We start from the raw sequence: 54,978 nt of genomic DNA, 5'->3' as shown, positions 1-54,978 counted from the left end.
GCTGGACCCGGAAGGTGGCGTTGGGCAGGAGCTCCACGACGACTCCTGGAAACTCGAGCAGTTCTTCTTTCGACATTGGCGTCCTTGTCTCTGCGCGCCGGCCCGCCCGGCGCGCCCGGCCGCGGCGGCCGGAGCGTCGGCTGGCGCCAAGCTCGGCCACGAAGGAAGGCGAGGCTCAGGATTTCGGCGCAATCATCATTCGCCGGAAGGCCGCAAGGCCGCCGGGCGTCAGTCGGCGCGGACCCTAATCGAGAACGTCGAATTTGTGAACAGCCGGCGCGCGAAAACGCCTCATTTAGCAGCGCTGGCCGGCTCGGCCGGCGGCTTGTCTCCGTCCGCCGCCTCATAGGCCCTGAAACGCCGCATGGCGAAGGGAATGGAAGCCAGATAGGCGAGCGAGAGGCAGATGAGCATCTCCATCGGGAAGGTCGCCAGCAGCAGCAGGAGGGCGATCGCCCCGAACATGACCACGACCACGTAGTCGCGCGGCACGCGGCCGATCTTCTTGCCGGAGAAATGCGGGATGGCGCTCGCCATCAGGAGGGCGACGGCGATCACATAGATAATGTAGACGAAGACGACGGGCTTCGTCGCCGGGACGCCGAACACCGACAGGTTGAGGTAGATCGGCAGCAGGCCGACGATGGCCCCCGCCGGCGCCGGCATGCCGGTGAAGAAATGCGCGCGCCAGGCCGGGCGGTTCGGATCGTCCGCCGAGACGTTGAAGCGCGCGAGGCGCAGCGCGGCGGCGATGGCGAAGACGAGCGCGGCGAACCAGCCGAAGCTCTTGATTTCGTCAAGGCCCCAGAAATAGAGGATCAGCGCCGGCGCGACGCCGAAATCGACGAAATCCGCAAGCGAGTCGAGCTCGGCGCCGAAGCGCGTCGCTCCGCGCAGCGCGCGCGCGATGCGCCCGTCGAGCCCGTCGAGTACGGCGGCGACGATCACGGCGATCACCGCGAACTCGAAATTGCCCTCCATCGCGAAGCGAATCGCGGTGAGCCCCATGCACAACGCGAGCAGGGTGACGAGGTTGGGCAGGATCACCCGCAACGGCACAGCGCGGAAGCGGCGGCGCGGCGGCTCGGGCGGATCGAAGGCGTCGGCCGCGGGGCCGAACAGGGAGGGCGCCGCACCGCGGCGGCGCGGCCCGGCGTCGTCCCCGGAGGGCGGGTCGAGGGGGCGGTTCATGGCCGCCAAAATAGGGGCGCGGACAGAGCGCGGCAAGCAGGCCGGACTACGACGAAAGCCGCGCCCGCGCCTGCCGAAGCAGCGCCGCGCCGCGGGCGCGCAAGCCCGCGCCAGCCTCGGCGAGCCGCAGGCGCGCCCGCTGCGCGAGGGGCGCGAGGCGGCGCTTCGCGTCCATGAAAATCCCATAGGCGCGGGTCGCGCGCGCGAAGGCGAGGAGCCGGTCGCGCAGGTCGACGAGCCAGTCCATCAGCCGCGCGAACCATGGAATCGTGCGCAGCTTGGCGCGGCCCGCGGCGTAGATGCGCTCGACGACGAGGAGGCTCACGACATAGGCCGCGCCCATTACGATGGCGCCGGCGAGCCAGCGTCGGTCGGCGATCAGCACGAGCGCGTAGAGCTTGGCCGGCTCGGCGACGGCGAAGGGAACGGCGAGCGCCACGAGGATCGCGTAGGGCGGCAGAGCCGCGATCGCGTCCTGCAGGCGCAGGACGATCCGCAGCCGCGCCGCCCAGCGCGCGAGCGGGCGGAACAGCGGCGTGAAGACCGCGTCGAGCGCGAGATAGAAGACAACGAGCGCCTCGAACAGCCTGACGGCCGCACGGCGAAGAAGCTGGACGAATGGCGGCATGGCGCGGATCCGGGGACAATTTCGCCTATATGGGCGTCGGCGCGCCGGGTTTCAGCCCGCGAGCCGGCGAAGGCGCGCCAGCGTCCAGGCGGCGGCGTCCTCGCCGCAGAACGACCGGGAGAGGAAGTCCGCCAAAGACAGAAGCTCGGCGAGGTTCGCCGCCCGACGCCAGTCTTCCGGCAGTTCACGCCCCGCCTCGCGATAGGCGGCGCACAGCCCCTCGAGGAACGGCGCGCTTTCGCCAAGCGGCGGGCGCAGCAGATGGCCGAAATCGAAGGCCGGGCCGCCGGCGAAGGCGAACTCCCAGTCGAGCGCGACCGCCTCGAGTCCGCCCGCGGCGTCCGCGCGCAGAATGATGTTGGCGGCGTCGAAGTCGCCGTGCGAGAGGCAGGGCCTCGCCGCCCAGCCGGCGGCGAGGCTCGCGCCCTCGCGCGCGACGGCGCGCAGCATCGCCGTGCGCAGCGGCGCGTCGAGGCGCGACGCCGCGCGAGGATCGGCGAACACGGTCTCGAGCCACGCCGCCTGCTCTTCGACGCTGACGTCATAGACGCTCTCAGGGCGCAGATCCGCGCCGAAGAAGCCGAGACGCTCGAACTCGACGCCATGGATCGCCGCCAGCAGGCGCCCCGCCGCGCGCCCGAGCGGCGCGAGGTCGCCGGCGCGGTCGACCGCCTGGTCGAGGCGCTCGCCCTCGACCCATTCGAGAAATCCGTAAGGCAGATAGAACTCCGGATCGGCCTCGCCATAGCCGAGCACGGCCGGAACAGGCGGGCCTCCGACGAGGCGGCGCAGGAGCGCGGCCTCCGTGCGCGCCTGCCCGAGCCCGCGCCGCCAGTAGCGCAGCAGGACGACGCGCGGCGCCTGGCCTTCGAGCTCGACGCGAAAATTGTCGTTGACGACGCCGGCCGCGATAGGCCGCACGCCAAGCGGACGCGCGCCGGGAAAGGCGGCGGCGACCATGTCGTCGAGCGCCGCAAGGCTCGGAGCGAGCGGCTTTCGCGTTTTTGACCAGGCTTCGCGCACTATTTTCGACGCGGCTTGCTGTCGGCGTAAGGATTGTCGCCCATTCTCTTCGAAATGCGGATCGGCGCGCCCGGCAGATCGAAGGCCTGGCGCAGCCCGTTGACGAGATAGCGCTCGTAGCTCGCCGGCAGAGCGTCGAGCTGGTTGCCGAAAAGCAGGAAATAGGGCGGACGGGCGCGCAGTTGGGTAATGTAGCGGATCTTGATCCGCCGGCCCGAAACGGCGGGCGGCGGGCTCGCCTCCAGCGCGCCGGCGAGCCAGCGGTTGAGCCGCGCCGTCGAGATGCGCCTGTTCCACACCTCATGCGCGGCGAAGACCGCGCGCATGAGCTTGTCGAGTCCCTCGCGCGTCGCGCCGGAAAGAGGAACGACGGGCGCGCCTTTCACCTGCGGCAGAAGGCGGGCCGCCTCCTCCTTCAGCTCCGACAGCTTCGCGCCGCGATGCTCGATCAGGTCCCATTTGTTGAGGCCGATGACCAGCGCCCTGCCCTCGCGCTCGACGAGGTCGGCGAGCGTCAGGTCCTGCTTCTCGAACGGGATGGTCGCGTCGAGCAGCAGTACGACGACCTCGGCGAATTTGATCGCGCGCAGCGCGTCCTGGCCGGCGAGCTTCTCGAGCTTGTCCTCGACCTTGGCGCGGCGGCGCAGCCCCGCCGTGTCGAACATCTTGACCTGCCGCCCGTTCCAGTCGAACTCGACGCCGATGGTGTCGCGGGTGAGGCCGGGCTCTGGCCCGGTCAGCAGGCGCTCCTGCCCGAGAATGGCGTTGAGCAGCGTCGACTTGCCGGCGTTGGGGCGGCCGACGACAGCGACGCGCAGCGGCTTGGTCGGGTCGAGCTCGGAGCCGTCCTCGTCGTCGCCAAGGACGAGCGGCGCCTGCGCATCTTCGTCCTCGGCCGGCGCCGCGGTCTGTTCGGGCAGCGCCTCGAGCAAGGCGGCGTAAAGTTCGGCGAAGCCGTCGCCATGTTCGGCCGACAGCGGCACCGGATCGCCAAGGCCGAGATCATAGCCCTCGAACGCGCCGGCCTCGCCGGCGCGCCCCTCCGCCTTGTTGGCGACGAGGATCAGCGGCTTGTCGGCGCGGCGCACGAGGTTGGCGAACATGCGGTCGTCGGGGGTCAGTCCCTGGCGCGCGTCGAACAGGAAGAAGATGGCGTCGGCCTCCTCGATGGCGCGCTCGGTCTGCGCGCGCATCCGCCCCGGCAGCGACGCCTCCGGTCCCTCTTCGAGCCCCGCCGTGTCGATGATCGAGAAGACGAGGTCGCCGAGCTTCGCCTCGCCCTCGCGCCGGTCGCGCGTGACGCCCGGACGATCGTCGACGAGCGCGAGCTTCTTGCCGACGAGCCGGTTGAACAGCGTCGACTTGCCGACGTTGGGACGCCCGATGATGGCGATGCGGAAGGTCATTTCTGATCGGGCGGCGGCGCTGCGGCGGGCGTCTCGGGCGCGGGCGCGGGCGCGGCGGCTTCCGGCGCCGGCGGCGCTTCAGGAGCAGCCTCGCCCGCAGGCGGCGGAGCCTCGGGCTCGGAAACAGGCGCCGGCGGCTCGGCCTGCGCGGGGGTCTCAGGCTTCGGCTCGACCGCAGGCGCAGGCGCGGCGGCTTCCGGCGCCGCGAGCGCGGGAGCAGGCGGAGCTATAGGGAGCGAAAGCGTCGGGGCCGGCGGAACGACAGGGAACTCGGGCGCCGGCGCGGGCGCGGCCGGCGCAAGCTTGCCGGCCTGCACGATCCCGAGGAAAGCCTCGGCGCGCTGGCGCAGCGCGCCGGTCGCCTGCGGGTCGGCGACGATCATGTCGAGCCAGCGGCCGGCCGCTTCATAGTCGTCGCGGCGCAGCGCCGCGAGCGCCAGCAGCTCGCTCATCATCCCGTGATACATGAAGGCGGGCGAAGCGAGCGAACGATACCTGTCCTCGAAAGCCTTCGGATCGTCGAGGTCGATCCGCAGCGCGGCGGCGCGCAGCTGGGCGAGGTCGCGGAAGGACTGATCGAGCCGCTGGTCGGCGGCGAGCGCGTCATAGGCCGAAACGCCCGCCGAGGGGTCGCGCGCGGCGTCGGCCTCGGCGAGGCGCAGGCGGGCGAGCGCCGCATATCCTGCGGGGCCGCTCGCGGCGATGTCGGCGAAGGCGACCCGCGCCTCCTCGCCCTTGCCGTCGGACGAAAGCCGCATGGCGGCCTGATAGCGCGCTCCCGCCGCCTCGGCGGCGCGGTTCTTCATATAGTCATAGAGCCGCCAGGCCGCCGTCCCCACGACGAACAGCGCCGCCGCGCCGATGATGAGCGTGCGGTGCTTCCTCCAAAGCAGGAGAAGACGTTCGCGGCGGTAGTCCTCGTCGACTTCGCGGAAAAATTCGCTCATGGGGTCTCTTGCGGCTCTGATCGCGTTCGCGGGCAGTCAGCTAGCATGGGCGCGCGCGGATTGCGACCGAAGAGAGCCACGCCCCCGCCGCGCGGCTCATGCGGCCTCCCGGCCCTGCGCGTCGAGGAGAGCGAACTCCTCGTCGGTGAGCGAGACGGCGGCGGCCGCGACGTTCTCCTCAAGATGGCGGACCGAGCCGGTGCCCGGGATCGGCAGCATGACGGGCGCGCGCTTCAGCACCCAGGCGAGAGCGATCTGGCCCGTGCTCGCCCCCTTCGCCCGGGCGATCTCGTCAAGGACCGAGCCCGGCTGAGCGAGCTTGCCGGCGGCGAGCGGGAACCAGGGGATGAAGCCGATCCCCTCCGCCGCACAATGATCGAGGACGGCCTCGCTGCGGCGCTCGACGAGGTTGTAGAGGTTCTGCGCGGAGACGACCTTGAAATAGGCCTGCGCCGCCTTGATCTCCTCGACCGAAACCTCGCTCAGGCCGACGTCGCGAATCAACCCCTCCTTCTGCATGTCGGCGATGACGCCGAACTGCTCCTCGCGCGGAACTTTCGGATCGACGCGATGCAGCTGCCAGAGGTCGATGCGCTCCACCTTGAGGCGGCGCAGGCTCATGAGGACGCACTGGCGCAGATATTCCGGCCGCCCCACCGGCGCCCAGACGTCGGGCCCGAGGCGCGTGAGGCCGCCCTTGGTGGCGATCAGCAGCCCGTCATACGGGTGAAGCGCCTCGGCGATCAGCTCCTCGCTGACGAACGGCCCGTAGCTGTCGGCGGTGTCGATGAAGTTGACGCCAAGCTCGGGAAGGCGGCGCAGCACGGCGAGGCGCTCGCGCCGGTCGGCGGGCTCGCCCCACACGCCCTTGCCGACGATGCGCATCGCGCCGAAGCCGAGACGATGAATGGTGGATCCGCCGAGGCGAAATTCGCCCGAGGCGGCCGCAGGACGCTCGCTCATGCCTTTAACTCCGTGGAGACCATCGCCGCGCCAGTTAGGCCGGCGCCGCGGGCGCAGGCAAGCGCGGCGGTTCTGGTCTGCGCCTTGCCGCGCTAAAGAGGATGAGGGGCGCAGCCTGTGGACGACGCAGGACGGGCGATTTGCGAATTGGCCCGATTAGCGTATGCTTCAGCCATCGTCAACGCATCGGAAGGAGGTGATCCAGTGTCTATTCGTTCTCCGCTTGACACGGCCTGGATTGGAGGTCTGCGCCTTCCCGCCTTCTGACGGCGTCAGGTTCGAAAAGCGGACATGACAGAGGAAGGGTCGCCTCGCGGCGGCCCTTCTTTTATGTTTACTGCGCGTATGTTTCCTGCGCGGCGCGTCACGCCTTGGGCGGGCTCGTGGCCGCGGTGACCCAGACCTGCCAGTCCTTCGGCGAGCCGTTGAAGGCGTTGCGGTCGACATAGCCCTTGATCCCGGCGACTCGCCCTTCCGCCGTGTGCTGCCAGAAGCGCCACCTGCGCGCGCCGTATTTCAGCGCGGGATGCGACTTCACGCTGCGCACCCAGACCGGATAGTCGGTGAACTCGCCCTGCATCACGTCGCGGTGGAAATCCACGGTGACATAGATGATCGGACGCTTGCCGTAGGTGCGCTCCATCGCCTCCAGAATGGTCCGCATCTCGGCGATCGCGACCTCGCGCGGGACCTTGCGCGGGCAGGTCTTGGAATGGCCGTTCCATTCGACGTCGAGCACCGGCGGCAGCGCGTCGGGATCGTTCGGGACGTTGGCGGCGAACCAGGCCGCCTGCTCGGCGGCCGGGCGGCACCAGTAGGCGAAATGATAGGCACCGCGCGGCACGCCGGCGGCCTTCGCCGCCTCCCAGTTGCGGCCGAACATGTCGTCGACATGATCGCCCCCCTCGGTCGCCTTGATCCAGGCGAATTTGACGCCCGACGCCCGCACCGTGTCCCAGTCGATCTCGCCCTGGTACTTGGAGACGTCGATGCCGTGGATCTGGTAGTCCGAAGGCGCCGGGAAGGGATCGTCGCCGAGCCCCCCGCCCGCGCAGCCCGCGAGCAGAGCCATCATTCCGAGGCCGGACAGAAGAAAAACGAAGCGCCGCATGGCCACTGAACCGAGTGTCGATCTACAGCGAATACCGCGGAAAGAGTAAAGCCTCGTTAACGCGTCGAAAAAACGGCGGAACGCGGCGAAACTGCGGCGCGGGCGCTTCTTCAGGAATCGCCGGTTTCATCGAACAGTCAAAAACTTCACGGACTATTGCGGACGCTCGCCCGCGACGCCGTTTCTAGAATCGGCGCAAAACTCCTATGGTCGCGCGAGGGCTGACGCCCCGCTCAAGCTTCTCCCTTTCCCGCGCGGAAGCGATCCATGCTCTTTCGGTCCGGTCCGTTCGCTCCGCTCGAGCGCCGCGTTGCGCTCAACGTCTACGACCTGCTGTGGATCGCGCTGATCTTCTCGGGATTCATCGCGATCGGCCATTTCTCGCAGGGCCTCACCCTGCCGATCGAGGCGCCGCAATCGACCGTCTCCTCGCTCGACTATTCCGGCCTGCCCTACTACGCCATGCGCACGACGCTGCGCATGTTCGCGGCGATGGCCGCCTCGCTGCTCTTCACCTTCACCTACGCGACCCTCGCCGCCAAGAGCGAGCGCGCCGAGCGCGCGCTGATCCCGCTGCTCGACATCCTGCAGTCGGTGCCGATCCTCGGCTTCCTGTCCTTCACCATCACCTTCTTCCTCGGCCTGTTTCCCGGCTCGATCCTCGGCGCCGAATGCGCGGCGATCTTCGCGATCTTCACCTCGCAGGCCTGGAACATGGCCTTCTCGTTCCATCAGTCGCTGCGCAGCGTGCCGCGCGACCTCGTCGAGGTGGCGCGCGGCTTCAGGCTCACGCCGTGGCAGCGCTTCTGGCAGCTCGAGGCGCCCTTCGCCATGCCGGCGCTGATCTGGAACATGATGATGTCCATGTCCGGCGGCTGGTTCTTCGTCGTCGCCTCCGAGGCGATCTCGGTCGGCGACACGACGATCAAGCTGCCCGGCGTCGGCTCCTATCTCGCGCTCGCCATCGAGCAGAAGAGCGTTCCGGCCGTGCTCGCCGCCGTCGCGACGATGGCCGTGGTCATCCTGCTCTACGACGTCCTGCTGTTCCGTCCGCTCGTCGCCTTCGGCGCGCGCTTCCGCGTCGAGCTGTCGGCCGGCCAGACAGAGTCGCGCTCGGCGGTGCGCGACCTGTTCCTGCGCACCAGCTTCCTGCGCGCGCTGATGCGCCCGCTCTCGGCCGCCTTCCAGTCCTTCGCCCTGTGGCGGCTCGACTGGCTCGCGGCGCCGCGGAGCGAGGGCGAGCGGGGGGCGCTCGCCTCAAGGCTCGTCGACGTTCTTTGGTACGGCGGGCTCGCCCTGCTGATCGCGTGGGCGGGCTGGCGCATCGTCGACTTCGTGCGCGCCGAGATCGCCCTGTCCGAGGTCGGCGAGGCGCTGCTCTACACATTCTACACGCTCATCCGCGTCGTCGCGCTGATCGCCCTCGCCTCGCTCGTGTGGGTTCCGATCGGCGTGTGGATCGGCCTTCGCCCGCGCATCGCCGACCGCGTGCAGCCGCTGGCGCAGTTCCTCGCCGCCTTCCCCGCCAACGTCGTCTTCCCGATCGCCGTCATCCTCATCCTGCGCTTCTCGCTGAATCCCAACGTCTGGCTCAGCCCGCTGATCATCTTCGGCACGCAATGGTACATCCTGTTCAACGTCATCGCCGGCGCGGCGGCCTTCCCCAACGACCTCAAGGAGGCGGTGGCGGGCTTCCGCATCCGCGGCTGGTCGTGGTGGAAGAGCGTGATGCTGCCGGCGATCTTTCCGTTCTACATGACCGGCGCGCTGACGGCTTCGGGCGGCTCGTGGAACGCCGCCATCGTCGCCGAATATGTGCGCTGGGGCGACGACCTCGTGCGCGCGCAGGGGATCGGCGCCTATATCGCGCAGGCGACGGACGCCGGCGACTATCCGCGCATCGTCCTCGGCGTCGCCCTGATGTCGGCCGTCGTCCTGCTGTTCAACCGCATCTTCTGGCGCCCGCTGTTCGGCCTCGCCGAACGCCGGCTTCGTCTCGATTGAGGCTCCCCATGACGCATATCGCTCCCGCCTCGGCCAAGGCCGACGACGCCGGCGCCCCGCTCATCGAGGCGAAGCATGTCGTGCAGCATTATCAGACCGGCTCCGGCGAACAGGGGCCCCGCGTCCTCGACGACGTCTGCCTGACCCTGCGCAGCAACGAGATCGTCGGCCTGCTCGGCCGCTCGGGCTCGGGCAAGTCCACGCTGCTGCGCATCGTCTCCGGCCTCACGCGGCCGGCCTCGGGCGAAGTCTCCTATCGCGGGCGCCCCGTCGACGGCCCGGTCGACGGCGTCGCCATGGTGTTCCAGAGCTTCGCGCTGTTCCCCTGGCTCAGCGTGCTCGCCAACGTCGAGCTCGGCCTGCGCGCCAAGAAGACGCCGGCCGCCGAGGCGCGCCGGCGCGCCCTCAAGGCGATCGACGTGATCGGCCTCGACGGCTTCGAATCGGCCTTTCCCAAGGAGCTGTCGGGCGGCATGCGCCAGCGCGTCGGCTTCGCCCGCGCGCTCGTCGTCGACCCGGACATCCTGCTGATGGACGAGCCCTTCTCCGCGCTCGACGTGTTGACCGCCGAGACGCTGCGCACCGACCTGCTCGACCTGTGGGTCGAGGGCCGCATGCCGATCAAGTCGATCCTCATGGTCACGCACAACATCGAGGAGGCGGTGCTGATGTGCAGCCGCGTCCTCGTCTTGTCCTCCAACCCCGGCCGCATCGCCGCCGAGATCAATATCTCGCTGCCGCATCCGCGCAACCGGCTCGACCCCGAGTTCCGTCAGCTCGTCGACCGCATCTACGCGCTGATGACGCAGCGTCCCGATCCGGCGACGACGCGCGAGGGCGCGTTCGCGGGCGTCGGCGTCGGCATGGCGCTGCCGATGGTGTCCACCAACACGCTCGCCGGCATGATCGAGGAGATCGCCGCCGAGCCCTATTCGGGCCGCGCCGACCTGCCGGCGCTCGCCGACAGCCTGCAGATGGAGATCGACGAGCTTTTCCCGGTGGGCGAGACGTTGCAGCTGATGCGCTTCGCCGAGCTCGAATCGGGCGACATCAGGCTGACGCCGGCCGGCCTGCGCTTCGCCGATCTCGAGACCGACGCGCGCAAGAAGCTGTTCGGCGAGCATCTCGTCGCCTATGTGCCGCTCGCCGCGCGCATCAAGGCGGTGCTCGAGGAGCGCCCGAGCCACAACGCCCGCGCCGCCCGCTTCCTCGAGGAGCTGGAGGACCACATGTCCGAGGAATACGCCGCCGACACGCTGCGCAGCGTCGTCAACTGGGGCCGCTACGGCGAGCTGTTCGCCTACGACGAGGCGACCGAGACCTTCAGCCTCGAAAATCCACAGTAGCCAGCTCACTCCAGCTTGAACCACAGCGTCGCGAAGCCGAGGAACGAGGCGAAGCCGACGACGTCCGTGACCGTCGTCACGAAGGCGCCGGAGGCCACCGCCGGGTCGACGCGCAGCCGCGCGAGAATCTGCGGGATGACGATGCCGCCGAGCGCGCCGGCGACGAGATTGGTCACCATGGCGAGGGCGATGACGACGCCGAGCCCCGGCGACTCGAACCAGTAGCCGGCGACGATTCCCGTCAGCACGCCGAACGCGACGCCGTTGACGAGGCCGACCATGGCCTCGCGGAAAATAATGCGCATGGCGTTGGCGCGGGAGAGCTCGCGCGTCGCGAGCGCGCGCACCGCGACCGTCATGGTCTGCGTCGCCGCGTTGCCGCCCTGGCTCGCGACGATGGGGGCGAGCACGGCGAGCGCCACCATCTTCTGCAGCTGGCCCTCGAACAATCCGAGCACCGACGAGGCGATGAAGGCGGTGAGGAGATTGACGAAGAGCCAGACGAAGCGGCTCTTCGAGGTGGACAGCACCGTGTCCGACAGCTCCTCGGTTTCGGAGACGCCGCCGAGCGCCTTCAGGTTGGCGTCCGCCTCCTCCTGAATGACGTCGACCACGTCGTCGATGGTGACGACGCCGACGAGCCGTCCGCCCTCGTCGACCACCGGGGCCGACACCAGGTTGTAGCGCTCGAACAGCCGCGCCACCTCCTCGCGGTCCTCGTCGACCTCGATGCGGCGCCGGTCGGCGGACATGATGTCCTCGAGCAGGGCGCGGCTCTTCGAGCGCAGCAGCGTGTCGAGGAACACCGCGCCAAGCAGCCTGTGGCCCGGGTCGACGATGAAGATCTCGAAGAAGGAGTCGGGCAGCAGCTCCTCGTCGGTGTCGCGCATGACGTCGATCGCCTGCCCCGCCGTCCAGTAGGGCGGCGCGGTGACGAAGGTCGTCTGCATCAGCCGGCCGGCCGAGTGGTCGGGATAATGCAGCGAGCGCTGGAGCTGGGCGCGGTCGACCGCCGGCAGGGCGTCGAGGATCTCGGCCCGATCCTCCGGCTCGAGGTCTTCGAGCAGAGTGACGGCGTCGTCGTTCTCGAGGTCGCGCACGCCCTCCGCGACCTCGCGCGCCGGCAGCTCCTCGAGGATTTCGTCGCGGATGTTGGCGTCGATCTCGGTCAGCGCGGCGAAGTCGAAGCTGTGCCCCATGAGGCGCACGAGGCGCACCCGCCGCTCGGGGTCGAGCGCCTCGACGAGCGCGCCGAGGTCGGCCTCGTGCAGGTCGGCGGCGAGCGCGGTGACGCGCGGAGCGTCCTCGGCGTCGACGGCGGCGACGACGTCGTCGAGGAACTGCGGACGCACCGCTCCGCCCTCGTCGTAGAGCGACTCCGCCTCGGCGTCGGCCGCCCTCAGTTCGTTCGCGTCGACCATCGCCGCTCCTCGCCGCCCGAGGCGCCGCGGCGGCGCCCGCATGGTTCATAGGGCGGTTTCGGCGCAGGGCAAGCCCGCCTGCGCGGCGCTCGCGCATTTGCGTCTTGACCCGACCCGGACGCGCGCCCAAACCCTGCTCCAGCCGTGGAGCGCCGCAGTTGAAGAATTTTTCCGCGATGGCGCGAAGCGCGCTTCTCCTCTGTGCGCTCGCTTCCGCTTCCCCGGCCCTCGCCTGCGGGCCGGAGGCGCTCGGCGTCGCCCGCGTCCTGACCCTCGCGGCGAAGCCGGGCGAAGCGCCTGCGGTCGGCCTCAAGAGCTATCCGCAAACGCTCGACCTCAAGCCGCGCGAGGTCGTGCTGACCTTCGACGACGGCCCCCTGCCCGGCCCCACGACGAGAATTCTCGACGCGCTCGACGCGCAATGCGTCAAGGCGACCTTCTTCCTCATTGGCCGCAACGCGCAGGCCAATCCGCGCCTCGCGCGCCGCGAGGCGCAGGCCGGGCACACCATCGCCCACCACAGCTTCTCGCACCGTCTCATGGGCCGGCTCGCGGAAGCGGTCGCCAGGGAGGACATCGACAAGGGTTTCCGCGCCGACGACCTCGCCGCCTTCGGGACGGCCGGCGAGCAGCCCCGCGCGCCTTTCTTCCGCTATCCGGGCTTCGTCGATTCGCCCCAGCTCAACGCCTGGCTCGCGTCGCGCGGCGTGATCGTCTTCGGCGCGGACGTGTGGGCCTCAGACTGGGAGAAGATGACGCCGCAGGAGGAGCTGGATCGCACGCTCGCCCGCCTCGAAGCGTCGAACGGCGGGATCCTGCTGCTGCACGACATCAAGGCGCAGACCGCCGCCATGGTCCCGGAGCTGCTCGTCGAGCTCAAGCGGCGCGGCTTCTCCATCGTGCATGTGAAGCCGCGCGAGACGCCGGCGCCCATTCCCTTGCGCGCGGCGCCGCCGGGATGGAAATCCGAGACCGCCGCGATCCTCGCCGGCGCGGCGAAGAAAGCCGTCCCGGACAGGCCGCATTCCGCCCAATAAAGCGCCCGCCGGCGCCGTCGGCGCGTCGTTCAGCATTTATTGAACAGCCGGGAAGAACAAAATCTGAAGAGAGTTCGTGACGGCTTCGCCGTTCACCTGAACGCGGCCTCATAAATCTCCGGCCTGAAGCCGACGACGAGGCGGTCTCCGATCTCGAGCGCCGGACGCCTGATCATCGTCGGCTTCTCCAGCATCAGGGCGATCGCGCGGACTTCGTCGATCCCCTCGCGCGCCGGTTCGGGCAGGCTGCGGAAGGTCGTCCCCGAACGGTTCAGGAGCTTCTCCCAACCGACCTTGCGCGACCATTCCTCGAGCTTGTCGCGAGTAAGGCCCTGCGTCTTGTAGTCGTGGAAGGCGCAGGCGATCCCCCTCGCCTCGAGCCAGGCGCGCGCCTTCTTCATCGTGTCGCAATTCCTGATGCCGTAGATGGTCGCGGGTTCGGTCATGGGGGCCTCCTGCGCCCGCGTCATAGCGCGGCGGCGCCTCGACGCGAAGGGCCAAAGGCGAAGGTGGCGAGACGCGCCGCAAGGCGTTAAGACGGCGCGAGAAGAGGCCGCCACGGCCGCGTTCGTCGGATCTTCGCGGATCCTCCCTGGAGAACGTCATGCAGACAAAAGCCTACGCCGCGCAATCGCCGACCGACCTGTTCGGACCCTATGAGATCGAGCGCCGCGCGCCCGGGGCGAGGGACGTCGCGATCGAGGTCCTCTACTGCGGCGTCTGCCATTCCGACCTGCACACCGCCCGCAGCGAATGGCCCGGCACGCGCTACCCCTGCGTTCCCGGCCATGAGATCGTCGGCCGCGTCACGGCCGTCGGCGCCGACGTCGCCAAATTCAGGGTCGGCGACGTCGCCGCCGTCGGCTGCATGGTCGACAGCTGCCGCCATTGCCCCTCCTGCGACGACGGACTCGAGCAATATTGCCAGCACGGCTTCACAGCCACCTACAACGGCAATGTGTTCGGCGGCGGCGAGAACACTTTTGGCGGCTACTCCGCCTCGATCGTCGTCGACGAGCGCTTCGTGCTGCGCGTCAGCCATCCCGAGGCCGATCTTCCCGCCGTCGCGCCGCTGCTGTGCGCCGGGATCACCACCTGGTCGCCGCTGCGCCGCTGGGGCGCGGGGCCCGGCAAGAAGGTCGGGATCGTCGGCATCGGCGGCCTCGGCCACATGGGCGTCAAGCTCTCCCATGCGCTCGGCGCTCACACCGTCGCCTTCACCACCTCGCCGGGCAAGATCGACGCGGCGAAGGCGCTCGGCGCCGACGAGGTCGTCGTGTCGAAGCATCCCGACGAGATGGCGGCGCACGCCGGCTCGTTCGACTTCATCCTGAACACCGTCGCCGTCTCGCACGACCTCGACCCGTTCGTCGCGCTGCTCAAGCGCGACGGGACGATGACCCTCGTCGGCGTGCCGGCGACGCCGCACCTCTCACCCAACGTCGGCGGCCTCATCTTCGGCCGGCGCTCGATCGCCGGTTCGCTGATCGGCGGAATTCCGGAAACGCAGGAGATGCTCGATTTCTGCGCCGAGCGCGGCGTCGTCGCCGACGTCGAGATGATCGCGATGCAAGAGATCGACAAGGCCTACGGCCGCATGGTCAAGAGCGACGTGAAATATCGCTTCGTCATCGACGTCGATACGCTCAGGAACGCCGCCTGACGGCGGCGCCCGTTCATGGCGGCGGCCTCAAGCCGCCGCCGGCTCCGGCTGAAAGGCCGCGATCATACGCTTCATCTCGGGGATGCAGGAGCCGCAATTGGTCCCGGCCTTGAGCCGCGCGCCGATCGCCGCCGGATCGCGGCAGCCGTCCGCGACGGCGGCGAGGATCGCGCCGTGCGGCACGCCGAAGCAGGCGCAGACGTTGGGGCCGAGGTCGGGCGCGCCGGAAAGGCCCCGCCCGGACAGCATCAGCCGCCGCGCCGCGCCGTCGAGCCGCTCCGCCGCGAAGGCTTCGCGCATGACGCCCCACCGCGTTTCGTTCGGCGCGGGGCCAAGGAACATCGCGGCCGTGAGCCTGCCGTCCGACACCAGCGCCGCGCGAAAAACGCCGCGCGTCGCGTCGCTGAAGGAGACGAGCTCGGCGTCCTCCGGCGCGAGGGCGCGCAGCGCCGCGAGCCAGAAGCCGTCCGCGCCGTCGACCTCGACGCGCGCGGCGTAGCCGCCTTCGATCGCCTCCCAGGCCCAGTAGGAATCGCGCGGCAGCGGCGTCCGCCGGCGCGACAGGACGAAGCCCGCGCGGGCGAAGGAGACCGGCGTCATCGTCGCCGGCGTCGCCTTGGAGTCCGGCTGCTTCGACACGGGATCGACGAAGGCGTGGACGAGGGCGCCGGCGCGCGCCGCGCTCGCCGTCTCGTCGCTCCAGTGGATCGGCGCGAAGATGTCGCCTTCGTCCTGCGCCGTCGTCGCCTTGACGCGGAAGACGGCCGAGCCATGCGCGCTGGAAACGCGCGCGAGGCCGCCGTCCCTGAGCGCGAAGCGATCGGCGTCCGCCGGGTTCACGAGCAGCGTCGGCTCGCTCATATGGCCGCCGAGGCGCTGCGAGAGGCCGGTGCGGGTCATGGTGTGCCACTGGTCGCGCACGCGCCCGGTGTTGAGCAGCAGCGGAAATTGCTCGCTCGTCGCCTCGGGCAGGCGCGGCGGCGCGATGGCGACGAAGTTCGCCCTGCCGCCGGCGGTGAAGAAGCCGCCCTCCGAGAAGAAGCGCTTGCGCCCCGCCGGCTCGCCCGCCGGCAGCGGCCATTGCGCCGGCGCCATCCGGTCATAGTCCTGCGCGGCGAGGCCGACGAGGCCCGAAAGGTCGAAGTCGCGCGTTCCGTCGTTCTCGAAGGCCGAAAGGGCCGCGTGCTCGGCGAAGATCTCGGCGGGAGAGGAATAGTCGAAGCCCGAGAAGCCCATGCGGCGCGCGACTCCGCAGATCGCGCGCCAGTCGGCGCGGACCTCGCCCGGCGGCGGCAGGAAGGCGCGCTGGCGCGAGATGCGCCGCTCGGAGTTCGTCACCGTCCCGTCCTTCTCGCCCCATCCGGCGGCGGGAAAGACCACGTGCGGGCGCGCGCCGAGCGTGTCGTTGGAGGCGACGTTCTCCGAGACGACGAAAAGCTCGAGCCGGCGAAGGGCCTCGCGCGCATGGTCGGCGCGCGGCAGGCTGACCGCCGGATTCGTGCCCATGACCCAGAGCGCCCTGACCTCGCCGCGGGCGATCGCGTCGAACATCGAGGTGGCGGTGAGCCCCTCTTCCCGCGCCATGTTCGGCGCCGACCAGAAGCGGCGCACGCGGTCGATCTCGGGCGGCGAGAATCCCATGTGCGCGGCGAGCTGGTTGGCGAGGCCGCCGACCTCGCGTCCGCCCATGGCGTTCGGCTGGCCGGTCAGCGAGAAGGGCCCCATGCCGGGCCGCCCGATGCGTCCCGTGGCGAGGTGGCAGTTGAGGATGGCGTTGACCTTGTCGACGCCCTGCGCCGACTGGTTGACGCCCTGGCTATAGAGCGTGACGACGCGCTCCGTTCCCGCCCACATCTCGAAGAAGCGGGCGACGTCCGCCTCGGCGAGGCTGGTCCGCGCCGCGGTCGCCGCAGCCGACGGGGCGATCTCGCGGGCGCGGGCGAGCGCCGCCTCAAAGCCCTGCGTGTGAGCGTCGATGAAGGCGCGGTCGAGCCGGCCGGCGTCCGCGAGATGGACGAGCAGGCCGGAAAACAGCGCGCCGTCCTCGCCAGGCCGGACCGAGAGCTGCAGCGCCGCGGCCTCGCTCGTCGCGGTGCGGCGCGGGTCGACATTGACGAGCTTGCCGCCGCGCGCGTCCATCGCCCTCGTCATGCGCTGGTGAAGGATCGGATGGCACCACGCGGCGTTCGAGCCGACGAGCACGTAGAGGTCGGCCTCGTCGAGATCCTCGTAGCAGCCGGGGACCGTGTCCGAGCCAAACGCGCGCTTGTGGCCGGCGACCGAGGACGACATGCACAGGCGCGAGTTGGTGTCGACGTTGGCCGAGCCGATGAAGCCCTTCATCAGCTTGTTGGCGACGTAATAATCCTCGGTCAGCAGTTGGCCGGAGAGATAGAAAGCGACCGCCTTCGGACCATGCCTTTCGACGATGCGCGAGAAGCCGGAGGCGACATGGTCGAGCGCCGCGTCCCAGCCGCAGCGCGCGCCGTCGAGCAGCGGAAAGAGCTGGCGCGTCTCCAGCGCCAGCGTCTCGCCGAGCGCCGAGCCTTTCGAGCAGAGCCTGCCGAAATTCGAGGGATGGTCCTTGTCGCCCTCGATCGCTGCGCCGCCATAGCCGTCGGGCGCAGCGAGCACGCCGCAGCCGACGCCGCAATAGGGGCAGGTCGTGCGGGTTGCGGCGTCGCCCGCGCGCCGGGCGGCTCCTGAGACGGGGCTCAGCTCGTTCATGCGGCCTCGCTTTCAACGGCCGCGCGCCCGAAAATCAGGCGTTCGCGGAAAGCCTCGATCGGCCTCGCGTCCCGGATCAGCGCCTGCAGCCAGAGCCCGTCCGCCGCGTCGCCGTAAAGGACCGCGCCGATCAGTTTTCCGTCCCGAACCACCAGCTTCTTGTAGGTTCCGGCCGCGGGATCGTCGAAGACGATCGCCTCCTTGCCCTCCCCCTCGCCCATGAAGTCGCCGACCGAGAACAGCGAGACGCCGGCGACCTTGAGGTTGGTCGCGAGCACTGTCCCCTCGAAGGCGGCCTCGGCGTCGCCGGAAAGGCGGCGGGCGAGCACGGCCGCCTGCTGATAGGCCGGCTCGACGAGCCCATAGGCGATCCCGCGATGCTCGGCGCATTCGCCGAGCGCGAAGATGTCGGGGTCGGAGGTCGTCATGCCGTCGTCGACCAGCACGCCGCGGTTGACCTCGAGGCCGGCGGCGCGGGCGAGATCCGCGTTGGGCCGCACGCCGACGGCGCAGACGACGAGGTCGGCCGGGATGCGCCGCCCGTCGGTCAGGCGCAGCGCCTCGACCCTGCCCTCGCCCTCGACCGCGGCGGTGTCGGCGCCGAGCAGGGTTTCGACGCTTTTTTCCTCCATCGCCTGCAAAAGCAGCTTCGCCGCCGGCGCGTCGAGCTGGCGCTCCATCAGCCGGTCCATGAGATGCAGCAGCGTGACCTTCGCGCCCGCCTTGGCGAGGCCATAGGCGGCCTCGAGCCCGAGCAGGCCGCCGCCGATGACGATGGCGCGCTTGCCCGGTCCGGCGCCCGAGAGCATGGCGCCGACGTCGCCCATGGTGCGGAAGGTGATGACGCCCGGCAGGTCCATGCCGGGCTTGGGCAGGCGGATCGGATGCGAGCCTGTCGTCAGCACGAGCTTGGCGTAGGAAAGGACGACGCCGTTCGCGAGCCGCACGGTCTTCGCCGCGCGGTCGATCGCGTCGACCGGAGCGCCGTGGAGATTGGTCACGCCCTGGCGCGCCCACCAGTCGGCGCGCTTGAGCTCGATGTCGGCGGCCGCGACCTCGCCGGCGAGCAGCGAGGACAGCATGACCCGGTTATAGGCCCGGAACGGCTCGGCGCCGATGACGAGCACCGCATAGCGCCCGAGCGCGCGCTTGCCGAGCTCGTCGATGAAACGGGTCGCCGCCATGCCCTGGCCGACGACGATCAGCGCTTCGCCCATGTCTCACCCCGCGTTCGCAGGTCGCAGCAAAAAAGCGCCGCGTATCGAACGCCCGCGATGGACGCGATGACGCGGCGCTGAAGTTGGGGACCTGCCATTGAACGTTTTTTCTCAAGCAAGCGCGGCGCCACGCCTTGCTCCTCCCGGGATGAAAGGCGCGAAAATGAAGGGAGGACATGGAAGTGGCCGCTCGGCCACATTTGCGGGCGAAATGACTACCGGGCGCGCAGAAGGCTTCCAAACGCCGCTGGAGCTTCAGCTTGCGCCTTGCCCCTTCCGGCGCGTCGTGACAAGATCGCGGCGGCTTTCCTTAATCAAACACGCGGATTTCGGCGATGGCGCGCAGCAAGCTTCTTCCGGCCCTCTTCGGCCTCGCGCTCGGCGCGGCGGCGCCTATGGCCGCGAACGCCAACTCGCTCGGCGACGTCGACGGGATGCCCTTCTTCGGCCGGCCTTACCCCTACGGCTACGTCTACCATCGCCCGCCCGTCGAGTGCTACGACGTGCAGCCGGTCAATACGCCCGACGGCTGGCGCTGGAAGGTGAGCTGGATCTGCGACGGCGGGCACGTCAGCGCCCGCTACTGACCGGCCGCCCGCAGGCGGAACGGCCTATCGGAGCGGCGCGTCTTTCAGCGCCGCCGCCCTTGCGAGCTCCGCGCGAAAATCCTCCGGCGAGGCGATCCTGAATCGCGCGACGGTCGGCGCGTCCGTCTCGGCGATCCGCACGGACACGCCGCCGAGCCCCTCCGCGAAGGCGAAACCGGCCTCGTCGGTCAGATCGTCGCCGACGAAGGCCGCGAGCCGCCCGGCGAAGGGCGCCGCCGCCATCAGCGCCGCCGCCCCCGTCGCCTTGCTGAAGCCCGCGCGCTTGAGCTCGACGACCATCTTGCCGGGCTGGACCGCGAGCTCGGGGCGGTCGACGAGCGATTCCATGAAGGCGAGGACGTCGGCCGCAAGGTCCGGCCGCTGGCGGTAATGCAGCGCCAGCGCCGCGCCCTTGTCCTCGACGCGCAGTCCCGGACGGGCGGCGGCGAAGGCGCGAAGGCGCGGGCGCGCGGCTTCGACGGCGCCGGGTGAGGCGTGAGTGCGCGCGCCGTCGGGGAAACGGATTTCGCCGCCGTGCAGCCCGGCCGCCGGCAGGACGAGCGGCGCGAAGATCCGGTCGACGTCGTCGATCGCGCGCCCGCTGACCAGCGCGAGGGCGCCGCCGCACGCCGCCGACAGCGTTTTAAGAAGCGCGATCAGAGCGCCGTCGGCGCGCACGTCTTCCGGGCGGGGACGAATGTTCAGGAGCGTGCCGTCGACGTCGAAGAAATAGGCGCTTCGGCCGGGCGGCGCGACGCGGGCGAAATCCCCCTGCGGCAAAAGGGCCGGGACGCGCGCCTCTACCATGCGCCGAGGTTCTCCATCGACGCCCACGGCTCGCGCGGCGCGAGCGGGGCGCCCTTCTGCAGAAGCTCGATCGAGATCGCGTCGGGCGAGCGCACGAAGGCCATGCGGCCGTCGCGCGGCGGCCGGGAGATCGTGACGCCGGCCTTCATCAGCCTGTCGCAGACGGCGTAGATATCGTCGACGGCGAAGGCGAGATGGCCGAAGTTGCGCCCGCCGCCATATTCCTCTCTGTCCCAGTTATAGGTCAGCTCGAGGAGCGGCGACTTCGTCTCCCTGGCGCGCGCCGCGTCGCCCGGGGCCGCCAGGAAGACGAGGGTGAAGCGTCCGGCCTCGTGCTCCGATCGGCGCATCTCCTGAAGCCCCAGCGCCTGCGTGTAGAAAGCGAGCGAGGCGTCGAGATCCGTGACGCGCACCATCGTGTGGAGATATTCCATGGCGAGGCTCCTTTTCGCGCGCGCCGCCGCGGGCGCGCGAATGTTGCGCGGGCGGGCGTGCTATAGCATGAAATCGCCCGGCGCCGGCGGGGAGAGGACATGACGGAGCGGGTCGATCAGGGCGCGGCCAGGGCGCGAACCGACCAGCGGGCCGACCAGCAGGCCCGCAAGGAGCGGGTCGCCCTGATCTCGATCTTCATCAGCCTGTCGATGGCCTGCCTCAAGCTCGTCGCCGGCATCGTCTCGGGTTCGCTCGCGGTGATGTCCGAGGCGGGCAACAATTTCGGCGACGTCGTCACCACCGTCCTCACCTATTACGCCATCCGCGTCTCGCACAAGCCGGCGGACGCCGAGCATCAGTACGGCCACGGCAAGGTCGAGGCGCTGACCGCGCTGATCGAGACGGGCTTCCTGTTCGCGCTCGCCGCCTTCATCCTGATCGAGGCCGTGCGCCGGTTCTTCTCGGGCGACGTCGACGTGGAGGCGAGCCCGCTCGTGTTCGCCGTGCTGATCGGCTCGATCTGCGTCGATTCCTGGCGCTGGCGGGCGTTGAGCAAGGTCGCGCGCGAGACCGGCAGCGAGGCGCTGGCCGCCGACGCGCTGAACTTCTCAAGCGACATGATCGCCTCCTCGCTCGCCATCGTCGGCCTCCTCGCCGCAGACTTCGGCTATCCGCAGGGCGACGCGCTGGCCGCGCTCGGCGTCGCCGGCTTCATTGGCTTCGCCGGCTTCAACATCGGCAGGCGCACCGTCGACGCCTTGACCGACGCCGCGCCAAAGGGCCTCGCCGAGAAGGTGACGAGGGTCGCCGCAGCCGCGCCCGGGGTGATCGCCGTCGATTCGGTGCGGCTGCGGCCGGCGGGGACGGAGGTTCTGGGCGACCTCGAGATCGCCGTCGCCCGCACGCTGTCGCAAGAGAACGTCGCGACGATCAAGGCGCGCGTCGCCGAGGCGATCAGGGACGCCCACCCGGAAGTGTCGTTGACCGTCGCCGTGCGGCCCGTCGCGCTCGACAGCGAGACGATCCTCGAACGTGTCCTGCTCATCGCGGCGAAGCGCCTCGCGCCGGTCCATCATGTCACGGCGCAGGAGATCGGCGACAGGGTTTCGATCAGCTTCGACATCGAGCTCGACGGGCGCATGAGCCTCGGCGCCGCGCACAAGATCGCCTCGCGTCTCGAGGCCGACATCCAGCGCGAGCTCGGCTCGGACGTCGAGGTCGACAGCCATATCGAGCCGCTGGAGCCGCGCCAGCTGCCGGGCGAGGACGTCGACGCCGCCGCGCGGGTGGCGATCGCCGACACGCTCGCGCGCGCGGCGAAGGCGAAGGGCGCGCCGCACGAAATTCACAACGTGCGCGCGCGCCGCACACCGGCGGGGCTGATCGTCAACTATCATTGCCGCGTCGACCCCGCGCTCAGCGTCGACGAGACGCATGAGATCGTCGACGCGGTGGAGCGAGAGGCGCGCGTCGCCTATCCGGAGATCACGCGCATCGTCAGCCACGCCGAGCCGATACGGCAGGAGAGCGCGAAGGCGCCCCACGCGGCGGCGGGCGCCTGACGCGGCGGCTCAGGGCGTCCTGCGCAGGAACAGTCCGAAGGCGCGCGGGCCGTCGCCGACCGGGATTTTCCTGACCACGACCAGCTTTTCCGCGTCGATGACGCTCACGTCGTTCGATTCCCAGTCCACCGCGTAGAGAAGCTTCCCGTCGGCGCTCGCCTGCAGGCCCTCGGGATAGTCGCCGACCGCGACCTTGCCGGCGAAAGCGAAGGTCGAAAGGTCGAAGGCGGAGACGGTCCCCTCGTACTGATTGGTGACGAAGCCGCGTCCGCCGGCGAGCGCGACGACGTAGGGGCGCTTGCCGGCCGGCGCCTGCCCGACCTTCGCCTTCGCCTTGAGGTCGACGACCGAAACGTCGTCGCTCTCCACATTGGCGGCGTAGGCGCGCGCGCCTTCGGCGTCGATCGTGACGCCGAACGGGTGCTTGCCGACAGGGATCGTCGCGAGGAGATTAAGGCTTGCGGCGTCGATGAGGACGAGCGCGTCGTCGTCGCGCGCGGCGACCGCGAGCAGGCGTCCGTCCGGCGTCACGGCGACGCCCGAGGGCGAGGCGCCGACGCGCCCCTTCGCCACGATGGAGAGCGTTTCGACGTCGATCTTGTAGACGAACGGCTCGAAGAAGCCCGTCACATAGATAAAGCGTCCGTCCGGCGCGGCGGCGACGCCGATCGGCGTGTCGGGGATGGCGATCGACGCGCGCACGCGCCGCTCCCGCGCGTCGATCAGGCTGACGAACTTGCCTTCCGTGCTGGTGACGTAGACCGTCGCTCCGTCGGGTGAGACGGCGACGCCGGCCGGGCGCCCACCCAGCGGAATGCGCGCCGCCACCTCGCCGCGGTCGAGGTCGAGGACGCTCACGCCGTCGCCGACCTGCTCCGTCACGAAGGCCTCGTCGGCGCGCGCGCCGAAGCCGGGGACGACGAGCGCGAGCACGGCGAGCGCGACGCGGTGGAACGCCGCCTCGCGACGCATGGGCGAGCCTAGTTGGTCGCCTCGACCTTCTTCTTCAGCGCCTGCAGGCCGGCCGTATAGATGCCGGTGACCGCCTTGATCGCCGCTTCCTCGTTGAGCTCCGGCGGCGGGTCGTTGTTGGGATAGCCGCGATAGAACGCGCCGTGCCATTCGACCTCGGAGCCGTCGGCCGTGGGCTTCACGTCGATCATCGAGGAGTAGTTGTTGACCGGCAGGATCTTCACGTCGACTTCGGGAATGCGATACGAATACGTGTGGTCTGCGGCGTCGTATTTGGTCAGCTCCTCGTGGAGCGCGGCGCCGCCGCCAAGGTCGATCGTGCGCTTGGCGCCCACCGTGTTTCCGCCCTCGCCGGTCGTCCCCTTGACCGCCGGGTGCCAGCTCATGTCCTGAAAATTGCCGATGACCGCCCAGACCTTGTCGGGCGACGCCTTGATGTCGATCTTCTCGACCACTTTCTGGCGGGTCGGGCCATGCGCCAGCGCCGCCGCCGAAAGCGAGGCGGCGAGCGCCGCGCCGACGAAGGCTGATTTCAGGAGGATTCGAGCCATGGTTTCCGTCCCTGCAAGATGTCGTTACGCGCGGCGCGGTCCGTTGCCCGCCCGCGCAGGACTCCCTGCACTTTGCGCCGCGGCGGCGCAAGCCCTATGATCGGGCGACGCTGCGGCGAGGGCGGCGGCCGCGATCCCGTTCGAGGTCCCGATGCGCACTGAAAACGCCGAACCCGTCCGCCTGCAGGACTACCGGCCGCCAGACCATCTCATCGATTCCGTCGACCTCGTCGTGCAGCTTCACAAGAGCGCGACCCGCGTGCGCGCCAGGCTGTCGATCCGGCCCAATCCGGCGGGACGCGCGGAGGCGCCTCTCGTCCTGGACGGCGACGGCCTGAAGCCGCTGCGGGTTTTCCTCGACGGCGAGACGCCGGAGCCCGAGGAAATCTCGATCGGTCCGCAGCGGCTCGTTCTCTATCGCCCGCCGCGCCGACCGTTCACGCTGGAGGTCGAGACCGAGGTGGACCCGACCTCCAACACGCGGCTGATGGGCCTTTATCGCTCGGGCTCCGCCTACTGCACCCAGTGCGAGCCGGAAGGCTTCCGCCGCATCACATATTTTTGCGACCGGCCCGACGTGCTCAGCGTCTATCGCGTGCGCGTGGAGGCGCGGCGCGACGAGGCGCCTGTCCTGCTCGCCAACGGCAATCCCGTCGAATCGGGCGAGTTGCCGCCGGGCGAGGACGGCGCGGCGCGCCATTACGCGGTGTGGAGCGACCCCTTCCCCAAGCCGAGCTATCTGTTCGCCCTCGTCGGCGGCGACCTCGGCGCGATCCGCGACGAATTCACGACCATGTCCGGCCGCCGAATCGCGCTGGCCATTTATGTGGAGCACGGCAAGGAGAGCGAGGCCGCCTACGCGATGGAGTCGCTGAAGCGGGCGATGAAATGGGACGAGGACGTGTTCGGACGCGAATACGATCTCGACGTGTTCAACATCGTCGCCGTCTCCGACTTCAACATGGGGGCGATGGAGAACAAAGGGCTCAACGTCTTCAACGATAAATACGTGCTGGCCTCGCCGAGGACCGCGACCGACGCCGACTACGCCAACATCGAGGCGGTGATCGCGCATGAATATTTCCACAACTGGACGGGGAACCGCATCACCTGCCGCGACTGGTTCCAGCTCTGCCTCAAGGAAGGGCTGACCGTCTTCCGCGACCATGAGTTCTCGTCGGACATGCGCTCGCGCGCGGTGCACCGCGTAGCCGACGTGCGCGCGCTGCGCGCCGCGCAGTTCCCCGAGGACGCGGGGCCGCTCGCCCACAACGTACGCCCCGAATCCTATCGCGAGATCAACAATTTCTACACGGCGACCATCTACGAGAAGGGCGCCGAAGTGATCCGCATGCTGAAGACGCTGATCGGCGACGACGCCTTCGCGCGGGGCATGGAGCTTTACTTCACGCGCTGCGACGGCATGGCGGCGACGGTCGAGGATTTCATCGCCTGCTTCGCCGACGCCTCCGGCCGCGACCTTGCGCAGTTCTTCCGCTGGTACGCGCAGGCGGGAACGCCCCTCGTCGGCGTCAAGACGGCCTACGATCCTCAGGCGAAAACCTATGCGCTGCGCCTCTCGCAGTCGACCAAGCCGACGCCGGGGCAGGAGCGCAAGGAGCCCTTCGTCATTCCCGTGGCGCTCGGCCTCGTCGGCGCGCAGGGCGATCTTCCGCTTCGCTCGCCCGACGCCGCCGCGCATGAGCTTGAAACCGGCGTGTTCGAACTCTCGACGCCGCGGCGCGAGATCGTTTTTCACGATGTCGAGGAGCGTCCCGCCCTCTCGATCCTGCGCGGTTTCTCCGCGCCCGTCCGGCTCGAGCACGACGCCAGCGAGGACAACCTCCTGCGCCTCATCGCGCGCGACGGCGACAGCTTCAACCGCTGGCAGGCCGCGCAGAGCTACGCCGGGCGCTTGCTCGTCCGCTCCGTGGCCGCGGTCGCCGCCGGCGAGGGCCCCGTCAAGCCGGACGAGGCCTTCGTTTCGGCGTTCGCGCGGCTGGTCGGGGAGTCTTCCGACCCGGCCTTCGCCGCGCAGATGATCTCGCTGCCGAGCGAGGGCGACGTCGCCCGCGACATCGGCGAGAACATCGATCCCGACGCCGTCCACGCCGCGCGCGACGGACTGCGCCAGGCGCTCGGCGCCCGCCTTTCGGACGTCCTTTCCGCCGCCTATGAACGGCTCGCGCCGCAAGGGCCCTATTCGCCGGACGCGGAGGCCGCCGGCCGGCGCGCGCTGCGCAACGCCGCGCTCGACCTTCTCGTCGCCGGCGATCCCGCGCGCGGCGTCCCGCTCGCGGCGCGCCAGTTCGCGCAAGGCGCGGTCATGACCGACGAGCTCGCCGCGCTCGGCGCGCTCGCCCTCGCCGGCGGGCCGGAGCGCGAAGAGGCGATCGAGGAGTTCTACCGCCGCCACGCCGGCGAGCATCTCGTCGTCGACAAATGGTTCGCGCTGCAGGCGGCGATTTCCGAGGCCGGAACGCTCGCGCGGGTCAGGACGCTGATGGCGCATCCGGCTTTCAGCCTCGTCAACCCGAACCGCGCCCGCTCGCTCGTCGGCTCCTTCGCGACGGCCAATCCGACCCAGTTCAACGCCGCCGACGGCTCGGGCTTCGAATTCCTCGCCGACGTCGTGCTGGAGCTGGACCCGACCAATCCGCAGGTGGCCGCTCGCCTCCTGTCGGCGTTCAAGAGCTGGCGGACGCTCGAGCCGGGACGGCAGGCGCGAGCCCAGACGGCGCTGAAGCGCGTCAAGGCGCGCGGCGCGCTGTCGGCGGACGTGCGCGACATCGTCGACCGCTCGCTCGGCTGACCGCTCTCGCCAACGTCAAGTGGAACTCAAAGGAAATTCGCCATGACGGAAGCCGTCTGGACGGAGGTCGACGCCTATTTCAGCAGCCTCTACGCGCAAGAGGACGACGCGCTCGCGGGCGCCGTGCGCAGCGGCCTCGAGGCCGGGCTGCCGCAGATCCAGGTCTCGCCCAACCAGGGCAAGCTTCTGCAGATCCTCGCCCGGGCCATCGGCGCGAGGCGCATCCTCGAGATCGGCACGCTCGCCGGCTACAGCACGATCTGGCTCGCCCGCGCGCTGGCGCCGGGCGGTCGGCTGACGACGCTCGAATTCGACCCCAAGCACGCAGCCGTCGCCGCGGAGAACTTCGCGCGCGCGGGGCTTTCCGACCGGATCGAACTGCGCGTCGGCGCGGCGCTCGACACGCTCCCCGCGCTCGCCGGCGAGGCGCCCTTCGACTTCGTCTTCATCGACGCCGACAAGGAGAACATCCCGGCCTATTTCACCGCGACGCTCCCCATGACGCGGCCGGGCGGGCTCATCGTCGTCGACAATGTGGTCCGCGACGGGCGCGTCGCGGACGCCTCCAGCGAGGACGGCGCCGTTCAGGGCGTGCGCGCGTTCAACGCCCTCGCCGCGCGGGAGAAGCGCGTCAGCGCGAGCGCGCTTCAGACGGTCGGCGCCAAAGGCTACGACGGCTTCTGCGTCCTTCTCGTCGAGGGCGCGGCCTGAGCCGGCCGCCCTCCCCGTTTGTGGACATGCTGTTGATCGGGAAGTCTACCCGCTTATTTTTCCTCGACTATTCTTGCCCGCCGCCCCTTGGGAAACAACCGCCCCTCACCGCAACGTCATATTTTTCAACCGCTTAGAGACTAAGCTCGCGCAAACCTTTGAATTTTAGCGTCAAGCTCAAAATTTACATTCTTTGTTAATGTTCCTCTGGACAAGGCTCGCGAGACGGAGTCTCATGATTCTCGGCGGGGGGAGATGCGGCACATTTGCCCCCGTCAGTTTCGAGGGGCGGTGATGGCGCGCGCAAATGCAGCCAGTGCCTCCGCGCACGCGGAGGCACTGCGTAGTTTTGCTGGCGCGACGGCGGGCGACGCCGTCGCCGACCGTGTGGGCGTTCCCGTCATCAGCCGCCTTGAGATCTGGGTGCGCAGGGCCGTCCCGGCGATGGTGGTCCTGTTCATCGCCGCGCTCGGCGCGATGACCGTCGCCATGGCGCGCGACGCGCACGAGCGGGCCGTCGCCGACGCGACCGCCGAGCTCGAGCAGCTCGGCGCGCTGCTCTCGCAGGATCTGCGCGAGGCGGCCAAGCGCTTCCCCAAGGCCGATCCGAACGCCCTGCTCGCCGACGCCATGCCTTCGCGCGCGCTCGCGCGCGGCGCGCAGGCGTTCATCTCCAACGCGGCGGGCGACATCGTCGCCGCCGCCGGCCGCAAGGCGCCGCGCGGCGCCCTCAACGACTATCTCGGCCCGACGCAGCCGCTGACGATCTTCGCCGAGAAGGCCGGGGTGCTGCGCATCGCCCTGCCCGACGGCGCCGAGGCGCTCGCCGGCGTGCGCACGCTGGCGGCTCCGTTCAGCCAGCTCGCCCTCGTCTATCCGATGCAGGCCGTCCTCGCGGACTGGCGCACGGCCTCGCTGCGCACCGGCGTGCTGTTCGTCGCGACCGCCCTGGTGCTGGCGGCGCTGGCGTTCGCCTATTTCTGGCAGGCCTCGCGCGCGCGCGAATCCGACCGCGTCTGCGACCTCGTGCGCGACCGCATCGACACCGCCCTGTCGCGCGGGCGCTGCGGCCTGTGGGACTGGGACCTCGCGCGCGGGCGCATCTACTGGTCGGACTCGATGTACGAGATCCTCGGCCTCGCCCCGATCGGCAACTATCTATCCTTCGGCGACGTCAACGCGCTGGTCCATCCGCAGGACGGCGACCTCGCGGCGATCGCCGAGATGATCACCGCCTCGCGGGCCGAAAGCGTCGACCACGCCTTCCGCATGCAGAACGTGCGCGGCGAATGGGTGTGGCTGCGCGCGCGCGCCGAGCTGGTGCGCGAGCGCGCCGGCGCGACGCCGCATCTCGTCGGCATCTGCGTCGACATCACCGAGCAGAAGACGCTCGCCGAGCGCACCGCCACCGCCGACATGCGCCTGCGCGACGCGATCGAGTCGGTGTCGGAGGCCTTCGTGCTGTGGGACGCCGACAACCGCCTCGTGATGTGCAACTCCAAGTTCCAGCGTCTGCACAACCTGTCGGCCGACGCGGTCACGCCCGGCGCGCCCTACGTTCAGGTGATGGAGAAGGGCACCCCGCCGATGATCCAGACCGAGACGGCGCTCGCCGGACGGCCGCAGGCGGGCGCGCGCACCTATGAGGCGCGGCTCGGCGACGGCCGCTGGCTGCAGATCAACGAACGCCGCACCAAGGACGGCGGCTATGTCTCGGTCGGCACCGACATCACCGCGCTGAAGCGCCATGAGGAGCAGCTGATGGAGAGCGAGCGGCGGCTGATGGCCACCGTCGCCGACCTGCGCCGCTCGCGCCAGACGCTGGAGCTGCAGGCGCAGCAGCTCGCCGACCTCGCCGAGAAATACCTCGAGCAGAAGGCCGAGGCCGAGACCGCCAACCGGGCGAAGTCGGAATTCCTCGCCAACATGAGCCACGAGCTGCGCACTCCGCTCAACGCGGTGATCGGCTTCTCCGACATGATGCGGCAGGAGACGTTCGGGCCGCTCGGCGCGGGTAAATACGTCGACTACGCCAACGACATCCACCAGGCCGGCGAATATCTGCTCGGCGTCATTTCCGACGTGCTCGACATGTCGCGCCTCGAGGCCGGCCGTTTCACCATCGCCAAGGCCGACTTCGAGCTCGACGCCGGGCTCGCCGGCGCGCTCGCCAGCGTCGAGCAGGCGGCGCTCGAGAAGAACGTCGCGCTCACCGCCGAGGCCATGCCCGGCCGGCGCGCGCACGCCGACCGCGCGGCGTTCGAGAAGATCCTTTCGATCCTGCTGCGCAACGCCGTCAAGTTCACGCCTCCGGAAGGGCGCGTCAGCGTGCGCGCGCGCTTCGTGATGGGCACGCTCAACATCTATGTCGAGGATTCGGGCGCGGGGATCCCGGCGGCCGCGCTGGCCAAGATCGGGCGTCCGTTCGAGCAGCTTTCCGGCGGCCTCGACAACGGCATGAAGGGCTCGGGGCTCGGCCTCGCCATCGCCCGCTCGCTGGTCGACCTGCACGGCGGCTCGATGCGCATCCGCTCGACCGTCGGCGTCGGCACCATCGTGATGGTGCGCCTGCCGCAGACGCGCGACGCGCCACGCCAGAAGCTGCTCATGGCCGCCGCGGCGGCGAGCGCCCCGCGGCGCGCCTATGCTCCGAAGCTGCGCGCGGCCGCACGGCGCTGAGGCGGGTTCGCCTATTTGCCGATGAAGCTCGAAAAGCCGGCGACGAAATCGGCGAGCCGCTTGCGCGTCGGCTCGTCCGTCAGGACCCCATTTTCGCTGTAGAGGGCGCCGGCGCGCGAGACTGCGAGCGCGGACCCGAACCATGGGCGCATGTTCAGAGCGCGCAGCACGGGAAGCCACGCCGTCTGTGAGAGGATGGCGCCGAAGCCGCCGGGCGAAGCGCTGACGAGCGCGACGGGCCGCCCGCCGAAGACGCGCGGAACGTCGCTTGGGGGGCGCGAGGCCCAGTCGATGGCGTTCTTGAAGACGCCGGGAATTCCGTTGTTGTATTCCGGCGTCGCGAGCAGCAGCCCGTCGCAGGCGGCGATCGCGTCCTTGAGGGCGACGACCGACGCGGGCGGTCCATGCTCGGCCTCTACGTCGCCATTGTAGAGCGGCACGCCGTCGAGCGTCATGACGTCGATCGAAACGCCGTCGGGCGCGAGCTCCGCCGCCGCGCGCAGAAGGCCGGTGTTGAACGAGAGGCGCCTGAGGCTGCCCGAAATCCCGAGAATGCGGGTCATAAGCCTTCTCCCTTCCTGCGACGCCGCCGTTCAGGTCTCCGCGGCCTCGTGCTTCAGGACGCCGCGGAAGGTCGAGCGCGTGGCGGCGCGCGTCTCCTTCAGCGCCGCCTCGAGCGCGCTCAGCGTCGGCGCTTCGCCGGCGGCGGCGAGGCGGCGCTTGACGCCCTCGCTCGCCTTGCGCGGATCGGCGTCGCGCTCGAGCGCGAGGCGCAGAACCTGCGTGACGTTGGTGAGCAGCGCATGGCCGGCGAGGAGCGCGGCGCGCTGTCGCGGCGAGATGAGGCCGAGGTCGCCGGCCTTCGCGACGATCTGCGGCGTCGAGATCGAGATCAGCTCCGGCAGATCGGCGGCGTGGCGCAGCACGAGATATTGCGCGCAGAACTCGACGTCGACGAGCCCGCCCTTCGCGAGCTTCAGGTCCCAGGGATCGGAATCGCCCTTCGTCCTGGCGATGAGCGCGCGCATCTGCGCCACCTCCTTCGCGAGGCCGTCGCCGCGCGGCTTGCGCAGCACGGCCCGGATCGCCGCCTCGACGTCTCTCTTCAGGCTTTCGTCGCCGGCGACGACGCGGGCGCGCGTCAGCGCCATATGCTCCCAGGTCTCGGCGCTGGCGTTCTGATAGTCGACGAAGCTCGCGAGCTGCGTCGCGACCGGCCCCTGCCGCCCCGAAGGGCGCAGCCGCATGTCGACCTCATAGAGCGTGCCGCGCCGCGTCGCGGAGGTGAGCGCCGCGACAAGGCGCTGCGTCATGCGAGTGTAGTATTGCGCGGCGTGCAGCTTCTTCGGCCCCTCCGACTCCGGCGCCTCGCGGTCGAAGTCGTAGATCAGCATCAGGTCGAGGTCGGACGACGCCGTCATCTCCTGCGAGCCGAACTTGCCGAGGCCCAGCACGCACACGCGCCCGCCGCCGAGCGCGCCGTGCTCTTCGATGAACATGCGCTCGACGAAAGCGAGCGAGGCGGCGACGATGGCGTCGGCGAGCGCCGAATAGTCGCGGCCCGCCTCCAGCGGCGTCACGGCGTCGGAGAGCAGCTTCAGGCCGATGCGGAACGTCTCCTCCCGCGCGAAGTCGCGCAGCGCGTCGAGGAACTCCTCGAAGACTTTCGTGCGCCCGACGAGGCGCAGCGCGCGCGCGGGATACTGGCTCGCGTCGACCGGCGTCTCGAGCACGCGCGGATCGACCGTCGCGTCGAGGATATGCGGATGCGCGGCGATCATCCGCGCGAGCCGCGGCGCGCCGCCGAGGATGTCGGCGAACAGCTCGCAGATGCGCGGATTGGACTTCAGCAGCGAGAACAGCTCGACCGCGCCGGGCATGCGCGCGAGCGCGTGGTCGAGGCCGGCGAGCGCGGCGTCCGGCTCGCCGGATTTGGCGAAGGCCTGCAGCAGCGCGGGAGTAAGCTCGGTCAGGACTTCCCGCGCGCGCGGCGTGCGCACGGCCGGGCGGCGCCCGAAATGCCAGCCGCGGATGGTCTCGAGCGCCACCGGCGGGTCCTTGAAGCCCATCCGCGCCAGCGTCTGAAGCGTCTCCGGGTCATGCTCGGAGCCGGCGAAGACGAGGCTGCCCGCGTCGGCGTCGAGCGAAGGCGCGTGCTCGAACAGGCGCGCGTAATGATGCGAGACGCAGCTCATGACCTGCGTCATCGCCGCGTCGAAGCCGGCGCGGCCGTCGTAGCCGCAGAAGGCGGCGAAGCGGTCGAGCTCCCCCTCGTCCTCGGGCAGGCGCTGCGTCTGCTCGTCGGCGACCATCTGCAGCCGATGCTCGACGCCGCGCAGCGCGCGGTAGGCGGCCGAGAGGTCCTCGACGGCGTCCGGCGTCACCCAGCGGTCGGCGCCGAGCTCGGCCAGCATGTCGAGCGTGCGCGAGCCGCGCAGACGCGGCCGCTTGCCGCCGAAGATGAGCTGCTGCGTCTGGACGAAGAACTCGATCTCGCGGATGCCGCCGCGGCCGAGCTTCACGTCGTGGCCCGGCACCGTCACCTCCGCGTGGCCGCGCACGGCGTGGATCTGCCGCTTCATGGCGTGGATGTCGGCGAGCGCGGCGTAGTCGAAATATTTGCGCCAGATAAAGGGCGCGAGGGCGTCGAGGAATTCGCGCCCGAGCGCGAGGTCGCCGGCCATCGGCCGCGCCTTGATGTAGGCCGCGCGCTCCCAGTTCTGGCCGAGCGTCTCGTAATAGGAGAGCGCGGCGCCGAGCGAGATCGCCGCCGCCGTCGAGCCCGGATCGGGCCGAAGGCGCAGGTCGACGCGCAGCACGTAGGAATCGACCGTCGTCTCCTGCAGGAGCTTCACGAGACGCTTGGTCACCCGCAGATAGACGGCGGCGGGCTCGGCCTTCAGAGCGGGCGCCTGCGCGTCGTAGAAGACGACGAGATCGACGTCGCTCGAATAGTTGAGCTCGTTCGCGCCGAGCTTGCCGAGCGCGAGGACGACGAGGCCGCAGCCCGCCTCCGGCGCTTTCGGGTCGGGGAGCGCCAGCTTGCCGGCGCGATGCGCCTCGCGCAGCAGGAAGCGCAGCGCGGCGCGGATGAAGGCGTCGGCGGCGCGCGAGAGCATCGCCGTGGCGGCGACGACGTCGACGACGCCGCCGAGGTCGGCGAGCGCGATCAGCAGAGCGCTTTCCTGCTTGGCCTTGCGCAGCGCGCGCATCGCCTGCGCCTCGTCCTCCGTCGCGTCGACTTCCGCGTCGAGGCGGGCGATCAGCTCGTCGAGGCGCGTCCGCGGATCGCCGTCGAGACAGCGCGCGAGACGGGCGGGATCCCGCAGCGCGAGGCGCCACAGGAACGGCGAATGATCGGCGACGCCTTCGACGAGGCGGCGCGCCGCGGGCGCCTCGAAGATCTCGCGCAGGCGTCCGGCGCCTTCGAGGCCGAGCAGCTCGTCGAGGCGCGCGCCCGCCTTCGCCTCGTCGAGGACGACCGGGGCTGCGGCGAGACGCCGCCACAAGGGGCCGAAGGCTTCGGGCGCGTTCACGCGGCGGCTCCCGGCGGGAGAACGGCGGGCGCGGCGACGACGTCCTTCGGACGGGCGACCGCCGGCAGGCGCAGCACGACGCGAAGGCCGGGCTCGTTGTCCTCGAGCCGCAGCGAGCCTTGATGCAGCCGCGCGACGGCGGCGGCGAGCGAAAGGCCAAGCCCCGAGCCCGGCCGCGAACGCGAATTCTCGAGCCGCACGAAGCGGTCGAGCACGCGGGCGCGGTCGGCTTCGGGCACGCCGCGGCCGTGGTCGGCGACGACGACCTCGATCGCGCCTTCCCCCCGTCGCGCGCAAAGGCGCACGCGGCGCAGGGCCGCGGACTCGCTCTCCATCGTTTCGTCCCCGCCAGGCTCCGCGCCATATTTGAGGGCGTTGTCGACCAGGTTGACCACCGCCTGCCCGATCAGCTCGCGGCTGCCGTGGGCGTAGAGATTTGGCGCGATGTCGAGGTCGAGCGCAAGGCCCCGCTCCTCGACGGCGGGCTCGTAGAGCTCGCCGACGTCGGCGACGACCGCGCCGACGTCGAAATCCTCCATGCCCTCGGGCGCCGCGCCCGCCTCGGCGCGGGCGATCTTGAGCAGCGCGTCGAAGATCTGGATCAGCCGGTCCGATTCCTCGATGACCTTCTCGAGCGCGCCGCGATAGTCCTCCGCCCCGGCGCCGAAGCGCAGCGCCGCCTCGGCGCGCCCGCGCATCCGCGTCAGCGGCGTCTTGAGGTCGTGGGCGATGTTGTCGGTGACCTGCTTCAGCCCGCTCATCAGGATCGAGATGCGGTCGAGCATGGCGTTGAGGTTCATGACCAGGCGGTCGAGCTCGTCGCCCGTCCCGGCGACGGGAAGGCGCCCGGAAAGGTCGCCGCCGACGACGATCCCGCGCGCGCGGGCGTTGATCGCGTCCACCCGGTTGAGGACGCGCCGCGCGACCCACAGCCCGCCGACGGCGCCGATGGCGATCAGCCACAACAGCGAGGTGAACAGGGCGTCGCGCAGGATCTTGCGCAGGCTCTCCGCCTCCTCGAGGTCGTGGCCGACGACGAGGCGGAAGCCGCCCGGCAGGCCGAAGATGCGCGCCAGCGCGCGGCGCTGATGGGAGCGGTCCTCGCCGGCGGGCTGATAGACGATCTCGACGAGGCCGGAGCGCTCGAGCACCTCCGGCGGCAGGCTGGCGATGTTGCCGACCATCGGCACGCCGGCGCTGGTCGTGAGGAGATAGAGATCGGCGCCGGGACGCTGGATGCGCGCGTCGAGGCTGCGGGCGAGGCCGTTGACGCCGCCCTGCGCATATTGCTCGGAGAGGCCGGAGATGTCGGCCGCGACCGTGTTGGCGATCTGCTGGTCGACCAGCATCTTCACATTGTCGCCGACGCTCGAGAGCACGAGCCCCGCGCCGATCGCGGTGATGATGAGATAGGCCAGCGAGACCTTGAAGACGGTGGTGCGGAAGAGCTTAGCGAGCGCCGTCACGAATCATGTATCCCGCGCCGCGGATGGTCTGCAGGAGCGGCGGCTCGAACCCCTTGTCGATCTTGCTGCGCAGGCGCGAGACATGCACGTCGATGACGTTGGTCTGGGGGTCGAAATGATAGTCCCAGACGTTCTCGAGCAGCATGGTGCGGGTCACCACCTGTCCGGCGTGGCGCATGAGATATTCGAGCAGGCGGAACTCGCGCGGCTGCAGCGGGATGTCCTTGCCCTCGCGCGTGACCTTGTGGGCGAGGCGGTCGAGCTCCAGGGCGCCGACGCGGTAGACCGTCTCCTCGCCGGAGCCGTTGACGTTGCGCCGCGCGAGGGCCTCGACGCGGGCGAGCAGCTCGGAGAAGGCGTAGGGCTTGGCGAGATAGTCGTCGCCGCCGGCGCGCAGCCCCTTGACGCGGTCGTCGACCTGGCCGAGCGCCGAGAGGATCAGCGCCGGGGTCTGGATCTTCTGCGAGCGCAGGCCGCCGATCAGGGACAGTCCGTCGAGCTTGGGCAGCATGCGGTCGACGATGAGGACGTCGTAGCCTTCCTCTCTGGCGCGCGCATAGCCCTCGAGGCCGTCGCCGACGTGGTCGGCGACATGGCCGACCTCGCGGAACGCCTTGGCCATATAGGCGGCCGCCTCCGAATCATCTTCGACGATGAGAATGCGCATGGCCGGCATAATACGCGTTTCCCGAAAAAAGACAGGCCGGGCGTCGCCGCCCGGCCCGCTGGCTCGTTAAGCTGCGAAGGCGCTCCGCGTCAGCCCGCGGGCGTCGTCGCCACGGCGACGAAGCGGGTGCCGTCGTTGTTCTTGACGCGCAGGAGCACCGCCTTGCGCCCTTCCTTCTTGGCGTCGGCGATGACCGCCGAGATGTCGGAGGGCTTGCTCACCGCCTTGCCGCCGGCCTCCATGATGAGGTCGCCGACGCGAATCCCCTTCTGGCCCGCGGCGCCGTCCGGATCGACGTCGGCGACGACGACGCCCTCCGAGCCCGCGCCCTGCACGGAGGACGCCGGCGCGAGCTTGAGGCCGAGGCCGGCGAGCGCCGAGTTCTCGGACTGGCCTGTGGCGCGGGCGACCTCGCTGCGCTCCTCCGGCAGCGAGCCGAGCTTGACCTGCACGGTCTTCTCGGCGCCGTCGCGCCAGTAGAGCAGATCGGCCTTGGCCCCCGGCCCGAGCGCCGCGACGCGCTTGGCCAGATCGCGCGGCCCGTCGATGCGCTCGCCGTTGACGCCGAGGATGACGTCGCCGGAATGGATGCCGGCCTGCGCCGCAGGGGCGTTCGACTGCGCGTCGGCGACGAGCGCGCCCTTCGGCGCCTTGAGGCCGAGGCTGTCGGCGACCTCGTCGGTCACGGGCTGGATCTGCACGCCGATCCAGCCGCGCGCCACCGAGCCCTTGTCCTTGAGCGTCGCGACGATGTTCTGCGCGGTCTCGGCCGGAATGGCGAAGCCGATGCCGACGCTGCCGCCCGACGGCGAGAAGATGGCGGTGTTGACGCCGACGACCTCGCCGAGGGAGTTGAAGGCCGGACCGCCCGAGTTGCCGCGGTTGACCGGCGCGTCGATCTGCAGGAAGTCGTCATAGGGTCCGGCGCCGATGTCGCGGCCGCGCGCCGAGACGATGCCGGCCGTCACCGTGCCGCCAAGGCCGAACGGGTTGCCGACGGCGATCACCCAGTCGCCGACGCGCGGCGTCGCGCCCGCGAACTTCACGTAAGGATAGGAGCCCTGCTCCTTGATCTTGAGCAGTGCGAGGTCGGTCTTCTTGTCGGTGCCGACCACGGTCGCGTGCAGCGTCTTGCCGTCGTCGGTCGTGAGCGTGACGTCGCTCGCCTTCTCGACCACGTGGTTGTTGGTCACCACATAGCCGTCCTGCGAGATGATGAAGCCGGAGCCCTGCGCCTGCGCCTGCTGGTGCGGACGGCCCTGCTGGCCGAACGGGCCGCCGGGGCCGCCCGGACCGCCCGGCTGGCCGAAGCGGCGGAAGAAGCGCTCCAGCGGATCGCCCGGCTCGAGGCGCGGAATCTGGCCGCCGCGCGGCTGGTCTTCGTCGTCGGCGTCGTCCTCGGCGACGTTCATCTTGACCTTGACCGAGACGACCGCGTCGCGGACATGGTCGACGACGTCGGCGAAGGAGGTCGGGTGGGCGCTGGCCGCCGGGACGGCGGTCTCTGCGACCGCGAACTGGTGCGGCAGGAAGGCGCCGGCGATCGAGCCGGTCACCGCCGCCGCGGCGACGGCGCCGAGAAGGGCCGCGCGCAAGCCCGCGCGCGGGCCGCGCGTCCGGTCGTTCCGCTCGGGGCCGTCGATCATGGGAAGAGCCATCGGTTTTATCACTCCATCGGAAACTGGCGAAAGGCTGCGGCCGCGGCGGCCGTGCAGCGCATGAAGACACTTTGCGAGAGCGAGGCTTACGTCTCCGTTTCGCGGGGATGAAACTTAGGAAAGGTTCACGCCCGGCCGAGTCCTGGGCCGCGCTCCTGCGCTCGAACGAAAGATTTGGATCGAAAGAGGCGAAAGCAAGGGCGCGCGGACGATGCGAGGACGCGTTGGCCGCTCAGAAACGCCCGTCCGGGATGTCGCCCGGCGGGACCGGCGCCTCGAAGGGGTCGGGCGCGCTGCGACGGCGGCGCGGCTGCGCGGGGGCCGGCGCGTCGAAGCCCGGAGGCGGGGCGACCTCGACCGGACCCTCGCCGCCGCGTCGGCCGCCCTGCTCGGGGAACGCCGACTCGCCGGCGAAGGGATCGACGGGCGGCTGCGGCGCGTGCGGCTGGACGCGCCGCGGCTTCGTCTTCTTGGGCTCGGGCGCGGCCTGCGGCGGCGCCGCGTTCTCAGGGGTCGGCGGCGTCTGCGCGCCCGGCGCGTCGGGCGCCGGCGTCGCCTCCTTGCCGCCGCGGCAATCGGTCAGCCAGACGTCGTAGATCGGATGCTCGACGCCATGCAGGCCGGGGCTCGCGGCGAACATCCAGCCCGAGAAGATGCGCTTGTACTGGTTCTTGTCGTCGACGTCGTCGACCTCGAGGAAGGCGATCGTCTGCGGCGTCTCGGTCGCCGGCCGCGTGTAGCAGGCGCGCGGAGTGATCTGCAGCGAGCCGAACTGCACCGTCTCGTCGATCGCGACCTCGAAGGAGATGATCCGGCCGGTGATCTTGTCGAGGCCGGAGAAGACGGCGACCGGATGCTTGATGCGATCGGCGAGCGCGCCCGACGCGAAGGAGCACAGGGCCGCCGCGCCGGCGAGGGCGGCGAGAAGGCGCGCGCGGAAAGCGCGCGGCCGCGCGGCGGTCCTCGTCATTTCACGGGCCTTAAGCTTCAGGGCTCCAGGCCTCATAGTCGCCGGTGGCCTTCGGCCGCGCGCCGGCCCGCAGCGTCGAGCCCGGCGGACGCCAGGCCTCGGGCGTGCCGGTGAGGTTCGGGATATAGGGCAGCTGCCACTCGCGCGGCTCGTATTTCTCGTCGGTCGGCGGAACGTCGACGGTGTGATGCAGCCAGCCGTACCAGCCGGGCGGGGTCGCCGAGCCCTCGGCGTAGCCATTGTAGATCACCCAGCGCCGCTCGAAGCCGAGCGCCGGGTCGATCTTCTTGCCGCGGTAATAGAGGTTGCCGAATTCGTCGGTTCCGACGAGCGTCCCGTGCAGCCAGGTGTAAAATCGGGAGTTCAGCGTCGCGCCGTTCCACCACGTGAAGATCATCAGCAGATATTTCATCGGCCAGGCTCTCGGTTCGGGCGGCGCGCCAAGCGGCGTTCGTCAAGCGTCAAGGCGGCTTTATGGCGGCGGCGGCGTCCGCTGTCCAGCCCGGCGCCGGCGAAGGCTCGGCCGCGGGCTCCGCCGAGCGCCGGGGCGAATCGGGGACAAGTCCCTTTTTTTCGTGTCAAGGCCTCGACTCTGCGCGCGAAACGGCCAATCCTTCCTACATATAGGAGCAAACTCCGCTTCAATCCACAAAATCTAGTCAAGCTTCAGGACGCCACCCATGCAGATCGCGCGCCGCTACACGAGGGAAGGCCAGTCGGCCTACGCCGACGTCGAGTTCCGCCTCGCCGACAGCGAGATCCGCAATCCCGACGGCTCCCTCGTGTTCCAGCTCAAGGGCGTCGAGGTTCCCGCCGCCTGGAGCCAGGTCGCGACCGACGTGCTCGCCCAGAAATATTTCCGCAAGGCCGGCGCGCCGGCGCGCCTGAAGCGCGTCGAGGAGAATTCCGTCCCCTCCTTCCTGTGGCGCTCCGTCGCGGACGAGGAGGCGCTGGCCGCCCTGCCCGCGGGCGAGCGCTTCGTCTCCGAGATTTCGGCGCGGCAGGTGTTCGACCGGCTCGCCGGAACCTGGGCCTATTGGGGCTGGAAGGGCGGCTATTTCGATTCGGAGGCCGACGCGCAGGCCTTCTTCGACGAATTGCGCTTCATGCTGGCGAGGCAGATGGCCGCGCCGAACTCGCCGCAATGGTTCAACACCGGCCTTTTCTGGGCCTATGGGATCGACGGGCCGGCGCAGGGCCATTTCTACGTCGATCCCTTCACCAAGGAGCTCGTCGCCTCGGCCTCGGCTTATGAGCATCCGCAGCCGCACGCCTGCTTCATCCAGTCGGTCGCCGACGACCTCGTCAACGAGGGCGGCATCATGGACCTGTGGGTGCGCGAGGCGCGCCTGTTCAAATATGGCTCGGGCACCGGCTCGAATTTCTCCAAGCTGCGCGGCGAGAACGAGAAGCTCTCGGGCGGCGGCAAGTCCTCGGGGCTGATGTCCTTCCTGAAGATCGGCGATCGGGCGGCCGGCGCGATCAAGTCCGGCGGCACGACGCGGCGCGCCGCAAAAATGGTCGTCGTCGACGCCGACCACCCCGACATCGAGGACTATATCGACTGGAAGGTGCGCGAGGAGCGCAAGGTCGCCGCCCTCGTCGCCGGCTCGAAGGCCGTGCGCAAGGCGATGCGCGCGGTCGCCCGCGTCTGCCTCAACTGCGAGGGGCCGGGCGACGACTGCTTCAACCCCGAGAAGAACCCCGCCCTAAAACGCGAGATCAAGCTGGCGCGGCGCGCTTTCGTGCCCGACGCCTCGATCAAGCGGGCGATCCAGCTCGCGCGGCAGGGCGTTTGCGAGATCGAGGTCGAGACCTTCACCACCGACTGGGACAAGGAGGCCTATCTCACCGTCTCCGGCCAGAACTCCAACAATTCCGTGCGCCTCACCGACGAATTTCTGCGCGCGGTGGAGAGCGACGGAGAATGGCGGCTGACGCGCCGGCTCGACGGCAAGACGCACAAGACGCTGAAGGCGCGCGACCTGTGGCGCAGGATCGCCGAGGCCGCCTGGGCCTCGGCCGACCCGGGGCTGCAATATCACACGACGATCAACGACTGGCACACCTGCCCGGCGGCCGGCCCGATCGTCGCGTCGAACCCCTGCTCCGAATACATGTTCCTCGACGACACCGCCTGCAATCTCGCCTCGCTGAACCTTCTCCAGTTCCGCGACGCCGCGAGCGGAGCGATCGACGTCGCGGGCTATGAGCACGCCTGCCGGCTGTGGACGGTGGCGCTCGAAATCTCGGTGATGATGGCGCAGTTCCCCTCGAAGGAGATCGCCGTCAACTCCTTCAAATACCGCACGCTCGGCCTCGGCTACGCCAATATCGGCGGCCTCCTGATGTCGGCGGGCGTTCCCTACGACAGCGATCAGGGCCGCGCCGTCTGCGCCGCCTTCTCGGCGATCCTCACCGGCGCCGCCTACGCCGCCTCGGCGCAGATGGCGCGCGAGCTCGGGCCCTTCGAGGGTCACGAGGCCAACGCCTCCGCCATGGCGCGGGTGATGCGCAACCATGCGCGGGCTGCGCGTGGCGAGGCGTCGGGCTATGAGGCGCTGTCGATCCTCCCCGTCCCGCTCGACCATTCCGCGCTCGGCGCCTTTTCCGCGCTCGGGGAGCGGGCGAAGACGGTGTGGGAAGAAGCCGTCGCGCTTGGCGAGGCGCATGGCTATCGCAACGCGCAGGTCTCGGTCGTCGCGCCGACCGGCACCATCGGCCTCGTGATGGACTGCGACACCACCGGCATCGAGCCCGACTTCGCCATGGTGAAGTTCAAGAAGCTCGCCGGCGGCGGCTATTTCAAGATCATCAACCGCGCCGTGCCCGAGGGTCTTCGCGCGCTCGGCTATGCGCCACACGAGATCACGGCGATCGTCGACTATGCGGTCGGGCGCGCGAGCCTCAAGGGCGCGCCCGGCGTCAACCACGAGAGCCTCAAGGCGAAGGGCTTTTCGGACGATAAGCTCGCGGCGCTCGAAGCCTCGCTCAGGAGCGCCTTCGACATCCGCTTCGTTTTCAACAAATGGACGCTCGGCGAAACTTTCCTCACCGATGCGCTGAAGATTCCGGCCGAAAAGCTCGAAGACCAGAACTTCAGCCTGCTCGCCTTCCTCGGCTTCTCGAAGGCCGAGGTCGAGGCCGCCAACGTCTACGCCTGCGGCGCGATGACGGTCGAGGGCGCGCCGCACCTCAGGCCTGAGCACTACGGCGTGTTCGACTGCGCCTCGCCCTGCGGGCGCACGGGCAGACGCTATCTCTCGACGCAAAGCCACATCCGCATGATGGCGGCGGCGCAGCCGTTCATCTCGGGAGCGATCTCGAAGACCATCAACATGCCGAACGAGGCCGCGATCGAGGAGTGCGGCGAGGCCTACATGCTGTCGTGGAAGCTCGGCCTCAAGGCCAACGCGCTCTACCGCGACGGCTCGAAGCTGTCGCAGCCCTTGAACAGCCAGCTCATCGACGACGGAGAGGACGAGGACGAAGCGCTCGAGGCGCTCGTCTCCGCCAGCGCCCCGGCGCGCGCCGCGACGGTGGCCGAAAAAATCGTCGAGCGGATCGTCGAGCGCATGCGCGAGCGCGAGCGCCTGCCCGACCGGCGCAAGGGCTACACGCAGAAGGCGGTGGTCGGCGGCCACAAGGTCTATCTGCGCACCGGCGAATATTCCGACGGGCGGTTAGGGGAGATCTTCATCGACATGCACAAGGAGGGCGCGGCCTTCCGCTCGCTGATGAACAATTTCGCCATAGCGATCTCGGTCGGCCTGCAATATGGCGTGCCGCTCGAGGAATATGTCGAGGCCTTCACCTTCACGCGCTTCGAGCCGGCGGGCCTCGTGCAGGGCAACGACGCGATCCGCAACGCGACGTCGATTCTCGACTACATCTTCCGCGAGCTCGCCATCTCCTATCTCGGGCGCAACGACCTCGCTCATATCGACCCCTCCGACATCGGCCATGACGTGCTCGGCAAGGGCGAGGCGCAGGGCAAGGACCCGAAGGCCCCGCAAGGCGCCGGCGCGGCCAAGCTGATCTCGAGCGGCTTCGTCCGCGCCAAGGGCGACAAGCTCACCCTCGTCGCCGGCGGCGTCGCGGTCGCGCTGAAGGAGCCGGCGTCGGTCGAGGCCGAGGACGCCTTCGAGCGCCTCGGCTGGTCCGAGCCCGCCGCCCCCGCCCCGGCGGCGAGCGACCGCCGCGCCCAGGCGCGAATGAAGGGCTACACGGGCGAAGCCTGCGGCGAATGCGGGAATTTCACGCTGGTGCGGAACGGCACGTGCCTGAAGTGCGACACGTGTGGCGCGACGACGGGGTGCAGTTGACGCAAGTTGAATGCCACTTAAAACCAACCCCTTCCTTTAGAGGCCACCGCATTGTTCACCTTTATGAATCCTGAGGTCGGATTTACTTCTGACGTTATAAAAGACCCAAATCGCTTTGTCGGTCGCGCGGACCTCGTAAGTGAGGCAATCGCTGCGTTAAATTCATCGCTTGGATTAATAGCGATATATGGAAAGAGAGGCGTTGGAAAATCCTCATTAACACGTCAGATCCAAGCACTCGCGAATGGCGATTATGAACTCGTTAGACGTGCGGGCCTAAATCATCTTCTTCCTAAGACGCCACGTTCTTACTATACTGTATATTATCAATGCGATTCTATGATTAGCGGAGCCAATGATCTTATTACGCGCTTGTGTAATGATACAAACGAAGAGGACGGGCTACTGCGTCTAGTACCTGACAAAGGTAAAGCCCTAACTGAATTTTCGCGCACAAGCGAAGGCTCGGTAGGGTTAGATCTCAAGGTACTTAATTGGGGTGCAAAAGGTCAAGAGGCGGCAAAATATACAAACGCTATTCCCGGAGATATTATCCAAACTTTCCGAAATTTTGCAAGCTCAGTTGTTGACAATAACAATAGGATATTCAGAAAACGCGACGCCCTACTAATTTTACTTGACGAATTTGATGTTATAAAAGATAAATCAGGATTGGGATCGTTGATTAAATCCCTTTCGAGCGACAAAGTAAAATTTGGAATTTGTGGTATTGGTCAAGATCTTAGTGGTCTTATCTCCGATCATGGGTCGATTGGTCGCTTAATAGAACAAGGCTCTATCTTTGTAAAGCCCATGTCTCGTAATGAAACAGAAGAAATATTTAATGTTGCCACTAAATTATTTTCTAATACGGTGACGTTTTCGAAGGAATGTATAGGAGAAATTTCTGATTTATGCGAAGGTTACCCATATTTTGCGCAGCTTATTGGAAAATCGTGTGTCAACGAAGCGAATACGCTCGGTACAAATCATGTTGATATTAAAATACTAAAAATAATAAAAAATAAGATGTTGTCTGGACAAGCTTTCCCAAGTTTGGAAGAAACATACCAACGGGCCATTGGGCAGTCAGAGGATCGGGCCATGCTTCTTGCCCTATTAGCAGAACAAAAGGATAATCGTGCGGAATATGATGCTCAACTCGGGCAGGTTTTCCTAGCTAAAAGCCGCTCTTCGGCACAAGAGCTTGGTGTCGAATATATGGATCAACTCCTTCCGCGATTGATTGAAGAGCGCTACGGACCAATTTTAGTAAAAGTTCCCGATACACGTGGCTCATACGAATTTGCTGATCCAGTTTTCCGGGCATATGTTAAGCTTCGACGGCCGGGTCGATTATAAGGTATATTTATAAACCTCTGAATAAGATTTCCTCTTCTGCCGAATGCCACTACCAAAACAGTTTCGGAACCTAGTCCTTAAGGCGGCTCACTAGAGAGATAATATTCAAGTGGCGAAAGAAATATCGCTTATGCCTCCCATCGAACAGATCGAAATGGACCGCCACCGCGCCCAGCTCGCCGGCGACGTCAAAGCCCTCGTCGATAAATATCGCGCGATCTTCGACTGGGACGCGCCGGACGTCGACCAGGGCGCGGCCGACCGGCTGATTTTCGCCGAGATCAGGACCGCGCTCGACGCTGTCGAGAATGAGATCGCGCCCAATCCCTGACCGGGACATGACGCCCCTTTCCGAATCGCCCATGCGGCCGGTAGCATCGCGTCATGAACGAAGCCTCCGGCCTCTCTATCCTGCGCGAACTGCGCTCCGACCGCGCGCTCGCCGCCATGCTCGGCCTCGGCTTTTCCTCCGGCATTCCCTTCCTGCTCGTCTACGCCACGCAATCGGCATGGCTGTCGGAGGCCGGCGTCTCGATCGAGACGCTCGGCCTGATGGCCGAGATGACGCTCGCCTATAAATTCAAGTTCCTGTGGGCGCCCTTCCTCGACCGCTACGACGCGCCGATCCTTTCGCGTCTGCTCGGGCGAAGGCGCGGCTGGATCGTCGTCTCGCAGATCGGCGTGGCGCTCGCGCTCGCCGCCGTCGCCTTCGGCGATCCGGGCCAGCGTCTCGCCTGGACCGTGCTGTTCTCGCTGGCGCTCGGCTTCGTCGGGGCGACGCAGGACACGGTGATCGACGGCTGGCGCATCACCGTCGCTCCCGCCGAGCGCCAGTCGCTGATGTCGTCGACCGCCGAGATCGGCTGGCGCGTCGGCAACCTCGCCGCCGGCGCCGGCGCGCTCTACCTCGCCGACGCCTTCGGCTGGCGCGCCGCCTATCTCGCCATGGCCGCGCTGATGGCGCCGGGCGTGATCGCCGCGCTCGCCGCGCCCGAGCCGCCCTCCGACCTCGCGCCGCGCCGCAAGCCCAAGAGCGTCGGCGAAACCATCGTCGAGCCGATCCGCGACCTGACCGGCCGGCTCGGACGCATGGCCTTTCCCGTGCTGCTGCTGATCGCCGGCTTCCGCATGCCGGGCTATGTCTCGAACGCGATGGCGATCCCGCTGTTCAAGGAGCTGCACTACTCCAATTCCGACATAGCGACTGTCACGAAGCTGTTCGGCTTCTGGGTCGGGATCGGCGGAACGGCGCTCGCCGGCGTGCTCACGCTGCGCCTCGGGCTGATGGCGAGCCTGCTGATCGCGACGGTCTCCGCCTCGGCCTCGCATCTCGCGCTCGCCTATCTCGCCGCGCATGGCGATCACGGCGGCGGCGAGTTCTGGCTGTTCGCGACGACGGTGTCGATCGACAGCTTCGCCTACGCATTCGCCTCCGTCGTGCTGATCACCTATATGTCGAGCCTCGTCTCGACCGAGCACGCGGCGAGCCAGTATGCGCTGATGACCTCGCTCTGCGCCTTTCCCGGCAGCCTGCTCGCCGGCGCCTCGGGCTTCTTCATCGAGCGGACCGGCTTCACCTGGTTCTTCGTCGGCACGTCGCTGATCGGCGTCCCGGTGGCGCTGCTCGCCTTTTGGGTATGGCGCCGGCACGCCATATCGGACTTGCGCGCCCCGGACGGCGCAATCCCGTAAACGCTCGGAAAACCAGAAAGGACATCCATGAGCGAGATCGAACAGGTTGAAATGGACCGCCATCGCAAGCAGCTCGCCGGCGACGTGAAGGCGCTCGTCGAGAAATATCGCGCGATCTTCGACTGGGACGTGCCCGACGTCGACCAGAGCGCGGCGGACAGGCTGATCCTCGCGGAAATCCGGACGGCGCTCGACGCGGTCGAGAAGGGCCTTCCCGGCGGATGAGCCGTCCGCCATGCGTATTCATCAAGATATTGTTTTATCTGAATAAATCGAACGGTCTATTTTTCTGGCCCCACTTCAGGCCCTACTTGCGGATTTAGAACGGATGATTTGGCATGACCGGCGATGCGTCGTTTTGACGTGGCGCACGCGGCGGAATTTCGCGCGTCAGGCGGCTCTTGCCAAGCTTGGCTGAAGAGCCGCCCCACGGCGTCGACGCTTCGTACAGCAATCGGATAATACGCCATTGACGTACTACGTCAGCGGCGTATTATCCGCCCATGGCGAGAGCGCTCCACACCGTCATGGAAACCGAAGCCTTCATCTCGAAGGCGTCGCGGATCATGTCGGACGAAGAGCGCGCCACGATCGTCGACATAATCGCGGCCGATCCGATGGCTGGCGTTCTCGTCAAAGGCACGGGCGGCCTGCGCAAGCTGCGCGTGCCGCTTGAGGGCCGCGGCAAGCGCGGCGGCGGACGGGTGATCTACTGGTTTCACTCCGCCCGGTTTCCCGCCGCCCTGCTTTGGGTCTTCGCCAAGAACGAAGCGGCCGATCTGACGAAGGAGCAGGAGGCGACGCTGGCGAAAGTCGCGGCGTCGCTCGTGCGCGACCTGGGAGGCGCAAATGAAGGATGAGGATTTCGACGGGCTCCTGCGCGGCATGGGCGAAGCCGCCGCCTTCCTGAAGGGCGAGGCGAAGGCGGCGCGCGTGCATATTCCGAAGGAGATCGACGTCGCGGCGATCCGCGCGAAGGCGGGCCTCTCCCAGGCGCGCTTCGCCGAGACGGTCGGCGTTTCGCTCGGCACGCTGCGCAATTGGGAGCAGGGCCGCCGCGTCCCCGAGGGCCCGGCGCGCGTGCTGCTCGCCATGCTGGCCAAACGGCCGGGCATCGTCGAGGAAGTGCTCGCCGCGTGAAGGCGACGAGCTGGCGAGCTGTCAGTAGCCGAACTGTGCGACCAGATCGTCGCGCTTGAAGTAGAAGCTCGGCTTCTCGCTTCCACTGGACGACGACCCAGGGTCCATGGAGATCAGCCGCATCTCGAGAAGCTCACGGCAAGCTCGCTCGGCGTCGTCGCCGTCGAGAAGATGCATGCGCTCTGCCGAGTCACCGGCGGCGCGCCGCACGTCGATGGCGGTGAAGCCTTTCACGGCCAGCTCGGGCGAGCGGATGAGAAGGTGCGCCAGCGCCACGGCTCGCGGGCTGAACATCTCGATGGCTTCCATCTCAAATCCCCCAAAGAAGCCCGCTGGCGGGCTTTAACGCCTGAGCGCTATCTTCAGCCATCATATCACAGAACGCCCGCCAGCGCCCCTGTTTTGGCGGTTAACATCCATTGACGCTCCCCATGTGCGTGCAGAGGGGGGAACACGTCTCGGCGGCGAGACGGGCGTCATTTTTTTCGCCAATTCGCCACCTGGGGCGCGAAGCCGCGCTCTATGCATAAATCGAGCCTTCCGAGAGCGGGAAACGGCCGATCACACCTTCGTCATTACGTCGCGGCGCTCGGGGCGAGCCGCAACGGAAAGGCGGACTTATTTCACAGATGTATCGTGTTAATTTGAGCTTCCGTCTTGAGCTTGGCTATATGGCGAGGTGGCGAAGAGGCAGCCCGTCAAAAGCGTAAGCCGTATCGCCATGGGCATCGCTCATGTAGCCGATTTAGGGCGTCAGACCCTTCTTTACCTTTTTTACCGCACCTCTCTATAAGCACACCCAAACCATAGGTATCAGCCTATCAATATCGCAACATTGATAGGCAAAACCTATCAATCATGCATGGGTGCGGTAAAAAAGGTAAAGAAGGTATAAGAAGATATATATTATATATATATCAATCACTTATGAGCTGACCTTCTTTACCAAAACCGCGGTAAAGAAGCGGTAAAAAAGGGTAAAGAAGGTAACTAGGCCTTAACCGTATGAGGGTGACTTCTTTACCGGGCCCGGTAAAGAAGTTGGAAAGAAAGCCCCCCCCCCCCTGGGACGCCCTCAAACCTGACCGTGGCGCAAAAAAAGAGCGCCCCGAAAGGCGCCCTTGATGGTCGGCTTGGCGGCGGGTTTAGCGTCCGCGTCTGTAGACCTTGCGCGGCCGTCCTGAGGTCGAGACGGTTTCCTCGATCACGTCGCCAGCCTCCCGAAGGCTATCGAGGATTTCCTTCAAGTCGCGCGCCCGGAACTTGTGCTTCAACTTCAACAGAAGCTCGCTATGAGAGATAGGCCTGCGCGCCCCGACGATGGCCCGTAGCACCTCCTTCGCTTGCGCCTGCGCCAGATTGTCGGCGATCCGAAGCTCAGCCTCACGCGCCATGCGCTCGGCGGACCAGAGCGCCACGCCCGCGCCCCAATCGAGATCAGCCGCCGTGACGCGCGCCTCAAGCCCGTCGCGGCTGACGGCGCAGATCGTGGCAAGCCGAACAGTATATTCCGCCGTCCGCGAAAACAGCGGGCCGCAGTCGTCCTCGTCTATGCGATCGACCATCTTCTCCCGCAGATCGTCAAAGGCGTCGGCGACGACATCATCAGCCCACGTGAGCTGAATTTGATCGTTTTCGTTCAGCTCGGCGAGCGGCTGTTCGCCAAAATCGACGCCATACTGGTCGCCGCGGCATTGGTCGTAGAGGTTCTTGAGCCAGTAAACGATTTCTTCCGGCGGACGCCGCTTGTCGGCCGTAGGTCTCGCGCTCCGCCCCTTGACCGCGGTCTGAAAGATCAGGAAGCGGTTCAGGAACCCGTCAGTTGCGCTCTTGGACGAAAGAGCGTCGAACATCTCGCCCGGCGTCGATGAGCCGATCAGCGATAGCGCTGGCCACTTCATGGACGGGGCGACCTTATCCACGCGCTGCAAACCGCTGTATTCTGCGAAGGCGTCCCATGCGCGACGGAGGACTTTGGTTATTTCCTGCTGGTATGAGTTTGACCTTTGATGTGTGACTTTCGCAAGAAATGACCCGAATTCATCCATGATGCAAAGCGAAAGCGGCTTGTCCGCAAGATGACTTTCGATTGCATAGCACGACGTGAAGTCGCTTGGTCCGAGAAGTTTACTTTCAACTGCGGAGATTAGACTATGCGCGCATTGCTGCGGCGCGGATTTGCCCGCGCCTGTCGGCGCGACGTTCAGAGCATAGATTGAAGTATCGGAGCCAGTCGGCCCGGCGACGCGCCGTCCGATCACGGTTCCGAGCACGGCGATCGCCGCGGACAGCGCAAGAACGCGGCTCGGATATTCCGACGAGGCGACGATCCATTCGACGATCTCATCGAGAAGGCCGCCCGGCCGTGTCAAATGGTCGGGCATTTCATCGTCGCGCGGATCGGGCGGCGTCTCGCCGACGATCTCGCCCGTTTCCGCGTCGGCGAGCGAGCCATCGTCTAGGCGCATCAGCATCCGCGCCTGCTCGGCTCCATTGATGCGAGCGCGTTCCTCCTCCGCCTCGAATTCCTCTACGATCTTGCGCGGCTGCGCGAGGCCGGCGCGGTGGCCGGAGGCGATCGTCTTGAGGACCGACGAGCGCCCGTCGCTGCGGATCAAACCGCAGGCGTCGGCCGCAGCGACGAGCTTGAGATGCGCCTCATGGTCTGAGAGCAGGCCCGCGCCGACGAACTGATAGAGGGCGAAGGCGGAGGCATTGAGCTGGTTGTTCCGGCCGCCCTCGCCGGTGTTGGCGAGCTTCGAGATCTCGTCATGGACGGCCTGCTCGACATAGGCGCGAACGCGAGGATGCTCGATCGTGATCGGCTCGACGCCGCCGGCGAGCGCAGGAGAGATGGTCGGCAAAGGTGTCGGCTTAACCGATACCCTCGGCTCCTCCTCCGGCTCTGGCGCTTTACGCTCGAAAGCTTCAGCGGCTTCTGGAGCCGAGCACGTCGCCGGGCCGCCATAGTCGAAGGGTTCGCTCTCGCCCTCGTCGAAGGCGGCGCGGATCGTCGCCTCGACGCACTGAACGCCGAAATCCTCGACAAGCTCGTTGATCGTCGCAGCGTCGAAAAGACGTTTCTCGGCAAGTCCGCGATCAAACCGCGCCGGTCCCGCGACATGGCGGCCGGCAAGCCTCGCAACAGCGCGCAGGCGCGCGGCGCGCGGACCGTGCTCGCCCATCTCGGCAAGATCGTCGAGCAGCTCGTCGAAGTCGCGGGCGAAGTGATCGCGGAGCGCCGCGCGCCCGGCCTCGTCGAGAGCGTGGATGTTGTCATTCGACGGCTTGCCGAGCAGCACGTCGCGCAGGGCGTCGGGGAGTTCCGGCGCGTTCAGGATCGCAAGCGGATCGCCGCCCTCGATCGAATAGGCGTCGGCGATGGCGTCGTCCCATTTGATCGTGCCCGGCGCGATCGTGTAGCCGACCGCGCCGCGGACGTCGACGTTGAAAACACTCTTGGGCGGCAGTGCGCCACGGCCGTTGCCGAGCCTGTCGCCTTCGCGCTGGCGAAAAAAGTGGTGAGCTCCGCCGCTCGGCGTGTAGACTGTTGGAACGCCCTTGAGCGAAATGCCGCGCGCGGCGCAAAACGCCCTGAAGGCCCAAAGCCCGGCGCGACCATCGGCGTCGACGACAAGGAAATGAGCGGAGCCAAGGTGCAGGCCGACGAGATAGTCGGGATTGTGCGCCCACATGCGGGCGATGACCTCGGGGTCACTCGTCGCCGTCGTCGGCCAGCTTCCGACGCCCGGCGCCGGACGCTTGGTGTTGTCGCAGGCGAAGACGCGAAGGCCAGCCGCGACGAGCTTGCACGCCACGTCGAAGTTGTGAAGAAGGGTTGATGGATCGAAGGTGAAGTCGAGGGCGGTCATCAGCGCACCTCCCCCGTCACGGCGAACTCGAAACACGCCGCCGCCTCGGCCTCGGTCAGGCGATCAGGATCGAACGTCGCGTTCGCGCCAAAAAACTTCCGGGCTCTGACGCCGGGCGCAATTTGATGAATGGCGACGAAGATGGCCTTGCCGGGTGGCGGAGGCGGAACGAGCGCGGCTTCGGCGACGTCGGCGAACCGCACGTAAAAGCACCGATCGGAGAAGCGCGCGAGGAAGCGTCGATCACTCTCTGGACCGCGCTCGATCGCGTTTTTCGCGATACGCGACTTGCCCGCCGAAGCGGGTTGAGGTATGGATTTCATGTCAGGTTGTCTCCATTCCGAACGCCGTCCGCTTGCCACGGGCGGCGTTCACTTTTTCGGGGGTGTAGGCGCGCGCCGAGGCGCCGCCTGCCGATTTCAGGCGTCGAGGCCGTTGAGGTAGGCCTCGACGTCGGCGAGCCGAAAGCGCGTGCTGCCGCCGAGCTTTATGCACCGGAGGCGTCTGGACGCCATCTCGACGTAAACCTTCGACCGACTGACTCCGAGCAGTTCGCATAGCTCCTTGACGGAGAGCAAACGCAAGCTATTGACCGCGACGGTGCTGTTGCTTTCGGAGGATGTTTTTGCGACGGCCATGACAAGGCTCTACATTGGGGAGCCGGCCGATTGCATCCTGCATAGGCAGCCGGCCCTGAAAAAGGGCGGCACCTCCTATGCCTCTACCAACAATACGAACGCGGGCGGAAGTGTCAATACACCCACGGATGATTTTGGCGAAACCTGCGGAAAAGCCTCAATCGTCGATGAGGCGATCAAGGTCTTCCGAGGTGACCATCTGACGCCCGCACAACCGTCGCCGGTTGGGCGAACCCGCGCGCAGGTTCGCGAAAAACCGCAGGCGATCTCCCTCGCCGATCACGATGTGCTGCGCCTCAAACAAAGCAAGCTCCGGGTCGCCCAGACGCAAGACGCGGCGGCTCCAAAGCGGCTTCCATTCATTGCGTCCCATCTCGGTCATGGCCTCATGCTCCTTTCGTTTTCCTCGATGATCCGTTCACCGACCATACGGAGGGCTCGCTCGATCCTGAAGCCGAAATAGATTAGCAGGGCAACCCACAGCGGTGGGTAGATCAGGCACACGGCTACCGCAACGGCGAGCTTGATCGCCGCCCATAGGTAGGCGGCTATAAAGAAGGCGATCACCACGAGGCCCCGCCTGACGTCCCGCCACTTCACACGATTCTCTTCCGCGTACTGCGCGCGCAGCGCCTCGACCTTCGGCCAGTCCAGGCCATCGCAGGGCATGCCACCAAACCTTGCGGCGATTTCCTCTTTCGTCATCACAAACACCCCAATGGGGCGCCCCGCCGGAGCAGAGCGCCGCGTTTCCCCTCACACCTGCGATGTTGGGAGTGTCCAATCCGGGCGAGGCGGTTCGCCGGCTCCCCCCGACGCCGAGCGCCAGATGTTGACGAGTATCCGGCTCAACGGATCGGAGCGGTCGAGCTCAATGTCGCCGAGGCAGGAGCAATCAAGCGCCGCCTGGGCGAGGATCGCGACTTCAGCTTGCGTCCGCGGCGTCATGTCGGCCAGCGCTTCAAGGGCGAGGTCCCGTCGATCAATCGCGGCTTCGCCAAGAGCGCCATCGCAATCGAGCGCGTCGTCGATCCTGTCATACTCGGCGGCGGCGGCCGTGAATTGGGCGTAGAGCGTCGCGATATCTTTGATGATGATCGTCATTAGATTACTTCCATTGCCATGATAACAGTGAGTTGCGCTAGCGGACCGTCAGTAATCTACTGAGCGGGCCGCGCCACGGATAGGCTGGCGATCCAAGCCTGAACGTCTGACTGACGCCAGCGCTTCATTGCCGTGCCAGACGCTACGGGGCGTGGAAACGTCCCGTCAGCCATCTTGCGGTAGAGCGTGGCGCAACTCATGCCCGCCATCGCCTCGACCTCCTTTCGGCGCAGGAGCCGGTCAGGCTCCGACATTGAGTTCGCCCTGCATCGCCATCACGTCGCGCAGGACGGATGCAGCCAACCGCATATCCGTCGTCCCCCGCCCGCCGACGAAATCATCGTCGAACGGATCATCATCACGGCACCATGCGATCGCGCGCGCCTTTGCCTTGAGGCCCGCCACGGTCGTCGCCGAAAGCCGCTCGATCTGGTCGACGATCGCCGAAGCGGCGTCGAGTGCGGCGTCGAAGTTGGCGCGATCTCCGCCCGAATGGTCGTCGTGAAGCTCGGCTTCGAGAGCGATGGTTTTCCGGCTCGCTTCGTCGAGCATAGCGCCGAGGCGGATCAGTTCGGCGTCGGGATGTGCAATCTCGGAATTCGTCATACCTACACTCTCCTTTGTCGCGATTTTCACGACGTTCTGTGTCGCGAATTTCGGGATTTTGGTTGCCATTCATGGCGGCATATGGGATACGTTTTGAATCATGGGTCATGAGTCAAAACAGGTCAAGTCCTTTCTTCCGTCGCCAGCACAAACGCGAGGCGCACGGGCGATGCTCGGTTGGTCGCAGGAGCGGCTGGCAACAGCCTCCGGCCTTTCTGGACCAACAGTTAAGCGTTTCGAGACGGAAGGCGCACGGGTTTCAGACGAAGCTGTTGCAAAGATGCGATCCGCTCTCGAAGCCGCCGGCGTGATCTTTTTGGACGAAGGCGAAATGCGCGACGGCGGGCCGGGCGTGAGGTTGAGACGATGAAAGAATTTCTTCCATTCGACGAGGCCGCCGAACTCCGCACCACGATGGGTCGCGCTCAGGACATGATTTGCACCGTCAACGCGGTGCTTGAGCGGCCATTTGATCCCGAAGACTGTCAGCGGGCGTTTGAGGCCGCGATCGACGCTCTCAATGATGTCGTCGCAATCGGCGAGCGGATCGAGGCGACGTCGCGCAATTCCGCGGCTCGGCGCATGGCGTCGATCATGGCTGAAAGCGCCGAAGCATCGGCCATCCGCCTAATCGACGATTATCAGGCAATTTTTGGCTGACATGGGCAAAATCCCAAGTGACTTGAGAAATCGGTCCGCAGCGTGTTGCAACCATGCGCTGAAGGCCCTTTCAAATCCTGCCTCCGCAACCAATCGCCTCCCGTTATTGCCCTGTCCATCTTCCGGCCTGCGCTCCGGGCGTCGCGTCGATTTCTGCGATCAGGTCGAGCGATTGCTGTCGCTGGCGGACCAGAAGCTCGCGCAAGTAGATCATGATGTCGGGCGGCGGCCGATGGCGGCCTTTGACCATGTGATTGACCCACTGGCGCGATTTGCCGAAGTAGCGGGCCATCTCAGACTGCCAGTGCTCGCCCCAAGCCTGTTCGGCGCATCGGAGCCAGAGAGAATCATCGGTCACGGTCATCTCCCCTCACGCCGGATTAAGGGCGGCGAATAACTCAATGCAGCGTGTTTGCAGGGCGGCGTGGCGCGCCCACGCCACATCGAGGCCCTCGCCTGTCGCGTCCCATTGCCATGCGGCGTCCTCAAGCCGCTTCACAAGATCGGGGCGGCCTGCGATGTAAAGCGTGGTCTCGGCGTCGCGGTCGACCTCCATACGTCCGTTTTGCTCGAAGATGAGCGTGCGCATGTTGGGCGGCAATTCCGCGGCGAGTTTGCGCAGGGCGGCGTTTCGCTCGCTCTCGCGCCGGGCTTCGATCACCCTGAGCGCGCTCGCCAGATCGGAAAGCTCGCCGAGATTGGCGTCATATTCAACCTGTGGCGTAGGGTCCGCCATCTTCATCCCCTCAACCTGTAGCTTCGACCTTGCGCCGATAGGCGCGCCGACTTCCTGCGATCCGCTTCGCCGCCTTCGTCTCGAGAAGCACGCGCGAGCGCCTGTCATTCTCGCTCTCCGCCTCGCGCTCGGCGGCGCGGCGGGCCTCATAGGCTGACCACCAGTCGCGAGCGAGGCGCGAGACGCCCCGCTCGTCGATCTCGCCCCGCTGCGGAATGAGCAGGTCGCGCACGCCATCGAGGTCGACGACCTCGCCCGTCATCATCCGGCCTTTCTGCGGTCGCGCAGATCGTAGACGACGGCGGGCGGCGCGCCGATGAAGACCTCGTTCTCAATCCCGGCCTCAACCTCCGCCTCGCCACACCAACGCGTCGGACTGATCTCGGGATAGACCGCATCGCCTTCATGCGTGATGTGCGCCGGCGCCCGAAGCCGGCACGCATGAGCGCCCGCGGACGAATGCCGGCACAAGGCGCACAGAAGGCGCTCCGGCGCGCCATTCCCGTCGCGCGGCTCGTCGACCTTCGCTACCCATTCCGAGCAACTTCCCGCCGGCCCGACCTGCGGGAAGTGCCACTCGCGGCGGCCGTTGGAGATCGGCGGGCGGCGATGGCAATGCGTCGTCGCCGCGGCGTTGTCGCGCTGCATGACGCCTGAAAACTGGCACGTCGAGCAGCGACGGGCGTCGTTTTCCTTCACGCGGTAGGTGTTTCTGGCGAACGACATTTGATGATCCTCAAGGTTCA

General features: G+C 67.8%; 55 protein-coding genes (2 of these 55 cut by a window edge). 18 read left to right on the top strand and 37 right to left on the bottom strand.

Annotated features, from left to right (window positions below):
- The 8 genes from infA to ACE3OG_RS10455 form a co-directional block, all read right to left on the bottom strand.
- Positions 1-76: the start of a translation initiation factor IF-1 gene (gene infA, locus ACE3OG_RS10490; protein WP_102844496.1), read on the bottom strand. It extends 143 nt beyond the left edge of the window; only the first 76 of its 219 coding nucleotides appear in the window; the start codon lies at positions 74-76; its stop codon lies beyond the left edge, outside the window.
- Between the two features lie 215 nt (positions 77-291).
- Complete coding sequence (locus ACE3OG_RS10485; RefSeq protein ID WP_374308327.1) at positions 292-1,191, bottom strand: phosphatidylcholine/phosphatidylserine synthase; 900 nt, start codon at positions 1,189-1,191, stop codon at positions 292-294.
- A gap of 46 nt (positions 1,192-1,237) precedes the next feature.
- The gene (locus ACE3OG_RS10480; protein WP_374308325.1) at positions 1,238-1,819 is read right to left on the bottom strand and encodes a hypothetical protein; all 582 of its coding nucleotides are present in this window, start codon (positions 1,817-1,819) and stop codon (positions 1,238-1,240) included.
- A 51-nt stretch (positions 1,820-1,870) separates the two neighbouring features.
- The gene (locus ACE3OG_RS10475) at positions 1,871-2,842 is read right to left on the bottom strand and encodes a phosphotransferase family protein (protein WP_374308323.1); all 972 of its coding nucleotides are present in this window, start codon (positions 2,840-2,842) and stop codon (positions 1,871-1,873) included.
- A complete protein-coding gene (gene der / locus ACE3OG_RS10470; protein ID WP_374308321.1) occupies positions 2,842-4,248 on the bottom strand; it encodes a ribosome biogenesis GTPase Der in 1,407 nt (468 codons plus the stop codon). The genes ACE3OG_RS10475 and der overlap by 1 nt, the downstream gene beginning before the upstream one ends.
- Complete coding sequence (locus ACE3OG_RS10465; RefSeq protein WP_374308319.1) at positions 4,245-5,195, bottom strand: tetratricopeptide repeat protein; 951 nt, start codon at positions 5,193-5,195, stop codon at positions 4,245-4,247. The genes der and ACE3OG_RS10465 overlap by 4 nt, the downstream gene beginning before the upstream one ends.
- A gap of 96 nt (positions 5,196-5,291) precedes the next feature.
- Positions 5,292-6,158 carry an aldo/keto reductase gene (locus ACE3OG_RS10460; protein ID WP_374308317.1) on the bottom strand — a complete coding sequence of 289 codons (867 nt, stop codon included), beginning with the start codon at positions 6,156-6,158 and terminating at the stop codon, positions 5,292-5,294.
- A gap of 364 nt (positions 6,159-6,522) precedes the next feature.
- Entirely contained in the window at positions 6,523-7,233 is a 711-nt protein-coding gene (locus tag ACE3OG_RS10455) for a GH25 family lysozyme (RefSeq protein WP_374308315.1), read from the bottom strand.
- 303 nt (positions 7,234-7,536) lie between these two features.
- On the opposite strand from ACE3OG_RS10455, the gene ACE3OG_RS10450 reads away from it, so the two are divergent.
- Together ACE3OG_RS10450 and ACE3OG_RS10445 are read left to right on the top strand one after the other, a co-directional pair.
- Entirely contained in the window at positions 7,537-9,273 is a 1,737-nt protein-coding gene (locus ACE3OG_RS10450) for an ABC transporter permease (RefSeq protein ID WP_374308313.1), read from the top strand.
- A gap of 8 nt (positions 9,274-9,281) precedes the next feature.
- Entirely contained in the window at positions 9,282-10,619 is a 1,338-nt protein-coding gene (locus ACE3OG_RS10445) for an AAA-associated domain-containing protein (protein ID WP_374308311.1), read from the top strand.
- Positions 10,620-10,624: 5 nt separating this feature from the next.
- Here ACE3OG_RS10445 and mgtE read toward each other — a convergent pair whose 3' ends face one another.
- Positions 10,625-12,040, bottom strand: a complete 1,416-nt coding sequence (gene mgtE, locus ACE3OG_RS10440) for a magnesium transporter (protein WP_374308309.1) — start codon at positions 12,038-12,040, stop codon at positions 10,625-10,627.
- Between the two features lie 158 nt (positions 12,041-12,198).
- Here mgtE and ACE3OG_RS10435 point away from each other — a divergent pair, with 158 nt between their 5' ends.
- The gene (locus ACE3OG_RS10435) at positions 12,199-13,077 is read left to right on the top strand and encodes a polysaccharide deacetylase family protein (protein WP_374308307.1); all 879 of its coding nucleotides are present in this window, start codon (positions 12,199-12,201) and stop codon (positions 13,075-13,077) included.
- 92 nt (positions 13,078-13,169) lie between these two features.
- Here the strand turns inward: ACE3OG_RS10435 and ACE3OG_RS10430 are convergent, their stop codons facing one another.
- Positions 13,170-13,523, bottom strand: coding sequence for an arsenate reductase (locus ACE3OG_RS10430; protein WP_374308305.1), 354 nt, complete (start codon positions 13,521-13,523; stop codon positions 13,170-13,172).
- 158 nt (positions 13,524-13,681) lie between these two features.
- Between ACE3OG_RS10430 and ACE3OG_RS10425 the strand changes: the two genes are divergently transcribed.
- The gene (locus ACE3OG_RS10425; protein WP_374308303.1) at positions 13,682-14,740 is read left to right on the top strand and encodes an NAD(P)-dependent alcohol dehydrogenase; all 1,059 of its coding nucleotides are present in this window, start codon (positions 13,682-13,684) and stop codon (positions 14,738-14,740) included.
- 27 nt (positions 14,741-14,767) lie between these two features.
- Here the strand turns inward: ACE3OG_RS10425 and ACE3OG_RS10420 are convergent, their stop codons facing one another.
- A complete protein-coding gene (locus ACE3OG_RS10420; protein ID WP_374308301.1) occupies positions 14,768-17,467 on the bottom strand; it encodes a molybdopterin-dependent oxidoreductase in 2,700 nt (899 codons plus the stop codon).
- Complete coding sequence (locus ACE3OG_RS10415; protein WP_374308299.1) at positions 17,464-18,684, bottom strand: NAD(P)/FAD-dependent oxidoreductase; 1,221 nt, start codon at positions 18,682-18,684, stop codon at positions 17,464-17,466. The genes ACE3OG_RS10420 and ACE3OG_RS10415 overlap by 4 nt, the downstream gene beginning before the upstream one ends.
- Before the next feature lie 335 nt (positions 18,685-19,019).
- Here ACE3OG_RS10415 and ACE3OG_RS10410 point away from each other — a divergent pair, with 335 nt between their 5' ends.
- Positions 19,020-19,271 carry a hypothetical protein gene (locus ACE3OG_RS10410; protein ID WP_374308297.1) on the top strand — a complete coding sequence of 84 codons (252 nt, stop codon included), beginning with the start codon at positions 19,020-19,022 and terminating at the stop codon, positions 19,269-19,271.
- A 24-nt stretch (positions 19,272-19,295) separates the two neighbouring features.
- Here the strand turns inward: ACE3OG_RS10410 and otsB are convergent, their stop codons facing one another.
- Together otsB and ACE3OG_RS10400 are read right to left on the bottom strand one after the other, a co-directional pair.
- Positions 19,296-20,078: a trehalose-phosphatase gene (otsB, locus tag ACE3OG_RS10405; protein ID WP_374308295.1), complete on the bottom strand. Its 783-nt coding sequence runs from the start codon at positions 20,076-20,078 to the stop codon at positions 19,296-19,298.
- On the bottom strand, positions 20,072-20,512 hold the full coding sequence (locus ACE3OG_RS10400; protein WP_374308293.1) for a VOC family protein: 441 nt from the start codon (positions 20,510-20,512) through the stop codon (positions 20,072-20,074). The genes otsB and ACE3OG_RS10400 overlap by 7 nt, the downstream gene beginning before the upstream one ends.
- A gap of 99 nt (positions 20,513-20,611) precedes the next feature.
- Here ACE3OG_RS10400 and ACE3OG_RS10395 point away from each other — a divergent pair, with 99 nt between their 5' ends.
- A complete protein-coding gene (locus ACE3OG_RS10395; RefSeq protein WP_374308291.1) occupies positions 20,612-22,075 on the top strand; it encodes a cation-efflux pump in 1,464 nt (487 codons plus the stop codon).
- Between the two features lie 9 nt (positions 22,076-22,084).
- Here the strand turns inward: ACE3OG_RS10395 and ACE3OG_RS10390 are convergent, their stop codons facing one another.
- Together ACE3OG_RS10390 and ACE3OG_RS10385 are read right to left on the bottom strand one after the other, a co-directional pair.
- Positions 22,085-23,047 carry a cytochrome D1 domain-containing protein gene (locus ACE3OG_RS10390; protein ID WP_374308289.1) on the bottom strand — a complete coding sequence of 321 codons (963 nt, stop codon included), beginning with the start codon at positions 23,045-23,047 and terminating at the stop codon, positions 22,085-22,087.
- Between the two features lie 8 nt (positions 23,048-23,055).
- Positions 23,056-23,598: an SRPBCC family protein gene (locus ACE3OG_RS10385; protein ID WP_374308287.1), complete on the bottom strand. Its 543-nt coding sequence runs from the start codon at positions 23,596-23,598 to the stop codon at positions 23,056-23,058.
- A gap of 151 nt (positions 23,599-23,749) precedes the next feature.
- Between ACE3OG_RS10385 and pepN the strand changes: the two genes are divergently transcribed.
- From pepN to ACE3OG_RS10370, 3 genes are all read left to right on the top strand, one after another.
- On the top strand, positions 23,750-26,410 hold the full coding sequence (pepN, locus tag ACE3OG_RS10380; RefSeq protein ID WP_374308285.1) for an aminopeptidase N: 2,661 nt from the start codon (positions 23,750-23,752) through the stop codon (positions 26,408-26,410).
- A gap of 42 nt (positions 26,411-26,452) precedes the next feature.
- Positions 26,453-27,121 carry an O-methyltransferase gene (locus ACE3OG_RS10375; protein WP_374308283.1) on the top strand — a complete coding sequence of 223 codons (669 nt, stop codon included), beginning with the start codon at positions 26,453-26,455 and terminating at the stop codon, positions 27,119-27,121.
- Positions 27,122-27,544: 423 nt separating this feature from the next.
- A complete protein-coding gene (locus ACE3OG_RS10370; protein WP_374308281.1) occupies positions 27,545-29,800 on the top strand; it encodes a PAS domain-containing sensor histidine kinase in 2,256 nt (751 codons plus the stop codon).
- A gap of 11 nt (positions 29,801-29,811) precedes the next feature.
- Here the strand turns inward: ACE3OG_RS10370 and ACE3OG_RS10365 are convergent, their stop codons facing one another.
- The 7 genes from ACE3OG_RS10365 to ACE3OG_RS10335 form a co-directional block, all read right to left on the bottom strand.
- Entirely contained in the window at positions 29,812-30,363 is a 552-nt protein-coding gene (locus tag ACE3OG_RS10365; RefSeq protein ID WP_374308279.1) for an NADPH-dependent FMN reductase, read from the bottom strand.
- Positions 30,364-30,393: 30 nt separating this feature from the next.
- Positions 30,394-33,336, bottom strand: a complete 2,943-nt coding sequence (locus ACE3OG_RS10360; protein ID WP_374308277.1) for a bifunctional [glutamine synthetase] adenylyltransferase/[glutamine synthetase]-adenylyl-L-tyrosine phosphorylase — start codon at positions 33,334-33,336, stop codon at positions 30,394-30,396.
- A complete protein-coding gene (locus ACE3OG_RS10355) occupies positions 33,333-34,802 on the bottom strand; it encodes a sensor histidine kinase (protein WP_374308275.1) in 1,470 nt (489 codons plus the stop codon). The genes ACE3OG_RS10360 and ACE3OG_RS10355 overlap by 4 nt, the downstream gene beginning before the upstream one ends.
- A complete protein-coding gene (locus ACE3OG_RS10350; protein ID WP_374308359.1) occupies positions 34,786-35,469 on the bottom strand; it encodes a winged helix-turn-helix domain-containing protein in 684 nt (227 codons plus the stop codon). The genes ACE3OG_RS10355 and ACE3OG_RS10350 overlap by 17 nt, the downstream gene beginning before the upstream one ends.
- Positions 35,470-35,558: 89 nt before the next feature.
- Positions 35,559-37,115 (bottom strand): Do family serine endopeptidase, encoded by a 1,557-nt coding sequence (locus tag ACE3OG_RS10345; protein WP_374308357.1) that lies wholly within the window; start codon positions 37,113-37,115, stop codon positions 35,559-35,561.
- A gap of 244 nt (positions 37,116-37,359) precedes the next feature.
- A complete protein-coding gene (locus tag ACE3OG_RS10340) occupies positions 37,360-38,097 on the bottom strand; it encodes a DUF2155 domain-containing protein (protein WP_374308273.1) in 738 nt (245 codons plus the stop codon).
- A 10-nt stretch (positions 38,098-38,107) separates the two neighbouring features.
- The gene (locus ACE3OG_RS10335; protein WP_374308271.1) at positions 38,108-38,509 is read right to left on the bottom strand and encodes an NADH:ubiquinone oxidoreductase subunit NDUFA12; all 402 of its coding nucleotides are present in this window, start codon (positions 38,507-38,509) and stop codon (positions 38,108-38,110) included.
- Positions 38,510-38,777: 268 nt separating this feature from the next.
- Here ACE3OG_RS10335 and ACE3OG_RS10330 point away from each other — a divergent pair, with 268 nt between their 5' ends.
- From ACE3OG_RS10330 to ACE3OG_RS10300, 7 genes are all read left to right on the top strand, one after another.
- Positions 38,778-42,422: a vitamin B12-dependent ribonucleotide reductase gene (locus ACE3OG_RS10330; RefSeq protein WP_374308269.1), complete on the top strand. Its 3,645-nt coding sequence runs from the start codon at positions 38,778-38,780 to the stop codon at positions 42,420-42,422.
- A gap of 51 nt (positions 42,423-42,473) precedes the next feature.
- Positions 42,474-43,784 carry an ATP-binding protein gene (locus tag ACE3OG_RS10325; protein ID WP_374308267.1) on the top strand — a complete coding sequence of 437 codons (1,311 nt, stop codon included), beginning with the start codon at positions 42,474-42,476 and terminating at the stop codon, positions 43,782-43,784.
- 130 nt (positions 43,785-43,914) lie between these two features.
- A complete protein-coding gene (locus ACE3OG_RS10320; RefSeq protein WP_374308266.1) occupies positions 43,915-44,115 on the top strand; it encodes a hypothetical protein in 201 nt (66 codons plus the stop codon).
- 53 nt (positions 44,116-44,168) lie between these two features.
- Positions 44,169-45,476 carry an MFS transporter gene (locus tag ACE3OG_RS10315; RefSeq protein WP_374308264.1) on the top strand — a complete coding sequence of 436 codons (1,308 nt, stop codon included), beginning with the start codon at positions 44,169-44,171 and terminating at the stop codon, positions 45,474-45,476.
- A gap of 27 nt (positions 45,477-45,503) precedes the next feature.
- A complete protein-coding gene (locus tag ACE3OG_RS10310) occupies positions 45,504-45,701 on the top strand; it encodes a hypothetical protein (RefSeq protein WP_374308262.1) in 198 nt (65 codons plus the stop codon).
- Between the two features lie 278 nt (positions 45,702-45,979).
- On the top strand, positions 45,980-46,336 hold the full coding sequence (locus tag ACE3OG_RS10305; protein WP_374308261.1) for a type II toxin-antitoxin system RelE/ParE family toxin: 357 nt from the start codon (positions 45,980-45,982) through the stop codon (positions 46,334-46,336).
- The gene (locus ACE3OG_RS10300) at positions 46,326-46,616 is read left to right on the top strand and encodes a helix-turn-helix domain-containing protein (RefSeq protein ID WP_374308259.1); all 291 of its coding nucleotides are present in this window, start codon (positions 46,326-46,328) and stop codon (positions 46,614-46,616) included. Before ACE3OG_RS10305 ends, ACE3OG_RS10300 begins: the two co-directional genes overlap by 11 nt.
- A gap of 21 nt (positions 46,617-46,637) precedes the next feature.
- Here the strand turns inward: ACE3OG_RS10300 and ACE3OG_RS10295 are convergent, their stop codons facing one another.
- The 9 genes from ACE3OG_RS10295 to ACE3OG_RS10255 all read right to left on the bottom strand — a co-directional run bounded on the left by ACE3OG_RS10295 (position 46,638) and on the right by ACE3OG_RS10255 (position 52,836).
- A complete protein-coding gene (locus tag ACE3OG_RS10295; protein WP_374308256.1) occupies positions 46,638-46,925 on the bottom strand; it encodes a hypothetical protein in 288 nt (95 codons plus the stop codon).
- An 836-nt stretch (positions 46,926-47,761) separates the two neighbouring features.
- Positions 47,762-50,488, bottom strand: a complete 2,727-nt coding sequence (locus ACE3OG_RS10290) for a bifunctional DNA primase/polymerase (RefSeq protein WP_374308254.1) — start codon at positions 50,486-50,488, stop codon at positions 47,762-47,764.
- Positions 50,488-50,850 (bottom strand): hypothetical protein, encoded by a 363-nt coding sequence (locus tag ACE3OG_RS10285; RefSeq protein WP_374308252.1) that lies wholly within the window; start codon positions 50,848-50,850, stop codon positions 50,488-50,490. Before ACE3OG_RS10285 ends, ACE3OG_RS10290 begins: the two co-directional genes overlap by 1 nt.
- Before the next feature lie 57 nt (positions 50,851-50,907).
- Positions 50,908-51,126: a helix-turn-helix transcriptional regulator gene (locus ACE3OG_RS10280; protein WP_374308250.1), complete on the bottom strand. Its 219-nt coding sequence runs from the start codon at positions 51,124-51,126 to the stop codon at positions 50,908-50,910.
- A 157-nt stretch (positions 51,127-51,283) separates the two neighbouring features.
- Entirely contained in the window at positions 51,284-51,508 is a 225-nt protein-coding gene (locus tag ACE3OG_RS10275; RefSeq protein ID WP_374308248.1) for a hypothetical protein, read from the bottom strand.
- Positions 51,505-51,831 carry a hypothetical protein gene (locus ACE3OG_RS10270; RefSeq protein ID WP_374308246.1) on the bottom strand — a complete coding sequence of 109 codons (327 nt, stop codon included), beginning with the start codon at positions 51,829-51,831 and terminating at the stop codon, positions 51,505-51,507. The genes ACE3OG_RS10275 and ACE3OG_RS10270 overlap by 4 nt, the downstream gene beginning before the upstream one ends.
- Before the next feature lie 51 nt (positions 51,832-51,882).
- Positions 51,883-52,230, bottom strand: a complete 348-nt coding sequence (locus tag ACE3OG_RS10265; protein WP_374308244.1) for a hypothetical protein — start codon at positions 52,228-52,230, stop codon at positions 51,883-51,885.
- Between the two features lie 56 nt (positions 52,231-52,286).
- Positions 52,287-52,484, bottom strand: a complete 198-nt coding sequence (locus ACE3OG_RS10260) for a helix-turn-helix transcriptional regulator (RefSeq protein WP_374308243.1) — start codon at positions 52,482-52,484, stop codon at positions 52,287-52,289.
- Positions 52,471-52,836 (bottom strand): hypothetical protein, encoded by a 366-nt coding sequence (locus tag ACE3OG_RS10255; protein ID WP_374308241.1) that lies wholly within the window; start codon positions 52,834-52,836, stop codon positions 52,471-52,473. The genes ACE3OG_RS10260 and ACE3OG_RS10255 overlap by 14 nt, the downstream gene beginning before the upstream one ends.
- Positions 52,837-53,005: 169 nt before the next feature.
- On the opposite strand from ACE3OG_RS10255, the gene ACE3OG_RS10250 reads away from it, so the two are divergent.
- Complete coding sequence (locus tag ACE3OG_RS10250) at positions 53,006-53,206, top strand: helix-turn-helix domain-containing protein (protein WP_374308239.1); 201 nt, start codon at positions 53,006-53,008, stop codon at positions 53,204-53,206.
- Positions 53,203-53,496 carry a hypothetical protein gene (locus tag ACE3OG_RS10245; protein ID WP_374308238.1) on the top strand — a complete coding sequence of 98 codons (294 nt, stop codon included), beginning with the start codon at positions 53,203-53,205 and terminating at the stop codon, positions 53,494-53,496. The genes ACE3OG_RS10250 and ACE3OG_RS10245 overlap by 4 nt, the downstream gene beginning before the upstream one ends.
- 103 nt (positions 53,497-53,599) lie before the next feature.
- Here ACE3OG_RS10245 and ACE3OG_RS10240 read toward each other — a convergent pair whose 3' ends face one another.
- The 5 genes in view from ACE3OG_RS10240 to ACE3OG_RS10220 are tightly spaced (at most 17 nt apart) and all read right to left on the bottom strand, a layout consistent with a single transcriptional unit that may run on beyond the window.
- Positions 53,600-53,860: a hypothetical protein gene (locus ACE3OG_RS10240; RefSeq protein ID WP_374308236.1), complete on the bottom strand. Its 261-nt coding sequence runs from the start codon at positions 53,858-53,860 to the stop codon at positions 53,600-53,602.
- A gap of 6 nt (positions 53,861-53,866) precedes the next feature.
- Positions 53,867-54,238 (bottom strand): hypothetical protein, encoded by a 372-nt coding sequence (locus ACE3OG_RS10235; RefSeq protein WP_374308234.1) that lies wholly within the window; start codon positions 54,236-54,238, stop codon positions 53,867-53,869.
- Positions 54,239-54,242: 4 nt separating this feature from the next.
- The gene (locus ACE3OG_RS10230; protein WP_374308233.1) at positions 54,243-54,497 is read right to left on the bottom strand and encodes a hypothetical protein; all 255 of its coding nucleotides are present in this window, start codon (positions 54,495-54,497) and stop codon (positions 54,243-54,245) included.
- Positions 54,494-54,958, bottom strand: a complete 465-nt coding sequence (locus ACE3OG_RS10225) for a hypothetical protein (protein ID WP_374308231.1) — start codon at positions 54,956-54,958, stop codon at positions 54,494-54,496. Before ACE3OG_RS10225 ends, ACE3OG_RS10230 begins: the two co-directional genes overlap by 4 nt.
- 17 nt (positions 54,959-54,975) lie before the next feature.
- A protein-coding gene (locus ACE3OG_RS10220; protein ID WP_374308229.1) for a hypothetical protein crosses the window boundary here: on the bottom strand, positions 54,976-54,978 show its 3' portion. 2,787 nt of this gene lie beyond the right edge of the window; the window shows 3 of its 2,790 coding nt (coding positions 2,788-2,790); its start codon lies off the right edge, out of view; it ends in the stop codon at positions 54,976-54,978.

Source organism: Methylocella sp., from assembly GCF_041905455.1.
In the GTDB taxonomy this organism is placed as follows: domain Bacteria; phylum Pseudomonadota; class Alphaproteobacteria; order Rhizobiales; family Beijerinckiaceae; genus Methylocapsa.
The sequence above is the reverse complement of the archived record's forward strand: the minus strand, read 5'-3'. Positions and strand labels throughout refer to the sequence as shown.

Coding starts and splice junctions, on each gene's coding strand:
- ACE3OG_RS10365 (WP_374308279.1), bottom strand. CDS start 30,363: ATGACCCGCATTCTCGGGATTTCGGGCAGCCTCAGGCGCCTCTCGTTC.
- ACE3OG_RS10295 (WP_374308256.1), bottom strand. CDS start 46,925: ATGGAAGCCATCGAGATGTTCAGCCCGCGAGCCGTGGCGCTGGCGCAC.
- ACE3OG_RS10385 (WP_374308287.1), bottom strand. CDS start 23,598: ATGGCTCGAATCCTCCTGAAATCAGCCTTCGTCGGCGCGGCGCTCGCC.
- ACE3OG_RS10400 (WP_374308293.1), bottom strand. CDS start 20,512: ATGGAATATCTCCACACGATGGTGCGCGTCACGGATCTCGACGCCTCG.
- ACE3OG_RS10450 (WP_374308313.1), top strand. CDS start 7,537: ATGCTCTTTCGGTCCGGTCCGTTCGCTCCGCTCGAGCGCCGCGTTGCG.
- ACE3OG_RS10265 (WP_374308244.1), bottom strand. CDS start 52,230: ATGACGATCATCATCAAAGATATCGCGACGCTCTACGCCCAATTCACG.
- ACE3OG_RS10250 (WP_374308239.1), top strand. CDS start 53,006: ATGCTCGGTTGGTCGCAGGAGCGGCTGGCAACAGCCTCCGGCCTTTCT.
- ACE3OG_RS10420 (WP_374308301.1), bottom strand. CDS start 17,467: ATGAACGAGCTGAGCCCCGTCTCAGGAGCCGCCCGGCGCGCGGGCGAC.
- ACE3OG_RS10290 (WP_374308254.1), bottom strand. CDS start 50,488: ATGACCGCCCTCGACTTCACCTTCGATCCATCAACCCTTCTTCACAAC.
- ACE3OG_RS10275 (WP_374308248.1), bottom strand. CDS start 51,508: ATGACCGAGATGGGACGCAATGAATGGAAGCCGCTTTGGAGCCGCCGC.
- ACE3OG_RS10335 (WP_374308271.1), bottom strand. CDS start 38,509: ATGAAATATCTGCTGATGATCTTCACGTGGTGGAACGGCGCGACGCTG.
- ACE3OG_RS10485 (WP_374308327.1), bottom strand. CDS start 1,191: ATGAACCGCCCCCTCGACCCGCCCTCCGGGGACGACGCCGGGCCGCGC.
- ACE3OG_RS10245 (WP_374308238.1), top strand. CDS start 53,203: ATGAAAGAATTTCTTCCATTCGACGAGGCCGCCGAACTCCGCACCACG.
- ACE3OG_RS10455 (WP_374308315.1), bottom strand. CDS start 7,233: ATGATGGCTCTGCTCGCGGGCTGCGCGGGCGGGGGGCTCGGCGACGAT.
- ACE3OG_RS10430 (WP_374308305.1), bottom strand. CDS start 13,523: ATGACCGAACCCGCGACCATCTACGGCATCAGGAATTGCGACACGATG.
- ACE3OG_RS10330 (WP_374308269.1), top strand. CDS start 38,778: ATGCAGATCGCGCGCCGCTACACGAGGGAAGGCCAGTCGGCCTACGCC.
- ACE3OG_RS10410 (WP_374308297.1), top strand. CDS start 19,020: ATGGCGCGCAGCAAGCTTCTTCCGGCCCTCTTCGGCCTCGCGCTCGGC.
- ACE3OG_RS10270 (WP_374308246.1), bottom strand. CDS start 51,831: ATGACGAAAGAGGAAATCGCCGCAAGGTTTGGTGGCATGCCCTGCGAT.
- ACE3OG_RS10395 (WP_374308291.1), top strand. CDS start 20,612: ATGACGGAGCGGGTCGATCAGGGCGCGGCCAGGGCGCGAACCGACCAG.
- ACE3OG_RS10255 (WP_374308241.1), bottom strand. CDS start 52,836: ATGACGAATTCCGAGATTGCACATCCCGACGCCGAACTGATCCGCCTC.
- ACE3OG_RS10305 (WP_374308261.1), top strand. CDS start 45,980: ATGGCGAGAGCGCTCCACACCGTCATGGAAACCGAAGCCTTCATCTCG.
- ACE3OG_RS10315 (WP_374308264.1), top strand. CDS start 44,169: ATGAACGAAGCCTCCGGCCTCTCTATCCTGCGCGAACTGCGCTCCGAC.
- ACE3OG_RS10320 (WP_374308266.1), top strand. CDS start 43,915: ATGCCTCCCATCGAACAGATCGAAATGGACCGCCACCGCGCCCAGCTC.
- mgtE (WP_374308309.1), bottom strand. CDS start 12,040: ATGGTCGACGCGAACGAACTGAGGGCGGCCGACGCCGAGGCGGAGTCG.
- otsB (WP_374308295.1), bottom strand. CDS start 20,078: ATGGTAGAGGCGCGCGTCCCGGCCCTTTTGCCGCAGGGGGATTTCGCC.
- ACE3OG_RS10445 (WP_374308311.1), top strand. CDS start 9,282: ATGACGCATATCGCTCCCGCCTCGGCCAAGGCCGACGACGCCGGCGCC.
- ACE3OG_RS10300 (WP_374308259.1), top strand. CDS start 46,326: ATGAAGGATGAGGATTTCGACGGGCTCCTGCGCGGCATGGGCGAAGCC.
- pepN (WP_374308285.1), top strand. CDS start 23,750: ATGCGCACTGAAAACGCCGAACCCGTCCGCCTGCAGGACTACCGGCCG.
- ACE3OG_RS10375 (WP_374308283.1), top strand. CDS start 26,453: ATGACGGAAGCCGTCTGGACGGAGGTCGACGCCTATTTCAGCAGCCTC.
- ACE3OG_RS10225 (WP_374308231.1), bottom strand. CDS start 54,958: ATGTCGTTCGCCAGAAACACCTACCGCGTGAAGGAAAACGACGCCCGT.
- ACE3OG_RS10230 (WP_374308233.1), bottom strand. CDS start 54,497: ATGATGACGGGCGAGGTCGTCGACCTCGATGGCGTGCGCGACCTGCTC.
- ACE3OG_RS10310 (WP_374308262.1), top strand. CDS start 45,504: ATGAGCGAGATCGAACAGGTTGAAATGGACCGCCATCGCAAGCAGCTC.
- ACE3OG_RS10280 (WP_374308250.1), bottom strand. CDS start 51,126: ATGGCCGTCGCAAAAACATCCTCCGAAAGCAACAGCACCGTCGCGGTC.
- ACE3OG_RS10390 (WP_374308289.1), bottom strand. CDS start 23,047: ATGCGTCGCGAGGCGGCGTTCCACCGCGTCGCGCTCGCCGTGCTCGCG.
- der (WP_374308321.1), bottom strand. CDS start 4,248: ATGACCTTCCGCATCGCCATCATCGGGCGTCCCAACGTCGGCAAGTCG.
- ACE3OG_RS10340 (WP_374308273.1), bottom strand. CDS start 38,097: ATGACGAGGACCGCCGCGCGGCCGCGCGCTTTCCGCGCGCGCCTTCTC.
- ACE3OG_RS10350 (WP_374308359.1), bottom strand. CDS start 35,469: ATGCGCATTCTCATCGTCGAAGATGATTCGGAGGCGGCCGCCTATATG.
- ACE3OG_RS10425 (WP_374308303.1), top strand. CDS start 13,682: ATGCAGACAAAAGCCTACGCCGCGCAATCGCCGACCGACCTGTTCGGA.
- ACE3OG_RS10235 (WP_374308234.1), bottom strand. CDS start 54,238: ATGAAGATGGCGGACCCTACGCCACAGGTTGAATATGACGCCAATCTC.
- ACE3OG_RS10345 (WP_374308357.1), bottom strand. CDS start 37,115: ATGATCGACGGCCCCGAGCGGAACGACCGGACGCGCGGCCCGCGCGCG.
- ACE3OG_RS10415 (WP_374308299.1), bottom strand. CDS start 18,684: ATGGGCGAAGCGCTGATCGTCGTCGGCCAGGGCATGGCGGCGACCCGT.
- ACE3OG_RS10480 (WP_374308325.1), bottom strand. CDS start 1,819: ATGCCGCCATTCGTCCAGCTTCTTCGCCGTGCGGCCGTCAGGCTGTTC.
- ACE3OG_RS10465 (WP_374308319.1), bottom strand. CDS start 5,195: ATGAGCGAATTTTTCCGCGAAGTCGACGAGGACTACCGCCGCGAACGT.
- ACE3OG_RS10460 (WP_374308317.1), bottom strand. CDS start 6,158: ATGAGCGAGCGTCCTGCGGCCGCCTCGGGCGAATTTCGCCTCGGCGGA.
- ACE3OG_RS10240 (WP_374308236.1), bottom strand. CDS start 53,860: ATGACCGTGACCGATGATTCTCTCTGGCTCCGATGCGCCGAACAGGCT.
- ACE3OG_RS10260 (WP_374308243.1), bottom strand. CDS start 52,484: ATGTCGGAGCCTGACCGGCTCCTGCGCCGAAAGGAGGTCGAGGCGATG.